Raw genomic sequence first — 57671 nt, 5'->3', positions numbered from 1 at the left:
CACGTACATCCGCAATCCAGGGTTCGCGTATTTCCACGGGCCCTTGTTGCTGCCCCGCATGAGGCCCAAAACATGGAGTCCCATCGGGGTGATGGGGCGCGTGAGGCCCTGGAGCAGTGTCCCGCACAGGTACACGCGGGTATCTGCGCCGTCCGTGGCGGCTGGGGCGGCCTGGCCGTTGAGCGGATCGTCGTCCGGCAGCGGGTACAGCGTGGTGATGGGCCGCGACTGGGTCAGCCAGGCTGTGCCGCCGCCGTCGATCACCCATTCCACGTCCTGGGGTGCGCCGAACAGGTGCTGGGCATCGTCACCGAGGGAGGTCAGTTCGCGAAGCTGCGCCCCGGTCAGGGTGGGCGGTTGGTCCTTTGGCTGCTGCAGGATCCGGCCCGAGGCCGCCTCCACCACGAAGTGGTCCGGGTTCACGGCGCCGGACACCACCGCCTGTCCGGGCCCCGCGCTGGCATTGATGACTGTCTGGGTCCGGGTGCCGGTCACGGGGTTGGCGGTGAACAGCACGCCGGCCGTGTTTGCCTCCACCATGCGTTGAATCACGACGGCGAGGCCCACCTCGCGGTGGCTGATCCCGTTCGTGGAGCGGTAGGCCACGGCGCGGTCCGTCCAGAGGGAGGCCCAGCAGCGCCGGATGGCCTGGACGACGGCGTCGGCCCCGTCCACGTCGATGAAGGAGTCCTGCTGCCCTGCGAAGCTGGCGAAGGGGAGGTCTTCGGCGGTGGCGGAGGAGCGCACCGCCACCGGGCCGCTGCCCAACGCGGCGTAGGCGCCGCGGACGGCGGCCTCGACGCCGGGCGGTACAGGCGCCGCCAGCACCGCCTCACGTGCCTGCCGCGCGAGATGGTTCCGGTCGTCGTCGGCAAGTCCGCGGCCGCCGTCGTACCTTCCCGTCTCCTCAGGACTCCGCGCCCCGTCAAAGCTTCCCGCTCCAGTCCCATCGAGCCCGGCGCCGTCCAGGCGGGCTGCGATGGCGTCCAGTTCCGGGGGCGCGGCGGCCCGGTAGCCGGCGGTGGTGAGGCAGAAACCCGGCGGGACCGGAAAGTCCGCAGCGGCGAGCCGTCCAAGATTGAGGGCCTTGCCGCCCGCCGTGGCCAGCGAGGCTGATGCCAGCCGGCTGAGATCAACAACCAGGCCCGGGCCGTCGCCGGCCTGCCCGGCACTTTCAGAGGCCATGGCCGGCCCTAGCCGTGGTCCGCGCCGTTGCCGGTGTCCTCCCACAGGACATCCAGGTTGTGGAAGATCACGGGTCCGTCGCATAGTTTGGCCATCTTGGACGCGAACTCGGACGTCTCGGGCCGGCCGGAGTTCTCCATGGCAGAGTCGAAGGAATCGAACTCGACGATGGTGAAGTAGGTCCCCGGATGGTCCCGGTCCGCGGTGGCAACAATGCTGCGGAACGTGGCCGGGGTGCTTCCGCCGGTTCGTGAAGGACGGCCCAGCTCCTCGATCTCCTCGATGCGGGAGGTCCTGAATTCGATGATCTGCACAAACCCGGGCATAACGGCTCCTCGACGGCGGTGGACGCTGATGCCGAACAGGCTAGCCCCCAACGCGGCCGGTGCACAGGGGAGAAGTGCCCTAATGCGGCAGCAGCCGGATGATGCTTTGCGGTCGGTGCGGCCGGCAGGTCACGTCTTCAGCTCGGCAGCTGCGAAGGACACAGCGAAACGGGCACACCAGATGCTCACCGAGGTGTAGTCGCCCAGAACAGCTGCGGCCGGAATCTCGTAGTTTTGATCGCCTTTGTTAGCTTTGAGCGCGCCCAGGTCCAGGTAGGCGCCGTCGTCGAAGACGTGCCACCTGCGAGGCCCTCGATGACGGGGGCGTCGCTCAGCCACACCTTCAGGTCCGGCCCGTCAGAGGTGTCAAGGCCCTCGAGCCGGAGGATCCGGCTCCCGTCGGCGAGCTCAAGAATCCTCACCGTTCCGGAGCTGGCATGTTCGTGGCTGATGAGCTGGCCGGTCGCCAGTTCCCGCGGGGCGGCGGGTGCGGCGGGTCCGGCCGGTGCGTCGGGCGTGGCGGATGCAGCAGGGGCGCTGGGCTCCGCCGTTGCTTCCTGCGACGGGGCAGCGGCCGGGGCAGCTGACGGGATGTCCTCGGTCACGGTGGAGCTCGTGAAGATCCGCCAGGGCTGGAACAGGTAGAGTCCTACAGCCACCGCAATTGCAGCCACGAACAAACCCGCGAGGATGGCAGCGCGCTTTCCCATAACAACTCAACGAGCGGACTGATGACGCCGTTCCTCCGCGGGCGCGGACAGCGGCCTCCTCCACAGCGCCACCGCGAGGACTGCCACCCACAGCAGGAACGCCCCGATGCTGATTCTCTCCCCGATGCCGAGCACGAGGTTCGGCCCCGGGGCTGCCATGAACGCCACCATGCCCATGAGCGCAGAGGCAAGGAGCGAGAGGATTGAGTACCACCGCATCCGGCCGTGGAATCCCGCCGCCACGAAGCACATCGCGCCGACCATCAGCGCGAGCTGGATGTTGGTGGCGAGGATGTGCATGGGAACGGACGTCTCGTCTCCCAGCGTCAGCGGGTACAACGCTCCCATGATGTTCCACAGCCCGTACGCGGTCAGCAGGCCGCCGGCGATGCGCAGGGCGCGGTTCCCGTGGACGGAATTCCACACGCCTGCTCCGAAAGCTACGAACAGGGCTGTGTAGAGCCACGTGAACGGGACCAGGACGTCGCGGCCGGGGGATCCCACCGCGAACAGTTCGCTCACCATCTGTTCGCTGCGGAGGTACCCGTCCCATCGGGATGCCGCCAGCCCGTCCGTGGCAACCACATAGAGCAGCGAGGAGACCGGCCCGGCAGCCAGGAGGACCCTCCGGAGGGTGCCGTCCCGTACGCTCCTGGTGTGTGCGGCCCGCCCTTGGTGGGGGTGGCGCCCTTCTGCGATTGGCATTGTGGAACGTTCCTCAGAGCCCGCGTTCTGGTAGGGCTTGCTGCAGGATCTTCGGGCGTTGGGCCCTGATGCCTGCTTGTTTCAGCGTGTGCCGTCTTGCCGGAGGTGGGTAGGGCCGAACGGCCTTGTCCGGGTTAGTCGATGGCCTCGATGCCCTGCCGTTTCAGTTCCTCCAGATGGCTGCGCATGTGCTGCAGAGCCTCGGGGGAGTGGTTTCTCCCCGTGGCTGCCTATCCCAGGATGTACCCCACGACGTCGACGATCACGTGGGTTCCGCCTGAGGACGAGTTCCGCACCGTGATCCTGCCGTCGGCGCCGATGGGTACCACGGCGAAGTTGGCTACCGTCTGGCCTTGGGAGTAGTTGACATTGGAGGTGGTGGGCAGTGCCTTGCCCGCGGGGTACGCAATGAGGTGCCCGTACGACTTCGGTTCGGTCGCAGTCAGGTTCACCATTGCCGCTTTCGCGCCCGCCGGGACGGTGTGTGCGTCGGCGACAGCCACGCTGATGTCTTTTCCAGCTCCCACCGGAGCGGAGGACTGGCGGGTATCCACCAGGCGTTTGGGTGCCACGGACTGGTAGGTGCCGGCGGTAGTGGCTTGGCCCTTCCTGAAGTACCCCATCACGTCAACAATGATGCCCACGGATCCGGGCGAGGTGTTGGCAATGCTGATCTTTCCGTCGGCGCTCACGGGTACGACGGCCAGGTTGGGGGTGTCACCCGTGGCCCAGTCGTAGTTCACGTTGGAGGTTGCAGGCCGGGCGGTTCCGGTGGCGAATGCGGTCAGGTGGCCATAGCTGGTTTGTGATCCGGTATCCCAGGACCAGACGCGGGCTGCTGTCAGGTTCACCACCACAGCCCCGGCGTCAGTGGGCATTTTGGACAGGCCCGCCAGCTGGACATCGAACTGCTGGCCGCCGGGGGTGCCGCCCGTGCCACGGCTGTCGGCCGCCCGGAACGGCGTGAGTGGATGGTAACCTCCGGCGTCCGCCGGCAAGCCGCCGGTGAAGTAGCCCGCGACGTCGGCAAGCAGATGGGCAGGGCCCTGCCCTTCGTTGCCCAGGACAATCCTGCCGTCCTTGACGGGCACGATGACGTAGTTGGGTACGGTCTCCTGCTCGTCATAGTTGACGTTGGAGGTGTCGGGTATCCCAGCGCCGAAAGGAACGGCGTAGATGTGCCCGTACGACGACGGCTCGGTCACCGTAAGGTTTAGGGCCACAGCGCTGGCGTCGGCGGGGATGCCGGCTTTTCCTGCCACCTGCACAATGCGTTTGGTGTTTGCGGCTACGGGAAGGAGGCTTGTCCGGGTATCGAGGATCCGGGTGGGGGAAACCGGGACGAACTTGCCAGCCTCCGGGGACGGCGTCCGGCCTGCCGTGGCGTAGGACAGCGTCCCGGCGTCCACGGCCTGGCCGTTGCGGATGGAGAGTGTCTGGGCCTTTTCGCGTTCCCGGACATTTCCTGAATACAGGTGGCCGAGAGGGAAGAGGCTGTTGGAATAGGGGTCGAAGTTCGTTTCCAGGATGTAGTCACCGTCGGAAAGCCCCGAGATGGAAAACCTGCCGGAAGTATCGGTCCACGCGGTGCGTTCCTCCACTGAACCATTCAGCGACAGTGTGTTGACCGAGTGTGACGTGAGGGGCGCGCCGTCAGTACCGAGGATGAGGCCTGAGACGGCACCGCCCCGAGTCATGACGGCATCGATTCCGGATGTTGCCTGTCCTGCGGAGACCGTGACATCGGCGCCTGCACTGTATCCGGCTCCTTCGGCACGTCCCGGAAAGAACTGTGGCATCAAGGGTGAAGAGGTGGAGCGAAATCCCACATCACCGAACCGCACCTTGAAGGCTCCCGGCCCGATCCGTCCCAAAACGTACTTGCCGGCGGCATCGGTCCGGGCCGAACTGACAATGCGGCCCAGCGAGTCCAGGAGCCTGACGCCCACCGTGGCGCCATCGGCTCCGGAAACGGTCCCCGTAATTGAACCCCCGGGTTTCATGATGAGTTGCAGGTCCGTGCGCATCTCACCCGGTGCCAGGTTGAGTGGTTCCGCGGAGCCAAACTGGCCTGCGGTGGGGTACCACATGAACGCGAAGCCGGACTCCGGCGTGCTGCTGCCGAAGCAGAGTTTGAGAGGCCCTGGCGGTACCTGGGGGAAGTGGAACGCGCCATCAGTACCGAACGTAGTGCTGGCTACTCTGTTGCCGTTTTCGGAAAACAAGGTGACAAAGCCGGATTCCGGCGCCGATCCCGAAGGGAATACGGCGGTGCCTCCGAGGCTGGCCGGTTGCAGCACATTGATGTTGATGCCGGAGGTGTCTGTCCCTGCTGCGACGTTCACCGGCTTGGCTGCCTGCTCGTCGGATCCGCTGCCGTACCAGGTTTCCAGCAGGGGGTTAGCGCCGGGCTGTACCTGAACCGTGTAGGTGTTGGCGCCGAGGCCCGCAATGCGGTAGCTGCCGTCGGGAGCAACTCCAGCTGATCGGATTATGGCCGGAACTGTTGTGCGGTGTGGGGAAATAAACTCGCCCACCGCAACAACGGTGAGGCCAGTGAGGTCAGTACCCGCAGGCGCGGAGATCACTCCGGTGATGGCGGAGCCGGGGGACATGGCAATGTCCACGCCAGTAACTGTCCGGCGGTTGACGGGAATGTTTGTTGAGTTCTCCTGCCGGGGGACGTTGCCGTACCAGGTGTCGGCCAGGCCGGTTTCGCCGCCCAGAACTTTGACATTGGCGTACTCAAGCCAGCTGTAGGGCGCCCTGTAGCGGCCGTCGGCGCCAACCGGAACGGGGGTATGTCCTTGATAGCTCTGGATGTCATGGATCTGAACCTGGAGCTGGTCGAGTTTGGTGCCGGGCGGGGCGGTCACCGTGCCCTCGATATACGCGGAAGGTGCGTAATCGTCGGCTGTAGCGGGCCCCGGCCCGGCCGCCAGGACTGTGAGAAGCCCGGCTGTAAGTCCTGCAAGAATCCTTAATGACGCGGTGCGTAGCACGCCGCCGCCTTTCAGTCACGGCGGCCCACGCCGCACCCCCAATGTGCTGCCTCCCAGAGCAGCAAAGCCAGTCTAGAGCCGTAGCCGGGAGCTTGCCATCAACTCGATGGAATTATTTCCTGCGGGTAGACCACCCGTGGCCCGCACGCGCCTATTGACTGCCTGCAGGCGGAGGAATAGTTTCTGCGATAGCGGGGTCAAACACCCCGTTTCCACGGAATGAAGGGCCGGATCTGGGCCGCTCCTGCACCGCAAACACAGGAGGACAACATCATGCCGAAGTACTTGTTTGAAGCAACGTACGTGGGCCAGGGAATCAAGGGGCTCATGGAGGAGGGCGGCACCAAACGCCGGGACGCCTTGACGGAGGCCCTGAAATCCGTTGGGGGAACGCTTGAGAGCTTCTACTACGCGTTTGGCTACTACGACGTTCTTGGCGTTTTCGAGGCGCCGGACGACGCCAGTGCTGCAGCGTTGTCGCTGCTGATCAATTCGACGGGCAGCGTAAACGTCCGGCTGAAGCCTCTCCTGACGGTCGAGGACCTTGACGAAGCAGCCAAGAAGACGCCGACCTACCGGGCGCCGGGACAGTAGGGGAGCTGGCAGACAGCCAGCGGGCCGCCGTCGTACATTCACGACGGCGGCTGTCTAGGGTCCGTAAGGTCGGGTGGCCCCGGTGTGCGGGGGCCTGTCCTTCAGCAGGACAGTCGCGGCGATGACGCCCCCGGCTGCCACGAGGGCCAGCGGGCTCTGCAGGATTGTGCCCAGGATGGCCAGCCCCGAATCGGACACGGGCCTGGACGCCGCGAACAGGCAGGCAACGTCCATCGCGAAGGCGGCCGCGTAGCCAGCGCCGAAGCAGAGGAGAAGTGCAGGGGTCCTGTAGTCCTTGGTGAACGCCCTCACGGCTGCGTCGTAGGCAAGGTATTTGAGGCCGACGATCGTGGGGGCGAAAGTCAGAACGAAGAAGACGTCCAGGTCCTCCGGGAATTTCCTGAGCGGAACGTTCGCGTCTCCCTGGTAGACACCGGCTGAGTGAAACCACATGCTGCCCACCTGGGCCGCGATCAGCAGGACCGAGACCACGGCGTACCTCAGCGCTGTTCCACCCCGGGTCATCCCTAAAGCCATGGCTCAGTATGGCACTCGGACACCGGGCGGCCCGGCACCCGGCCAGCGGGCCGCCGTCGTACATTGACGACGGCGGCCCGGGCGGTGGCCCCGGCGGCGCCAACCTGTTGCTGGACTCAGGAAACCTGGTCTACCGCAACCACAATCTTGCCGCGGGTGTGCCCCTCCATGTTTGAGCGGAAGGCATCCGCGGCCTTGTCCAGCGGGAAGACCCCGGCGACTTCCACACGGATATTCCTGCTGTCCACCAGATCGGCGAGTTCCTGGAGGTCGGTTCCCACGGGATTGACCCACATCCAGTCGCCCCCGTGCTGTTCCACGTCACTGTCGGCGATCGAGGCGTGCCGGCCTCCCTCGGCCAGCACCGCCAGCGTCGCGTCGAGATTCCCGCCCACAAAGTCGGCAACAACGTCCACGCCGTCCGGGCGCAGTGCCCGTACGCGGTCCGCGAGCCCGTCCCCGTACGCAACCGGCTCGGCTCCCAGGGAGCGGAGGAATTCGTGGTTCTTCTCCGAGGCCGTGGCAATAACACTCGCGCCGCGGGCCACCGCGATCTGGATGCCCAGGGAGCCCACGCCTCCGGAACCGCCGTGGATCAGGACGGTTTCGCCTGCTTTCAGGCCCAGCCGGTTGAGGACCTGGTAGGCGGTCAGTCCGGCCAGCGGCAGCCCTGCCGACTCGTTCCACCCGAGAGAGGCCGGCTTCCGGGCCAGGAGCCGCTCCGGCAGCGCGATGTACTCGGCAAAGCTTCCGCCGTGGACGTAGTCCTTGCGGCCGTAGGCGATGACCTCGTCGCCGGGCTGGAACTGCCGGGCATCGATGCCCACCGACTCCACTACCCCTGCCACATCCCAGCCGGGGATGGCGGGGAACTCCAGGTCCATGACGGCGTCGAGGCCGCCGGCCATGATCTTCCAGTCCACCGGGTTCACCGCGGCAGCCTTGACTCTGACCAGGACCATGCCGGGCCCCACTTTTGGCATCGGCTGATCGCCAAATTCGAGGACGTCCGGGTTTCCGTATGTGGTGTAAGTAATTGCCTTCATGACTGCCACAACGGCATGGCGGCGCTTCGGTATTCCGGTTCCCCGCGCAAAGTGGCGAACCGCACGGGGACAGCGACCGGCAGCGGAGCGGGCATGGAGTCCGTGCCTGGGCATGAGCGGCAGGACCCGTAGACTCGGGGTCATGTCTCTTGGGGGGATGCCGGTCCGGCGCATAAGAATGTCCATGGCTGCGGCCGTTCTGGCCATGCCGCTGGCGGGGTGTGAGTACAGCGGCCCGGACGGGCCGCCGGCGCCTTCATCCCCGCCGCCCGCAACGCCGTCGGCCGCGTCCTTCAAGGACAACATCAGCGAAGTCACGCGCTTGCTCGGCGCGTCCCCTGCGGACCCCGGTATGCCGTCGGAGGCTGAACCTGCCGGGAAGCTGACCCTTGAGCTGGCGCCCGGAGACTACCTGGTCACCGGCGCCTGCGCAGGGGTCTACGGGGCCAAGCTCACCCTTGTGAAGGCGGACGGCGTCCCGGAAGTGACCAGCTTCGAGTGCACCGCCAAGCTGGACCGCTTTGTCAGGCACGACGGCGGGCCCCTCACCATCAGCGCGGTGCCGCCCACGGGCAGGCCCGCCGCAACGGGCGTCAAGGTGCAGGCCAACCCTGACCGCAGGGCATCGGAGCTCGAAGACCTTTCAGACTGGGCAGCACAGCAGCTGCAACCAGGTTTGCCCGGCGAACTGCGGGGCACCGGCAGCGGGAACACCACCACCACCGCCAGCCTGTCGGCCCCGCCGGGCCAGTATGAACTGCACCTGGTCTGTGCCGGACTGCCGGTAGCCGAGCTGTCCGTTTCCACCTGGAAGGGAGCGGAAGTCCTCGCCCCCGTGCAGGTCCCTTGCGGCGGGAGCGTGTTCAAGGCACCGGTGGTGCTGCCCACTGAAGGGGCGGACCTCACGATGGGACCCGGGGGCCTGGACAGCCGGTTCGCATACCGGCTTGTCCCTGCAGGCCAGCCCTGAACCCAGCCCGAAGGCCGAGGACCGGGCTGGGCGTAGGGTGGGAGGCGGACGAAAGGAGCATTTCATGAAGAAAATCCTCATGGTTTTGACCAGCGTTTCCGAGATCGGCGATACGGGAGAGAAGACCGGCTACAACGTGGCCGAGGCTGCACATCCCTGGAAGGTGTTCAAGGATTCCGGGCATTTCGTCGACTTTGCGTCCATCCAGGGCGGGCAGCCGCCGCGCGACGAGGTGGACACGAAGGACCCCATCCAGGTCGCCTTCACGGAGGATGAGACCACCCGCGCCGGCCTCTACAACACGGCCCGCGTGGACGTTGTTGATCCGGAGCAGTACGACGCCGTCTATCTCGTGGGCGGCCACGGCACCATGTGGGACTTCCCGGACAGCGAAGGCCTGCAGAACCTGGTGGCCAGCGTCTACAACAACGGCGGTCTGGTGGGCGCGGTCTGCCATGGGCCGGCCGGCCTGCTGAACGTGGAGCTGGAGAACGGGCTCCGCCTCGTGGAGGGCCGCAAGGTGGCCGCCTTCACCAATGACGAGGAGGTGGCTGCGGGCAAGGACAAGGTCATTCCGTTCTTCCTGGCAGACCGGCTTGAGGAGCAGGGTGCCACGCACGTCTCCGCCGGTGTCTTCGAGGAAAAGGTTGTGGTTGACGAGCGCCTGGTGACCGGCCAGAACCCGGCGTCGGCTGCCGGCGTGGCCAAGGAGATGGAGAAGCTGTTCGCAGTGGTCATCCACCAGGAAAAGGCCGAGGAACAGCACGACGCTGAGGCTCTGCGCGCCGAGAAGGACGCCGTCAAGGCGGCTGCCGCCGCGGAAGCTGAGCAGTAACACCAGCACTGAAACTGACGGCCACCCGGATGAGGTGGCCGTCAGTTTTGCGTCCGGGCGGCGGCAGCCGGGGTGCAGCCTTAGGCTTGGCCTATGTCTACTGATGAAGAGAAGGACCCTCCCGTCCCCGCAGACGTGGAGGGCAAGATCCCGAAAAAGGTCCACGACAAGCCAGTCAGCGATGACGGTGAGGCAGCGGCCGACGAACCCAAGGACTGATAAGCACGACGGCGGCGTCCGGGTTGGGTGCCGCCGGTACAGCCAGCCGGGGGGCTGTCACGTCCGTTTGTCCGCTAGGAAGGGTCGGTGAACTCGAGTCCGCGCTCTTTCAGGGCGGCTTCGAGTAGTCGAATTGCCCTGGGCCCCACGCCGTGCAGGGCGAGCAGCTCGCCAGGACCGTGCGACGCCACCTGCGCCAGTGTCGTGATGCCTGCCTGCAGCAGGGCGCTGTTGGCTGGTCGGCCCAGGGGAGGCAGGTCCCCGATCTGTGCAGGGGTGTCTCGGGTGCTCATGGGAAACAGGGTACCGGCGCCGGGATCAGCAGCACCAAAGAGTCCTGCATCAGGCCTTGAACGGTGGGCGCCGACCGCCCTACAGTGACAGCCAACGACCACTTCAGGAGAGGCGCCATGTCCCTTGTCCGCGTACATAACTTCTCGGTCTCCCTCGATGGCTTCGGCACCGGCGAGGGCCAGCAGCTGGACGCTCCGTTCGGCCACGCGGGCACGCGGCTGCTTGAGTGGGCCTTCGAGACGCGGACCTTCCGCGCGATGGGCCTCCACGGGGAGTCGGAGGGATCTTTCGGCGTCGACGAGGCTTTCGCCAGCCAGTGGGGACCCGGGGTCGGCGTCGAAATCATGGGGCGCAACAAGTTCGGTCCCCAGCGCGGTCCCTGGGAAAACGAGGACTGGAAGGGGTGGTGGGGCGATAACCCTGTGTTCCACACTCCTGTGGTTGTCCTGACACACCATCCCCGGCCGGTCCTCGAAATGGAAGGCGGGACAACCTTCCATTTTGTTGACGCGGACCCTGCCTCCGCCCTGGAACAGGCCCGTGCCCTTGCCCCCGGCATGGACGTCAGGATCGGTGGCGGCGCCAGCACGGTCCGGCAGTTCCTCGAGGCCGGCCTGATAGACCACATGCACGTCGTCCTCGTGCCGATCCTGCTGGGCCGGGGTGAACGGCTCTGGGACGGACTCGAGGGCCTCGAAGAACGCTTCGACATTGAAGCGACCCCGTCCCCGAGCGGGGTGGTGCATCTGGTCTTCACCCGTCGCGCGGCGGTGTAGGCAGGGCTCCCGCAGCCTTCCACTTCCCTGAAGCGGCTGGCCCGAGCTGCTGTGGTCAGAGGTCGTGGGGACAAATTTCAGTGCCGGCCAGTTCAGGCCTTCCCTGTCCGTATGAGCGTTGGTCCTCGCTTCCGGCCCAGATGACACCGCCTCCGGGACAGGGCATCACATCGAACGCCCGGCCATCAAGGTGCGCCCGCAGGTGGCGCCCGTCGTCCTCCACCACGTCCCAGCCGGCCGCGGGCAGCGCTGTCCGATAGTGCTGCAACACATCGACGCCTCCCGGGAGCACAAACCAGCGGGTACAGCCGGCCACACCACTCATGCCGCCACCCTTGAATTGGCCGACGTGGTCGATGGAATCGAACACCTCCTGGGCCTCACGGTCTGCGGTGGCCATGGGCTCGCCGGTGCCCTGGGACACGCATTGCGGAGCGGAAACAAACTGGTTCGCCATCTTCTGCCCCAGCGCCAAGGGGGTGACAACGAACATCCCGAGCAGCATGAGGACAGGGATGGCCACGGCCGTCAGCCGCATCCACAGTTTTGTCGAGAGCATGAGGCCGATCAGGGCAACCACCAGGACCACGCCGAACGCCAATCCGGAGGGGCCGGTTGCCAACCCCCACGTGAGCCCCTCGAACGCGGATCCGGTGACATCGCCGTACATTGCCATGAAACCGTAGTGGACCAGCACGGCCAGCAGCGCCAGTCCTGCCCCTATGGCGAGCAGCACCGCGGCGGAGACAGTCCGGCCGGTCGCGGGCATGGCTTATTGTATTCCCGGTCCCGTCCGCGAGGCAGGGGGACGAAGTCCCTAGCATGCTCCGCCGGCGGCCCCAGGGTTTACCCCGCCACCGCAGCCTTCGCCTCCTGCTTGGCCTGCATCCACTCGCTCAGCCACGGGGCGCGGACGCTGGAGGTGATCCGGCAGTCGGCCACGAAGGTTCCCTGGGCGCCGGCATCGATCCAGTCCTGCAGCGCGGACAAGTCCGCAAGAGACCGGATGATCGCCGACTCCGCACCCAGCGCGCGGGCAACACCGCTGAAGTCCACCTCGGGGATCAGCATGGGCTTCTCGGTCAGGCCCTGCGAACCGTACTGGTGGATCTCGGCCCCATAGGCGGCGTCGTTGTAGATCACCACGATCGCACTCCGGGCCGCACCGATGAGCGAATCGAGGTCCGCCAGGCCCATCAGGAAACCGCCGTCGCCGGAGGCCAGCACCAGGGTGCGGCCGTCCTCCAGCGCACGGGCTGCCCCGACGGCGCTCGCAAGTCCCAGCCCGATGGACTGGAAAGCGGTCCCCACCATCACCAGGTCCTGCGGCCGCGGAATGTTCCAGTACATGGGTGCCCAGCCGATGAAGTGCCCGCCGTCCTGGACCACCGTGCGGCGCTCCGGCAGCACGGCATCCAGTGCGGCGGCAAGGGCGCGCGGGTCCAGCCGCCCGTCCGGGGTCTCCTCAGATCCCGGGTGGTGCCCCGGGCCGACGGCCAGACGCCGGGAGGCTTCCGCCCGCCAGCCTTCCGCCGCAGCCTCGCCATCCAGCAGTTGGAGCAGACGCGAAGCAGCCGTCTTCGCGTCCGCGCTGACGAACAGGTCCACCCGCGGGTGCGTCGGCTGCAGGCCGGCGTCGATCTGGATCACCGTGCTGTCCGGGCCGAGCAGGTGCCCGAACCGCATGGTGAAGGGGCTCAGGCTCGCCCCTGCCACCAGGACCACGTCCGCCTCGCCCATGAGCCCGGCCGCGGTGTCGGTGCCGAAACCGCCGGCCACGCCCAGGTACCCCTCGCCATTGAGGAGGTTGAGCGCCAGAGCGGTTCCGGCGGTCAGTGCGCCGAGCCGGTCGGCGAGCTCCCGGAGCTCCGGGCCGGCACCGGCGAGGTGCGCACCGCGGCCGGCCAGGATCAGCGGCCGCCTGGCACCGGCGAGCAGGCGGGCTGCCTGCCCAAGGCCGCCGTCGACGTCGTCCGTCACCTTCGGTGCGTGCGTCTCGGGAAGCTCCTCGTCCGCAGCCTCGAGAGCCGCGAGGTCGTAGGGGATGGCAAGCACGACGGCGGTGCGCCGGGTGAGTGCGTACTCCACCGCCTGCCGGGTGACGGCGCCGGCGGCGTCGCGGGTGACGGTGAAGGTGGCCGCGCCCAGGCCCGCGGCGATGGCCGCCTGGTCCACGTCCTGCGGCCGGGCACCGCTGGTGGGGGCGTCGCCGGTGACCAGCACCACGGGGATCTGCGCCTGGACGGCCTCCGCGAGGGCGGTGAGCGCGTTGGTGTAGCCGGGGCCGTAGGTGGTGGTGCCCGCGGCGAGGCGTCCCGACGCGCGGTAGTAGGCGTCGGCCGCGGCGATCGCGGCGCCTTCATGCCGGACGGCGGTGAAGCGGAGGCCCTGCTTCTCCGCGGCGTCAAGGAAGTAGACGTTGCCGTTGCCCATGACGCCGAAGACGTCGCTGACATAGCTGCTGAGAACCTGCGCCACGCGGCGGGAGACGGTGAGAGTAGTCATGCAGGAAGCGTGTGGCCTGCATCTCAGATTTGCAACACCGGTAAATTCTGTTGGTACTTTTGGCAGCCGCAGGCGGGAGAAGTGAAAAAATGCCCAAACGTGGTGCACGTCACCCGCGCTTACTCCGACGTGCGTGATTCCTGCTCGGACAGCCGGCTGATGAGGCCGTCGTAACGGGGTGGCATGAGTTCCATGACGGAGATGGCGGTGCTGGTCCGCTGGATCCCGTCGATCTCAAGAATCTGGTTGGTGATGCGGTGGTATAGCAGCCGTGGTTACACTCGGGTTCATGCGGAGAGTGCGGCCCTGCAAGCCTCTACCCTGCGAACTCAAATTCGACGGTAACTTCGGGATCGACGCTTTCGATGATTCCCGAGTAGAACGCCTTCGCCTGTTCCTTCAGTGCTGCTTCGTTCTGGGTGATGAAATTTTGCTTGTTCTCATCGCTGAGAATGTTGTTGATCATCTGAGTTTGAACGGCTGGCGGTGTCAACCAGCTAAGCGCGCCGCTACTCTCCAGGGGGGTCTCGAAGAAGGGACGGTCAAAGCCTATGCCGAGGAATTTAGGGATAGTCACCCGAAACGACTCCGTGCCATTGGGTTCGATCTTCACCTGTGACCCGTCGATGCCTAATTTTGCATCAAACTTGTACTGGAGCAGCGTCGTTTTCTCGCTCGCGGGCACGACCATGCCGAGAATCTCTCCATTGCTTTCCTGCCTCGCAACACCCTCGATGTGAAGGCTGAGCAAGGCGACCTCCTGCACGCGCGAGACGGCCTGAACTACCTGCGAATCGCGTTCGTTCGAATTACTGGTGAACAGAGAACCGAGCGCGAGAGCGTTGAGTCCACCGGATACGAAAACGGCGCCCGTTCCCGCGACAATCAGCAGGATGATCAGCAGGACATGCCAAAGCAGAACCTTTACTTTGAAAAACTTCATGGCTGCTTTGAAAAAGTTCATGACGATTCAGTCTCCGGTTTTGTTCGACGGCGAAACGCCTTCGGAATTCAGTGGCGTGGAACGGCCACAATGGGTCGCGGCCTTTGGTCCCCATAGAACGGTATACGCAAGCAGGAACCGGTCTATCAGGGCGCGCCCCACCGACTTGGAAATGCGGCTCCGAGCAACGGCGTTCGCTGCTTATGGTGTGCCTGTGGGGCGCTTACTCCGACGTGCGGGATTCCTGTTCGGACAGCCGGCTGATGAGGCCGTCGTAGCGGGGCGGCATGAGTTCCATGACGGAGATGGCGGTGCTTGTCCGCTGGATCCCGTCGATCTCCAGGATCTGGTTGGTGATGCGGTAGAGGTCGGCGGTGCCGCGGGCCACGACCTTGGCCATGAGGTCCGCGTCCCCGGTGGTGGCGTGCACCTCGATGACCTCCGGGATGGCGGCGAGCCCGCTTTCCACCGAGCCGAACCGCGTCTGGCTGATTTCGAGCGAGAGGAAGGCCATGAGCTCGTAGCCCAGTGCGGCGGGGTCCAGCCTGCGGCTGAAGGAGCGGAGGGCGCCGCTGCGCTCGAGCCGTGCCAGCCGGGCGTGGACGGTGTTGCGTGCGACGCCGAGTGTCCGGGAGAGTGCCAGGGCGCTGGCTTCGGGGTCCTTGTCCAGGGCAAGGATGATGCGGCCGTCGAGTGAATCGAGGGTGCGAGTGTTCGCGATGGTCATATTTTCACCACAGAAACTAGAAGTTGAGCAGAAGTCCCAATGGCTAGAGCTTATCTTGCAATGTGGGCCGGGTCACTTCCATAGTCAGTCCTCATGACCCCCGAACAACTCCTGGCCGCTCCCTCCACCGCGCTGCCCACCCTTCGTGGCGCCGTCGCCGGCCTTCCGTCCTACGTCCCCGGCCGGCGCAGCGCCGGCGCGGACATTGCAGCCCTCGCCAGCAACGAAAGCCACTACGAGCCCCTGCCCGCAGCCACCGTCGCGGTGGCCGAGGCGGCGCGCAGGATGAACCGCTACCCGGACATGGCCGCCGTCGAACTCCGCGAACGGCTCGCCCGGCACCTGGGCGTCTCCTTGGAGGAGGTGGCGGTGGGGCCCGGCAGCGTGGGCGTCCTGCAGCAGATCATCACCGGATTGTGCGACGCCGGGGATGAAGTGGTGTTCGCGTGGCGCTCCTTCGAGGCTTACCCCATCCTGGTGGAGCTGGCAGGCGCCCGGCCGGTCCGCATCCCGCTGGATCATCTGGAGGGCCACGACCTCGATGCCATGGCCGCCGCCGTCACCGACTGCACCAAGGTCATCCTGCTCTGCACGCCCAACAACCCCACCGGGGTGCCGATCAGCCACGAACGCATCGAAGCCTTCCTGCAGTCCGTCCGCTCCGACGTCCTCGTGGTGATCGATGAGGCATACGTGGAGTACGCCGACGCTGGCAGCGGACCCGATTCCCTGGCGCTCTACCGCCAGTACCCGAACGTCTGCATCCTGCGCACTTTCTCCAAGGCCTATGGACTCGCCGGCCTACGCGTGGGATACGCCGTGGCTGTGCCGGCCATCGCCGAGGGGCTGCGCCGGACCGCCCTGCCCTTCTCGGTGAGCGCGCTGGCCCAGAAGGCGGCCATCGCGTCGCTGGATGCCGGGGAGGAGATGGCAGCACGGGCTTCTGCTGTCAGGGAGGAGCGTGCACGGATGGCCGCGGAGCTTGAAGCCCAGGGCTGGAAGCTGCAGCCGAGCCAGGGCAACTTCCTGTGGATCCGTGCCGATGAGGTCCTCTTGGCGACGCTGGTGGAGGCGTTCAATGGCGCGGGCATCATGGTCCGGGCGTACCAGGGCGACGGCGTTCGGATCACTGTTGCCGATGCCGCCTCCAACGACCGCGTGCTCCGGCTCCTGGCAGCCCACGCAGCCTGAACTTTTCTCCCCAACAGTTACAAACAACTAAGAGGAATCCCCATGGAACAACAGACAAAGACGTCTGCCCGCGCCCTCGGCGCGGCCCTCAAACCCCGCCAGCTCACCATGATGGGGCTGGGAAGCGCCATCGGCGCGGGCCTGTTCATCGGCTCCGGCGCCGGCATCCAGGCTGCGGGCCCGGCCGTGCTGATCTCCTACCTCGTGGCCGGCACCCTGATCATCCTGGTGATGTGGGCGCTCGGCGAGATGGCAGCCGCCAACCCGGACAGCGGCGCCTTCTCCGTATATACCGCCAAGGCTTACGGACCGGTGGCCGGCGCCACGGTCGGCTGGCTGTGGTGGATCCAGCTCGTGGTGGTCATCGCCGCCGAAGCGCTAGGTGCGGCAGGCCTGCTGGCCACCATCTTCCCGGCGCTGCCGGTGTGGCTGATGGCCTTCGTGTTCATCGTGGTGCTCACGGCTGTGAACCTGACCAGCGTGAAGAACTTCGGTGAGTTCGAGTTCTGGTTTGCCCTGCTGAAGGTGGCGGCCATCGTGGCGTTCCTGCTGGTGGGCTTCGCACTGCTCTTCGGCTTGGTACCGGGCGTGCAGTCGCCGGGCCTGTCCAACTTCATGGGCGAGGGCTTCGCGCCCAGTGGTTTCGCCGGGATCGCCACGGCGCTCTTCGTGGTGGCGTTCGCGTTCGGCGGCACCGAGATTGTGTCCGTGGCCGCAGCTGAGACCGCCGAGCCGGCCCGGAGCGTAAAGAAAGCAGTCCGCACCGTGCTGTGGCGCATCCTGGTGTTCTACATCGGTGCCATCTTCATCATCGCGGCCGTGGTTCCGGTTGGTTCGGAGGGGCTGAAGAGCCCGTTCGCCGCCGTGCTGGACGCCGCCGGCATGCCCGGTGCCGCGACGGCCATCACCCTGGTGGCCGTCGCAGCGCTGCTGTCCGCGCTCAACGCCAACCTCTACGGTGCCTCCCGGATGGCGTACTCCCTCGCGGAGCGGGGAGAAGCACCACGGCTGCTCGCTGCGGTATCCAAGGCACGCGTCCCGGTGATCGCAGTCCTGGCCAGCGTCGCCTTCGGCATTGTCACGGTGGTGCTGGAGCTGGCTTTCCCCGAGATGGTCCTTGGCGTCCTGCTCAATATCGTGGGCTCCACCTGCCTGCTGGTGTGGACGTCCGCGCTCCTCGCCCAGCTCGCGCTGCGCCTCCGCGCCGACCGCGAGGGAACGGAGCTTCCGCTGCGGATGCCGGGGTTCCCGTGGCTTACGGGCTTTGGCCTGCTCATCCTCGCGGCGATCTTCACGGTGGGCTTTATCGGCGAGGACTCCCGTCCCCAGCTCCTGAGCACGTTCGGGCTCGTGGCGCTGCTGGCGGTGGCTAACTGGCTGAACCACCGGAAGCGGAGGGTCGCGCCTGTTGAAGCGTCCCAGGACGCCAAGCAGCCGGTGCTTATCGACTGAATCATTCTCTTCGCCCGGCTTGCGGGATCAGAGCCCACGGAGGGCGCGTCCGGCTTTGGCCGGGCGCGCCCTCCGGTGTGGATGCGGGCATCGTTCCAGGAGCGTGGGGAAAGCATCAGGGGTGGCATGCACCGTGTGCATGCCACCCCTGGAAGCGCAGTCCTGGTTAGTGCGCTTCTGCATCGAGGTCCGTCTCCAAAAGCGCAACCAAGCGATTGAGGGCCTGATCCGATCCAGGCCCATCAGCACGAAGTACGACGACGTCGCCGCAGGAAGCGCCGAGGCTCATCAGAGAGAGGATGCTGGCCGCATCGAGTGCTTCGTCGGGGCTCGCATCTTCGGCGGCAATGGTTACCTCCAGGCCGAGTTGGCTGACCGCTTCAGCGAAAACTGATGCGGGGCGTGCGTGGAGGCCCACGCGGCTGGCGATCGTTGCGGTACGTTCGGGCATTTGATTCCTTGTTTCGGAGTTCGGGTGGGTTAGCGGGGACGGCCGGGAGAGTGCCGCTATGCGGCGGGACTCTTTCGTTCGGCCTCGCTCTTTTCGGTTTCCTTGGCTTCGGCGAGCCAGGCATCACGTCTCGCGCCGGGGACCCATCCGGTATCCACAACCCGCCGTTGGAAGACGATGGCGGCTGCAACAAGGACGGTGGCGATAAGGATGGAAAGCACGGCGCCGAGTGCGGGGCCGCCGCTCAGGCTGACGCCAATGAGGGTGCCGAACCAACCGAAGTCGGCGTCACCGAAGGTGCTGTTTGCGAGCCCGAACTGTCCTAGGACGAGCAACAGGACGGCGGGCAGGATGGTGATGATAATGCCGTTCACGAAGCCGCCGAGCATGGCTCCCCGGCGCCCGCCGGTTGCGTTGCCGTACACGCCGGCTCCGCCGCCGGTGAAGAAGTGCGGCACCATTCCGGGAAGGATCAGGGCCAGGCCGAAGGCGGGGTTCAGCCAGAGAGCAAGAATGCCGAGGGCGATCAGGCCGCCGGTGAAGGAGCTCAGGAAGCCGATGAGCACGGCGTTGGCGCCGAACGGGAAAACGATGGGGATATCTAGGGCCGCTTTGGCTCCTGGGACCACCTTGGCTGCAATGCCCTGGAAGGCCGGAACGAGCTCGCCCAAAACAGTCCGGACGCCATAGAGGATGACGGCCACACCGACGCCGAACAGCAGCGCCTGTTCGAAGCCCGCCATGATGAAGGCTCCCGCGTCAGGGGCGTCAAAGATTGCCAGCGCTTCGGAAAGCGGAAGGGCGATCAGACCCCAGATGGCGAAAACCATGTAAATGAGGACCATGGACAGCGACGTGGCCACCATGGAGTCGCGGAGGAACTTCAGCCCCTGGGGAAACTGGATGTCTTCGGCTGACTTGCTGCGCTTGCCCGCGGCCTGTCCGACTGCGCCCGCTGCGATGTAACCCAAAGAACCGAAATGGCCGATTGCGATGGTGTCATTGCCGGTGATCTTCTTTGTCCACGGGTGGAGGAATGCTGGCATGACCACCATGATCACGCCCAGCAGGACAGCTCCGAGGAGAACCACCAGCCAGTCAAGGCCTTCTCCCAGGCCAACGGACAGGATCACGGTGAGCATGGTGGCCATGAACACCATGTGGTGACCGGTCAGGAAGACGTACTTCAACGGAGTGAAGCGCGCCAGTACCAGCATGATGAGAAAGCCAAGGGTCAGGACGTATGCGCTCTGGGCGCCGAACTGTTCCTGGGCCATTGCCGTAATGACCTCGTTCGTCGGGATGACACCCTGGGCGCCGGTAACGGTGAGGATCAGTTGACCGAGGGGATCAAGTGATCCGGTGACGACGGTGGCGCCCACGCCAAGGATGAAGAAGCCCAAGGTTGCCTTGAGCGCACCTCCGATGACCTGGCCCGAGTTGCGCCGCAATGCGATCAGGCCTGCTGCGGTGATGATGCCGATCAGGTACGCGGGTACATTGAGAATCTGCTGCCCTATGAAATTCAGTACTACTACGAGCCAGTCCATGCCGTAGGCACTCCCTTATTGCTGAAAAGTTGGTTGGTCTTGTGGTGTTGCAGGTGGCGGAACCACCGGCAGTGACTATCGGACAGCGGCAGACAGTTTCTTGTGGATTTCATCGAGGTCAAAGAAGTTCTCGATAACGATGACCTCTGCGGGGACGTCGCCAATTTCAGGTGCGAGCTCCTCGGAAGTCAGCACGACGTCCGCCGTTTGGGCGGCACCGCGGGCCACCCCAATGTCAGCGGCCTCAATATCGGCGTCGATGCCGAGATCCTGGAGAACCTTTTCTGCGTTCATTTTCAAGAGCACTGATGTCCCAATGCCCATTCCACATACAGCGACGATCTTCATGGTTCGTTGCCTTTCAATTCAGGGGTGATGTTGGAGTTGCTTATTTCGTTGAGGCGGCGCGTGCCAGGAGGGAGCGAACTTCTTCCGGACTCGCCGCGGCGTCAAGGCCACAACGGGTGGCCGGATTCGAAAGGATTCCGGCGACCGCCCTGAGGACTTCGATGTGGGCAGTGTGGTCAAGGGCTGCCAGGCCTATGACCAGGGAGACGGGGTCGTTGGATTTGTGCCCGAACTCCACAGGGGAGGCCAGGCTGACCCAGCTGAGCCCTCCCTTTTTGACGGATTCGGAGGGGCGTGCGTGGGCGAGGGCGACTCCGGGGGCGATGACGATGTAAGGGCCGTGCTCTTCGACGGCCTCGATCATCTGTTCGGTGTAGTCCTCTGTTGTGACTCCGCCTGCCACCAGGCCATCTCCGGCACAGCGGATGGCTTCCTTCCAGTCGGAAGCGGCGACATTGGTGGCGATGGACGAGAGTTCTTCAGCGAGGTTTAAAGCCACGGGGGATCCTTTAGGTAACGGATCACATCACGACGATGTGAGGTATATCACCGTAGCAAGGATTGGTGGCTTAAGTCTATTAGTAGACCAAAGTATTTTGTTGGCGGGCCTTCTTAGCCGGATGCCAGGACAAGAGAGTTGGCTCCGCTGTGGGTAAGCCGGCTGATTCTGTCGGGTGCGAAGAGTGTGTCCTGGGCAAGCAGCGATGCTCCGGTCAGGCCGGCCACATCTCCAAGGCCGGAGCGTTCGACGACAAGCTCCTGGGTGGCGAATTCACGCGCACCGGCGAAGATGGCCTCGCGGATGGGTGTGAGGAAGGGTTCGCCCGCTGCGGCGAGACTTCCGCCGATAATGACGGCCTCGGGATTGATCAGTCCAACGATGTCGGCCAGCGTCTGGCCAAGGGCGGTTCCCGTTTCCTCCAGGAGGGTCAGGGTCCGGTGGTCTCCGTTGTTCGCGAGCTCAACAATGTCCGCTCCTGTCCTGACCTTGTAGCCGCGGGCCACTAATTCGGCGCGTATCACCGCTCCGCTGGCTACGGTTTCTAGCCGTTGGAGGCGCCCGCCACCGATTCGGGGTCGGCTCAGGTCGCCGGCTCCTCCCCGCGCGCCGCGGTACACGGCCCCGTCCAGCACGAACCCCAGCCCGATCCCGATGCCGGCTTTCACGCCCACGATGTCCCGGTATCCCACCCTGCCCCGCCTTGCTTCCGCCAGGGCCATGGTGTTTACGTCCCGGTCAACTGCCAGGACGGCATGTCCATATCTGCTTGCGAAGTAGTCGCGGACAGCCACGCCGTCCCATTGCTTATCGACTTGCGGTGATGCCAGACACCCGGTTGTGACATCCACGGGCCCGGGGACGCCGACTCCGATCCCCACGACGTCAGCCCTGGTCTTCCCCAGGCGGAGCAGCATGTGGTCGAAAACCTGGCCTGCCCATTCGAAAATCTCAGCAGGCCCCTGGCTTGGCCCGATGTCTGCCTCGTCAACGCTGAGGATGGTGGAGACCAGGTCCGTGATGGCCACCATGCTGTGTGAGCCGCTGATATCAAGGGCCAGAAGCACGCCGGAATCCGGCTTGACCGCGAATGTTTCGGGTGGGCGTCCGCCGCGGGAGTCCAGTTGACCTACGCTCATGATGATGGAGGCGTTCAGTAGCTCTTCGAGCCGCCGGGCAAGGGTGATACGCGACCACCCCAGCCGCTCCAGAAGGTCATTCCTTGTAGTTGCCTGGCCGGACCTGATCAGGTCCAGGACAACGCCCGATCCTGTCGAAAGTGATTGTGCCATTCCAACCTCTCGTTTGGTCGCCACGCAGGAATACGAGCGGATTCCGTTTATGCATACTAGTAACCGAAAGTCTATCGTGACCCGGGACACCTGGCCGTAGTCTGGGGGCCGTGCCTGTGCACGGAGAGCGGCATTCTTCCGTGGTGGTATCTGCATGGAGGGCGGTAGGCGGGACATGTCGGCAGCAGCACGCCTTACGGCGGGAAGTACGACGGCGGAGGCTGGTCGGGAGCGAGCGTCATGGACATCGCCGGTGCCGAGGGCGATGCGGTGCTGGTTGGACTTGTGGGGCTTCTCGATGGGTTAGGGGATGAAGTAGTAGTCGTAGAGTTGACCCGGTTGCGGGTTCAGAGCCCACGAAGGGGCGCGTCCGGCTTTGGCCGGGCGCGCCCCTCGTGAGACAGAGCTATTTGGTTACGTGCACTACCACTGCCTTATCGACGGCTTGTTCCGCTCCTGCGTTGTCGATTCCAGTAACTGTCCAGTTGCTGAGCAACAGCACGGTCTTTCCGGTGTCAGAGTTATAGACGATCTTTTTGAAGCCAAGCGCGGTCAATTCATCGTCGAGTGCTTCCGCATTCATTCCAGCGGCGTTGGCCGGGATTACGGCGGTCGCTGGTGCAGCAGGAGCCGGTGCCGGGGCCGCCACAACGGCAGGAGCAACAGGTTCGGCGGTGACCGTGGCGGTCGCCGTCACTGTTGCCGTTGCAGTGACGGTTGCCGTGGCCGTTTGGGTAACGGTATGCGTGACGGTTGGAGCTGCTTGCGGGGATCCCGCGCAGCTTGAAAGGGCCAAGCACAGGAACGCGCCGCTGGCCAGTGTTGTCGTGAGTTTCAAACCTAATTTCCCCTCGAAATGTATTGGCAAATCTGGATGCCCCGTTGCGGCTTGCTGTCCAGTTCGGCGCCGAAGCCTCTTCGCGCGCCGCGATGGGACGGGTTGTCTTTGGAACCGCTATAGGCCGGTGGTGCTCACTCCATATTCGGCCTGCTCAGGGGTGAAACCCTCGTAAAGCAGTTGTTCGACCAAGCCGCTGCGAGAGAAGGAGGTGTAGTCGAGGTAGTCTTTGGCTTTCTTGGCCGCCTGCTCGTTCCAGTCAACCGTTACGCGGTCCACTGCCCAGGTAGAGTCCTCGGCCGAATACTTTTCGTACACCAGCTGCTCAATCAAGCCCGTGCGCGAGAAAGCGGTGTAGTCGAGATAATCAGCAGCTTTACGCAGAGCGTTCTGCTGACTGACCGTCCCCCTCTTGGCAGCGGCTTCAGCCTCAGCCTGGGCCTTGGCGGCAGCGTCGGCTTCGGCTTTTGCCTTGGCCGCTGCATCTGCCTCCGATTTGGCGGCAGCGTCGGCTTCGGCTTTTGCCTTAGCCGTTGCATCAGCCTCAGCCTTCGCTTTCGCAGCGGCCTCAGCTTCGGCCGCTGCAACAGCGGGGTCCTTTGTGGGAGCTGGGGTGGCAGACGCGGTCTGAGCTGCAGTGGCGACCTTGGGAGTGGAGACGACGGGCGCTGACGAGGGTGCAGAGCCCGCGCGGGCCGAGTTGACGACGATGCTGAGGAGAAAGACAACGCCGGTGACGATGAGGGCTACCTTCTTATGCCTGTCATAACCTTCCAGCGGCAGCCCCTGCTTGTCGCGGGTCTTGTTGGCAAGCACCAAGATGAGGTCAATCAAGGCCCAGATGCCAAGCCCACCAAAGGTGACGAGCTTCAGGATGCCGGTTCCCACCTTGCCAAGGTAGAAGCGGTCAACACCGAAGACACCAAGGAGCAGCGAGAGCAGCCAGGTCACCAGGAACGACTTGTTGCTTACCGGCGGTAGACCATAGCCGTAGTTCGGAGGATAGGGGGCGGTATAGGGTTGCTGGCTCATGAGAGTCCTTCCATAGGACACCTGACCGACGTGCGATAAAAAGCGTGCGGGGTTGGGTGCGGTGATGGACACACATGGAGGAAATCCAGCGTGGAGCGTGGACCGCAGAAGCGGTACACCGAGCCAGCCGACAGAAACAACATTTTCGCTTCCCCCAATAGCGTCAAAGTCATTTCATTAGATCTGAGAAAATGCCGCCTTTTTGGTTTCTGGGAGAAAACTGCGCGAATCCTGATTGTTAGTCGCGAATCTTGACGATTTATTGATGCTTTTTTTGGGCCCTCATTCCAAGCTTTGGTTGCAAATTCGTACGTCGATAGCCGACTGATAGAGGCCATCGCAGCCCCTATCAGTCCGAGATCGTGGCTGAGGGTTCGCCCTGAGCTAGCCCCATAAACATCGTCCGGTGCAGGATGTCCACGTGCTTCCTGGCAACTTCCACGGCGTCCTGGACATCTCCGGCGCGGAGGGCTGCCACCAGGGCGATGTGGTCCTGGTTGGATTTGTGCAGCTTCTCGATGGGGTAGGGGATGAAGTAGTCGTAGAGCTCCGCTAGCGTCTCGTGATAGACCTCGACTGCGGAGTCCAGGCATGACGCAGTACCCACCAATTGATGAAACTGCTCGTCCATCCGGTGGTAGTAGGACCAGTCAGTCGACTCCGCCATTTCCCGGGTCAGCCGTTCCAACTCGTCCAGCTGCTCGGCTGTGGCATTGACCGCCGCGTAGTGGGTGACCGCGCACTCAAACAAAAGCCTCCGGTCCACCAGCCGGTTCACCGCCTGGGACTCGGCCGGCGACGCCGACAGGGAAGCCAAAACATCCGTAGGCGGCGCCTCCGCCACAAACGTTCCCCCGGCCCGCCCGCGCCGGCGCACCACCACGCCCTGCTCCGCCAAACTCGCCAGCGCACGGCGGGCCGTGATCGGGCTGACCGAAAGGCCCAGGGCAACGTCCTCCTGGTCCGGCAGCCGCTCACCCGGTTTCAAGAGCCCCAACGAAATCGCCATCCCGATCCGCATCCGCACGGCGTCCATGGCACTGCGGCGCTCCATGCCGGGCCTCCTTCCGGCGCCGAGGCGCGGGGGCTCAACGGTGTCCTCCAGCTGACGGGTCATATCCGCTACTTTACGTCCCACGCCAGCCCCCTTCCCTTTATTTGATCATTCTGATCTAATATAACCCGGATCACACCCCAACGCGGAGAAAAACCCATGCAACGCATCCTTCCCCTCATCGCAGCCCAGGCCCGGCCGCGGCTCATCGGCGAGCCCGTCTCGGCCTTCGCCGATGAGGTCAAAGCAGCACTCGAGGTGCAACCGCACAGCAAGCTGGTGGTCTTCCCCGAGCTGCACCTCTTCGGAGACCAAACCCCGGACCTCCAAAGAACCGAAATGCTCCAGGCGAGCGCCGAACCACTCGACGGCCCGCGGGTCAAAGAGCTCAAACAGCTCGCCAAAGACCTCAACATCTGGCTGGTCCCCGGCAGCGTCTGCGAACGCGGCCCGGAAGGGCAGCTGTTCAACACCCAGCTGGTCCTGTCCCCGGAAGGGGAGCTCGCCGGCTACTACCGGAAGATCTTCCCCTGGCGCCCGTTCGAGCCCTACGATCCCGGCGACCGGTTCACCACCGTGGACCTGCCCGGCATCGGCAGGGTGGGCCTGAACATCTGCTACGACGCCTGGTACCCGGAGGTGTCCCGCCAGCTCGCCTGGATGGGCGCCGAGGTGATCCTCAACGTCGTCAAGACAACCACCCCGGACCGCAAACAGGAACTGATCCTGGCCAAGGCCAACGCCATCGTGAACCAGGTCTTCATGGTCAGCGTCAACTGCGCCGGCCCCACCGGTAAAGGCAAGAGCATCATCGTGGATCCGGAGGGCAACACCCTCGCCGAGGCACCGGACGATCAACCGCAGCTGCTCACCGCGGCGCTGGACCTGGCCGCCGTCGACCGCGTCCGCACGCACGGCACGGAGAACCTCAACCGCCCCTGGTCGCAGTTCCGCGAGGGGGAGCCCGCCGTCGAACTTTCCGTCTACCAAGGCCGGATCAACCCGGCCACCTGGACACCGCCGTCCTACAAGCCCTAAGGAAACACCGTGACAACCACCCTCACCCGCACGCTGAAGCTGCCCTCGCTGGTCCTGTTCGGGCTGGCGTACCTGACCCCGATCATCGTCCTGGGGATCTTCGGCATCATCGCCGAAACCACCGGCGGCGCCGCGCCCGCCGCGTACCTGGTGGCGCTCGTGGCCATGCTGTTCACCGCGCACAGCTACGGCCGGATGGCCGTCGCCCACCCCGTGGCCGGTTCCGCCTACACCTACGTCCGCCGGTCCATCGATTCCCGCGTCGGGTTCCTGGTGGGCTGGGCCGTTTTGCTGGACTACCTCTTCCTGCCCATGGTCATCTGGCTCATCGGCGGCTCCTACCTGAGCGCCCAGTTCCCCGCCATCCCCATCGGCGTCTGGATCGTGGGCTTCATCGTCATCACCACGCTGTTGAACATCCTGGGCATCAAGGTGGCGGACAAGGCCAACTACGTGCTGATGGCGTTCCAGCTGCTGGTCCTCGTGTTCTTCGTGGCGCTGGCCATCGGCAGCGTGGTGTCCGCCAACGGCGCCGGGGGACTGGCCAGCGGGCAGCCGTTCTTCAACGACACCGCCGGCTTCGCCACCATCTCCGCCGGCGCCGCGATCGCCGCGTACTCGTTCCTGGGGTTCGACGCCGTCACCACCCTCACCGAGGAAACCGTCAACCCGCGCCGGACCGTGCCGCGCGCCATCATGCTCGTGGCCCTGATCGGCGGCGGCATCTTCGTGGCGGTGTCCTACGTGACCCAGCTGGTCCACCCGGGTGGGGTGTTCGAGGACTCGGCCTCCGCGGCGAGCTCCATCGCCCTGCAGATCGGCGGGCAGCTGTTCGGTGCCGTGTTCCTGGCCGGGCTGGTGGTGGCGCAGTTCGCCTCCGGCCTCGCCGCGCAGGCCAGCGCCTCCCGCCTGCTGTACGCGATGGGCCGCGACTCCGTCCTGCCCAAGGCCGTCTTCGGCCGGCTCAGCGAGAAGTTCCACACCCCGGTGGCAAACCTGGTGGTCACCGGCATTGTGGGCCTGATCGCGATCTTCCTGGACGTGGCCACGTCGACGTCGTTCATCAACTTTGGTGCCTTCACCGCCTTCACGCTGGTGAACGCCGCGGTGGTGTTCCACTATGTGCGCCAGCGCCGGGCCGGGCAGCAGCTGAACCCGGTGTCCTACGTGGTGGTCCCGATGATCGGCGCGATCATCTGCGCCTACCTGCTCTCCCAGCTGGACAGCAACGCCATTACGCTGGGGGTGTCCTGGCTGGTGCTGGGCGTGGTGGTCCTGGCACTGATCACCCGCGGGTTCAAGGCGGCTCCGCCGGAGATGACGGCCACGGAGAAGGCGACGGTCGAGGCGGCCGCCTGACCTGTTCTGTCTGTAGCGTGGCTTTCGGGCCGAGGGAAGGAATTCTTGTGAAGATAGCGCTGGGGCAGCTGGAGTCCGGCGCGGACATCCAGGTTAACCTCGCCGCGATCGACCGGTTCGCCGCCGAGGCAACGCGCGACGGCGCCGCACTGGTCGCCTTCCCGGAGTACGCCACCTACGAGAAGAAAAAGGCGGACGCGACGTTTCCCGCGGTGGCCGAGCCGCTGGACGGCCCCGTCTGCCAGGAGCTAGCTGACATCGCCCGCCGCCACCGCATCGCGCTGGTGGCGGGCGTGGTGGAGACCTCGGACGAGCCGGGCAGGGCGTACAACACGCTGGTGGCTTTCGGGCCCGACGGCGGCCGGCTGGCTTTCTACCGGAAGATCCACCTTTTCGACGCGCAGGGCTTCGGGGAGTCGACGTTCATCAAGCCGGGCCCGTCCACCGCCCCGGTGGTGTTCGAGTACGGGGGAGTGCGGTTCGGGCTGATGACCTGCTACGACCTCCGGTTCCCGGAGCTGGCCAGGTCACTGGCCGACGGCGGCGCGCAGGTGCTGCTGGTCTGCTCGTCCTGGGTGCCGGGCGAGCACAAGACCGAGCAGTGGCTGGCGCTGAACGCGGCCCGGGCGATTGAGAACAGCGTGTACGTGGCGGGCGTGTGCCAGGCGCCCCGGTCTCGGTCGGGCGGAGCGTGCTGGTGGATCCGATGGGGGTTGTGGAGGCTGACCTCGGGCGGGAGCCCGGCGTGCGGACGGTGGATATCTCGCTGGAGACTGTGGACCGGGTGCGGGACTCGTTCCCGGTGTTCCGGCAAAGAAGGTTGTAAGACCACGGGCGGTAGTCCAAAGCTATCTGTGGTCGGAGGCGTCAGACGGCAGGGGGGAGATTTGCCCGTCGGGCTCGAGGCCGAACTCGAGCAGTTGCTGTAGTCGACCGTCGTCAGGGTTGCACCGCGCTAGCTCGTGGAGCCCATAAGAGTCTCCAGCATCTGCGGCCTTTTGTGCTAAGCGTTCAGCCTCCTTCTTATTGCCCCTATTAAAACGTTCAGCGACCAGCGTTAGTAAAACTGTTGGGTACCCCTGCTCCGCGGCTAGATCAGCGACTGCCTCCGCTTTATCTAATTCACCTTCTTCCTCATAAATTTCGGCTAGCAGTTCAAGGTCAGAAGACCGCGCCGTTCTTCCTTCGGCTTGAGCTTCAGAAACTCCTGCTAAGAGTTCATCCTTAAGCATCGTCATTCCGCCACTGCGTTTCGCAATGTCTTGAAGACTTCTCCGCACAACCGTCTGAAACCCTGCCTTGGATAGTTCTCGCAGTGTTTCCGCCTCCCCGTCGTTACCTAGACTTTCCTGGAGTCGAGCCAACTGGCGTAGTGGGCGGGATGCTTCTAAACGGCCGGCCAATTCAACAGCTTGTTGAAGCAATTCAATGGCCGCCGGTACCTCGCCCGCCCTCTCGGCGATCTCTGCCAAAGACTCCAAAGCGCGGAACTCGCCTTGATCCGCAGCTGCCCGGAGCCATTTTTTGGCATCTGTGAGCTCACCTTGAAGGGTTAGCATTTCGGCGAGTTTCAATTGCGCCTTGAGATTTCCGGCATGCGCACCTCGGAGGTAGAAGTCGATAGCCAGTGTTGAATCCCCGCGCTTTTCTTCAAGCTCCCCCATACGTAGGAGTGCCAGGGGTTCACCCATATCAATCGCCCGTTGATATAGCAATACTGCATACCGAACGCGCCATCGAATGGCCGCTGCCTCGCCAAGCAAAACTAACCCCTTGGCGGTCGAGATATGTTCTACTCCTGCTTCCCAAAAGTCGACGGGTGGAATTTCAAAGCATCGGACTTTGCGTCCCCACTGGGCGATATAGTCGGCAAGTCTAAAGTGCGGTAGTTCTTCGGTTCCTTGGCCTGGCCGCAATCGCTGCCGAACTAATAGACCTACAGCACCGTGACATTTCCCAGCAGTATATTCCAATGCCTGGTCAAGCCAGTCATCTCCGAGTGCCAGCCACTCATTATCAGAAAGATATCCCGCTGCAGCTCGCTCCAAAAAGGAACGACTGAGATTTTCGGCATACCCGAGGCGCTGTGCATCGATTGCTACTTTGATGACGGCTTGAGCAGCGGGCGGTGCGGACTCGTAGCGCTCAAGTAAGGCGCGCGCCCCAGCCAGGTACTGTGTTATCTCGCCTGCTTTGGAGTGACTGAGGGCTTGCGTAAGACGTGGATCACCAGCCTCTCTTGCCGTTTCAAGTTCCGCTGCGCTAAAGCTGGAAGGCACTTTGATTTCCACGGGAACGACAAAAGAGCGCGCTTGAGAATGCAAGTCAAAGTCTCCGCCCGGAGGAGCTGCTGATATCTTGGCGAGATACTCAGGCCAGATTGTCCCAATTATGAGAATTGGAGCTCGGCCATCGTCCCGGAGTAACACGCGCAATCTCGCCGCCACCTCCTCGCCGACTTCTGGTGGAGACGTAAGAATGTAATGTTGCAGTTCATTTAGCCATAGGACCGTGCGCGGGGGTATCTCGTCGAGCCCGTCAAGAACTGCCTTTGGACGTCCAGGAGACAGTGGATGCCAGAGGCTCCAAGACTTCGGTAAGCGACGAACCGCCTCCCAAGCGGCCCGTGTTTTGCCGGACGAGGAGCCTCCGACTAGAACCGCGGCTGCGCTTTCTCCCGATTCGCATGAGTTAACAATCTGACGAAGCCTCAGATCGTGTGGCCGGTCGACATAAATTGGCAAGGGTGGCAGTCCGTCGACATTCGTCCCTTGAGATATAGCAGGGTGGACCTCCAGATCAAACGCGTCCAGTTCGTCGATGGGTACAAGCAAAGGCTCCTGCGATCCGGAGGAGGACGTGCTTCCTTCCCGCCCCTTTCGTATTTCCGAGAGAAGGCGTAAGACCTGACCATAAACAACCGAGGTACGGTCGGCTGGCTTACATATGTCTACGTGGTCGGCGTCGACAGGTATGGGCCGGACCCCTGCTAAGCCCGGGTTTGCAGACGCCTCATCCACGACCCGGACACCCTTGGTGCGATATGCCTCAAAAAATACCAGATTTCTAAGGCCGACCTGATTAGACCAATCGCGGTAGTCATCACCCAGATGCCGCAGGTGCGCGCTATTGCGCTTAAGATCCCGAATAGCTGGGGTGCTTCGGTACAGGATTTTCAAAGCCTGAACGGCTTTAGTCAGACCCGAGCCGGTGTGCGGCGTGCCAAGGAAGACGACGCCTTTGGTCGCATCGGCGAAGTTGGCGAAGTCAGTGCGGCCTTCAGCTGCATGGAGCAGCATCTCCTTCACTAGAAGACCGCCCATGCTGTGCGTAACAAAACATAGTGGACGATTTCCAATGCCATGGTTCTGTAATTCAGCAAGTAGATTGATCGCGCGATCCTCCATCGCCATTGCTCGACCCCGCCATCTGCTCGACGAGGCCTCATAGCCGACGGACCAAACGGCCAAACTGGGAATGTCTTCCGCCAGCCAGCGAGGCCAAAACGAACTTGATGACTCTCGGCTCCAGGAGCTCTGGGCGTCCCCGTCCAAACCGTGGACGAAAACCACATCTAACGTGGCATCTTCCGGGGTGTCCACTGCGAGGACCGTCAACCGCATCTCCTAATCAACGACGCCTCACCAACATAGGCCCAACTTCTTCACCACTCTACCGGACGGCACCTCGTTGAGCAGGCGCAGCAGTCGGGCCATGGCGGGCGCTGAAGCTGGAAAAGTGTGGCTGTAGCGCCATGATCCGGAGCCTTACGAGGGTGTCGCTTGAGTTCCAGTTGAAGAACCGACATGCGGGGGAGCCCGTCGTCACGCGGAACCCGGTGGCGAATCTGGTGGTCACCGGCATCGTGGGCCTGATCGCGATCTTCCTGGACGTGGCCACGTCGACGTCATTCATCAACTTCGGCGCCTTCACCGCCTTCACGCTGGTGAACGCCTCGGTGTGTTCCACAATGTGCGCCAGCGCCGGGCCGGGCAGCAGCTGAACCCGGTGACCTACGTGGTGGTCCCGGTGATCGGCGCGATCATCTGCGCCTACCTGCTCTCCCAGCTGGACAGCAACGCCATTACGCTGGGGTGTCCTGGCTGGTGCTGGGCGTGGTGGTCCTGGCCCTGATTGCCCGCGGGTTCAAGGCCTCGGAGCTGGCCCGGTCACTGGCCGACGCCGATGCACAGGTGCTGCTGGTCTGCTCGTCCTGGGTGCCGGGCGAGCACAAGACGGAGCAGTGGCGGCGCTGAACGCGGCACGGGCCATCGAGAACAGCGTCTACGTGGCGGGGGTGTGCCAATCACCGCCGGTGTCGGTAGGCCGGAGCGTGCTGGTGGACCCGATGGGGTTGTCGAGGCTGACCTAGGGCTGGAACCCGGGGTGCGGGCGGTGGAGGTCTCGCTGAACACGGTGGATCGGGTGCGAGAATCGTTCCCGATGTTCCGGCAGCGGCGGTTGTAGGAGATCCAACGCCACGGCATATCCGCTGTCACCGGGAACTTGCCTACCGGGTCAGAGCCGGCCAGCTGAGGTAAAAAGCCCCAGTATTACGGTTTGAGCGAGCGCCGCCATACAGCAGAGTAATCGACGCCGAACGAAGCAGTCGGGGCTGCGACCGCGCTCCCAGGATCCTGCTTTCCCACAATCACGTGTACCTGGGGAACGACCCAACCGCCCGCTCCCGTATCTAGATGGCGGTCATGGAGTGTCCTGTAGTCAGCATCGGTCATCCAACGGGCCTCCACGAAGGCGAGGCTGTTAATCAACAGCATCTCAGCCACCGAAATGGATCTGTCACTTAGTGTTTGACCGCCGAGCAATCTAATGCTGCAGGTCGTTCGTTCTGTGACTTTTTTTAGAAAAGCCCTGAGGGACTGAATATCACGGTACATGTATCTGTCTGACCAAATCACCTCGTGCGCCCCTGCAACGAGTTGTGAAAACCGCGCTATGCTAGCCTCCCAATCACCTGGCCATCTTGGGTCATTAGCTGAATTTTCGGCTAGCGCGGGCTTAAGACGGTCGTGCAATTTGGTCGTTCCCTGTTCGGTCAGGAGTCCGTAAGCCGCACACCGGGCAGCGAAGGAGTCCCTTTCACGGTCCACGTAACCTCTGACTATCGCCGTGGATGCTGCCTTCTGGACATCGTCAATATAAGACAGATCCTGCTCGAACCGGTCAGCTATCGCTATTGGTTCGAAGTTTTCGGAGGAACTAGCCTGTTCTGCGAGCAAGGCTGATTCTCCGAACCATTCGTGAATAGTGCTCTCTCCATCAGCTTCGATGTCCTCAAGCTGCAATCGAGGCGGATCCATAGGCGTCACCCGCGACATTAGGGGACTCCCTGCGCCAATTCTAGTCACTTCCGTACCGCAGCGGGCAGTAAATATGGCGCCCACATCTTGAGCATGAGTTCCGTCGATCAAACGGCTGCTCAGCCACGATTGTAGACGTGCGCCCTTTGGGCCCATGATGGCCCGATCGTAGGAATCAAAGATAAGCTGTGCTGACCCATGCTCTTCGATCGCAGCCATAAGCGGAACCTCAATTCGCGAACGCTGGTCCTCTCGGCTTAACTCCGATAAATCAGCTCCATTTACTAACACAGCAGAACTGCCAAGTTCTTCAGCTAGTAAGCCCATGAGGTGGGATTTACCTATCCGCGGCGAAAGCCGAAGTAGAAGCCGCTGGCCACCAATCAATTGGTAGGCCGTTTCGTCGATCCACGTCCGGACGATCCTGTGCATCGTCGACCTACCGATCTAGAGACTCGATCGCTGCCGCAATTCGAGCAGTGAGATTCGGGTAGCAGAGGCCATAAGCAATACAGTGAACCATGGCATTGGGGTTATCGCGCAGAAGCAAAGCCGCCAAATCTTGTTCGTCTGAATCAGGGGAGAAGTGGAGCCGCATAAGGGCTGATTCTTCGGGAAACCATTCAGTGAAGGATTCGAGAACATCCGCAGCTTGATATTGAGGACCTCCATATATACGAGACGTCATCGCCTTTTCCAGCACATCAGTAGTGATATGAAAGGGCAGATCGTCGGGCTTGCGCTCGCTCGCCGCAATTGAGCATGCCTTTCTAGTGAGAAGCGGGTGGCCGCCGTACCGGGCGTACAACGCATCAATTTCTTGGTGACCACGGATGCGTACGCCCATACGCTTGCCGAGGGAGCGCACCATTTCTGCTATCTCATCTCGCGTCATCGGTGCAAGCCAAACTAGGCGCACGAGCTTGTAGAGGAGATTGTCCTTCCCGTCAACGAGAGGTCTTTCAAACAGGGCCGGATCCACGCCTGCGCATAATAGCGCGAGGTGTTCTTGCTCTTGGATCAAGCTTCGAAGCTGAACGAGGGAGCGGAAGAGTGATTGAGCCTCATCCGGATCAAGATTCGATCGTGATGGAAAGGCTTGGTCAATCTCGTCAATGATGAGGACTGCGGGGGCCTCTACGTTTTCGAGGAGGACTCTGAGGTCCTGTATCCATGACGTTGCGGAATCGACGAGATCGACTCGGCGTGCGCCTTGTCGAGTCAAGGAACGAAGACGCGGCTGGATGTTCTCATTGCCCGGAAGGCTGCGAACCTGGGCCCACAGGCCCTCCAGAACAGTCGTGCGAAATTGTTCTGCAGTGATGATCTCACTCACGTCGACTCGAACAGTCGCGTTGCGCTCCTCATTACTTCGGAGAGTGTCGAGAGCGTTGAGAAGCGATGTTTTCCCCGCCTTCCGAAGGCCAAATATTCCCACGGAAACGGCCCGTTTCAGGTCATTCGCGATGGTCTCAATCTCAGCCTGCCGACCATAGAACCCGCTAGGTTCTCGCACCGGAATCGCTACGTCGAAGTGGTCGACGGTCGCCACCGACTGTGCGATAAGCGTATGTAGGAGCGGTGAATCCCCGGCGCTAATCTCATTCAGATTGATGGCAATTATTGCCATCTCCCCAGCGCGACGCCGCGCGATATCTTTCGCATTACTGTCCCGACTGATGAGAATTGCCAGGTCGGGTTCAACTCGCATGTCTCTCCGAACCCGACTCTGGATTACCGACAGTGCCCTAGGATGCACATTTTGGAACTCTGTGTAAAGCACCTGGATCTCACGATTCAGGCCAAATATCTTCTCTTGATGTTCGGGGAGCGTGACGTTTATCCACCATTGGGAAGGCACGGTATCTTGCTGGATCCGCCATACCCCAACATCGCTGCGGCGGAGAAACTGAAGAAATTCGTCAGCGCCAGCATTGGATCGTCGAAACCTGTCTTTGTGTTTCTCGAGCGCTTGCTGATTCGGCGTAGTGCCCGGATGGCCGCCAGTGGGTTCAGTCATCCGTCGAGTCTAATCTCTCTCAGTCTCATCTGGACCTAATTCGAACTGTCTGGGGTCTCCCTGATCTCTCCGCTGGCTGAAAGGTGCTTGGATTCAGCTGTTTCAAAGGTTCGCCGCATCAATCAATCTCGTACCCTGATTATTTTGTCCGCCGGATCGCATACGGCTTACGGAACAGCGCGCTAATTGAGGGGCGTGTGCCAGCCCTAGCCGGGCAGAAGTCTGGTAGAGAAGCTGGAGGACGTATCGAGGCGGACATTCGGCTATAGCCCTGCGACCGTTACGAGGCTGCAGGAGATGGTGGCGACGGCGACGGGAGTCGTCGCCGTTACCGGCAGCGGCATTTGTAGGTCCCTGCGGGCCCGAGTTGCGTCCAACCAGTCGAGACTGGCGTCTCTGGCAGGGTTTCTGAGCAACGGTTATAAGCACCCTAAAGCGAAACGTAGAACTCTTTGCCTTGGTAAGGGCTCCACGCTTGCTACTGAGACAGCTTGAGCTAGCTTCCATTTATCCTCTGGCTATGCAGGATGCATCTCCCAAGCGTTGACAGTAAGAGCGCCCGTCATTGATATCCTGTATCAGGGCAGTCAGCCCGTCCCTGTCGCAAGGCTTTTATTAATCCCGTAAGTCCCTCATCCAGCTCTTTCAAACGTCGGTTTTCATTAACTCCTGTGGTTTGTAGATCCTTAGCGAAACTGCCTAGCCAGAAGGCCAAGTCTTCTGCAACCTCCCTTCGGGTGTCTTCGTCGTACCGGTTCCGGAACGTGGCAAAGCCCATAATTGGCGGTACGGGACTTGCGCTTCTCATATCGAACATAAGCTCTGCAACGGCCCGTTGTTCTTCCCGCCAGAAAATTAGGTCGAGCCCGGCAGTGCTATCAGATGCGCATATTTGGGCGATCTTTCCCACAAGTTCGGCCACATTTTTCGTATCTGGATCAGATTCAAAACGCAGTATGTTAGTTCGGCTGTAGAGGAGTTCTTGGAGCGCCCAGTACGTGGCGAACCTGTGTAACGTCCCGAAGAGCGCCACCTCACGGCGATGACTGTCGGCGATCTGGAGGTAATCGAGGAAGTGGTTTTTTCGAATGTTCCAAATGCGGTGCTGAAGATCCTCGGCAGCAGTTAGTAAGGGTTCCCGAATATTGTCCAATTCGGCGCGCGCACTCAGTTTGCGCTCCTGATGCCTACTTTCCGCATCTAAATGGTCCTTAAGAACGACAAGTTCTTTGCCATGCTTAAATTGGCCACGCTGGGTATACAGTGCAACAAGCAAAGCAAAAGCGGCTGTGATGATGGCCGCGAGAACGGCGGAGTCCATGCCCCATGGTAGTCACTTGAGAGCAAAGGGCGATAAGTACCTGAGACGACAGCTGCGTAGGTTCCCGGAAATCGCGCCATACTTTTCATCATCGTCACAAGTTTCCGCGTTTAGTGGCGGGGGTCTAAAGACATAGCCGGCTTCACCTGTTGGAACGTAAGGACCTTGGGGACATGTTTGGCGAGGTTGCTTGTGCTCCCTACTGGGCCATTCCGGTTCCGACTCAGCGCTTGTCCTCGCTTCTCACCTCACCGCATTCGAGATCGACCGGGGTCAATCTGTCCCCCGTACCGCAACTTGGCTATGTAGTCTCCAACTGTGCTCGAGTGCACGCCCACTCTTTCGGCAATCTGCGATCTCGTCCATCCTTCCTCATAGAGCGTCTTCGTCAGTGCCATCCGTTCGGCTATCGTGTCCTTTCTTGGGGCTGCTGGTGTCCTGACTTGCGGCGAAGGAGGACGTTCAGGCCTCTTTGGGGTGCCCCGTTTCCCCAGACCACGAGCACCTAAGGCATTGCGTTGCATGGCAGCTGCCGCGGCAGTTGTGTGCTCCTGTTCGGGGGTCAAGCCGTCCCGATTCAACGGGGGATGTAGGGAAGTGCGCAGGGACTTCTCTGTGCTTTCCGTGAGTGAGATCGAGTCGATTGGGGAAAAGGACATGGCCAGGTTATTGGTCATCCAATTTGTCAACGTCTTCTCATGCTCCGGAATGAGGCCCGGATGCGCCGAACTTCCTTGCCATTCGGCCTGCAGTCCCATAAGCGCTGCGAGCGCCCTGCGAAGTGTTGACTTGGACGTGGGGAGCTTGTGATGTTTCGCTCGAGCGCGGAGTGAAGTCGCCCGCCCGATGTAGATCAGATCACCTGGCTTTATGGAGGCCAGTGGGGGAGGCCAATCGAAATCCGAGGGGAAATTTCCCTGGAGAAACCACTTATAAACCCCAGGCAGTGTTGGTGTCGCGGCCCATGCCTTTTCACAGGGCTCAGCGATAGGCCAATCGAGGGCTCCGTCGTCCGCTTCCATTGCTACATTTTAGCCAAAGCCGCAGCTAATTCTGCCAGTGCTGGGCAGACAAACTTTGTGTACGCCGCTTCGTGAATTGCCAATGGCCCTTGACGTACGCTGGCGCAGTGAACATATCTAATTGGGGGCCTGCGGCTGAACGGCTCGCTGAAGGACTGTATGAGCTCCTCAAGACCACGGAACTGGGAGCCCGCTTAGAAGAGGTGCCTGAACTCCAACCCGTCTTTTCAGATCTGGACGAGCAAGATGGAGTTGACGTTTTGGCTCGGTACGTGGCCAGCGCAGCCCATCAGGCTCTATCGAAAGTGAAGACAACGGAGCGTGTGAGCCTGACCAATCGAATTCTCGAGGCACTGAACTCGTCGGGAAATGTCGATCCGGGCCCAGCGCAGCTGCAGTCCCTCCACCGCCCGGACACGCTTAAACGCCGCAACCTGCGCCGCCCCACTACGAGGTTGAGTGATTCCGCGCTCCTCACCAACAGCAAGGACGATCCGAACCTCGCTGCCGAGCTCCGGGCTGAAATGGGGTCCGCTAACAGCGTCGACCTATTGTGCGCCTTCGTCCGGTGGACCGGCCTGAGGCTCCTGGAGCCAGCCCTCGAGCAGATCAAAGAACGCGGCGCGAAACTACGGGTCATCACGACCACCTACATGGGCGCTACCGAGCGTCGCGCTATCGATGAGCTCGTCACCCGGTACGGGGCCGAGGTGAAGATCAGCTACGAAACGCAGGCCACAAGGCTGCATGCCAAAGCCTGGCTGTTCCGTCGCAACACAGGCTTCGACACCGCCTACGTGGGCAGCTCCAACCTGAGCCAAGCTGCGCTCCTGGACGGACTGGAATGGAACGTCCGGCTCAGTTCCGTAGCCACGCCCGCCCTCCTGCAAAAGTTCGAGGTTACTTTTGACAGCTACTGGGAGCAGCGAGCCTTCCAGAGTTACGACCCGGAACGTGACGGCGAGAAGCTGGACGCTGCGCTGGAACGCAACGGCGGCCGTCGCACGGCGGCTCCGGATGCCGCCACCGGGCTCGAGGTCCAGCCGTTCCTTCATCAGGAGGAGATGCTCGAGGACCTGGAAGCGGAACGCCTCAAGGGCTACAACAACAACCTCCTAGTCGCGGCCACCGGGACCGGCAAAACTGTCATCGCCGCCCTGGACTACAAACGGCTGTCCGAAGCTTCCGGCCGCGACCTAAAACTCCTCTTTGTCGCCCATCGCCAGGAGATTCTCAAGCAGGCGATGCGCACCTACCGCGACGTCATGCAGGACGGCGCCTTCGGTGAACTCTATGTGGGGGACCACAAGCCGAAAGACTGGAAGCACATTTTCGCCTCGGTCCAGTCGCTCTCCTCCCTAGGTATCGAGCAGCTGGAATGCGACTTCTTTGACGTCGTCGTCATCGATGAGTTCCACCACGCCATGGCATCCACGTACCGCCGCCTGCTGGACCATCTGAAACCGCAGCAGCTCCTCGGACTCACGGCTACACCGGAACGGGGCGACGGCGTCGACGTCGCCAAACAGTTCTTCGAAGGCCGCACCGCCAGTGAACTGCGGCTCTGGGACGCTCTGGACGCCGACCTGCTGGTGCCGTTCCACTACTTCGGCGTCTCGGACGACGTCGACCTGGGCCAGTTGAAATGGAAGCGCGGCAACTACGACACCACCCAGCTGAGCGCCCTTTACACCGGAAACGATGCCCGCGCTGCCAAGGTGATTCGCGAACTCCAGGACAAGGTCACCAGCACCGATCAGATGCGGGCGATCGGCTTCTGCGTCTCCGTCCAGCACGCCCGCTACATGGCCGAGGTGTTCAACCGAGCCGGCATTGCCTCCGCCGCCGTCGACGGCACCACCGACAATGCTGACCGCGAGGAAGCCCTCAGCCGCCTAGGGCAGCGGGAGATCAACTGCATCTTCGCCGTCGACCTTTTCAATGAAGGCCTGGACCTGCCGCAGGTGGATACCATCCTGCTGCTCCGGCCCACGCAGAGCGCCACGGTCTTCCTCCAGCAGCTGGGACGCGGGCTCCGGCGGGCCGAGGGCAAAGCGGTGCTGACGGTCCTGGACTTCATTGGCCAGCAGCGCCGTGAGTTTCGCTTTGATCTGCGCTACCGGGCGCTGACCGGCTACGGCCGAAAGGAGCTGGAGAAGGCTGTCGAGGATGAGTTCCCGTACCTGCCCTCCGGGTCGCAGATCGTGCTGGACCGGGTGGCGCAGAAGGTGGTCCTGGACAACATCAAGGCACAGCTGCGGTTCAACCGGGCACAGCTGGTCCGGGACATCGCCTCGTACGCCGAGACCGAGCTGGAAGCCTATCTGGAGCGGTCGGGGAACGACGTGAAGACGATCTTCCGTTCCACCAGGGATTCGTGGACCGGTTACCTCCGGCAGGCAGGGCTGATCGAAGGGTTCTCGCCCCTGGAGACAGAGCTCCGCGGGAAGATCGAGGAGCTGTCGTACTCGGAGGAGAAGAAGCTGCTGGGCCGCATGGCCGCGCTGATTCACGTGGACGATCCGGAACGGGCCGCTGCCTATTCCATGCTGGTTTCTCCCGACGCGCCCCGCTACGCAAAGCTTGGCATGCGCGAGCAGGCTTTTGCACGAATGCTTTTTTACACGCTCTGGGATGACGGCGGTGGGTTCACAACGTACGACGACGGACTGGACCACCTGCGCGGCTACCAGTTTGTGTGCCGCGAGATTCAGCAGATCGTAAAGCTCGGCGTTGCCGCGTCCAAACACGCGGCCAAGAGCCTCGGTGCCGGGCTGCAGCACATTCCGCTTTTGTCTCATGCCACCTATCGGCGCGAGGAGGTTCTGGCGGCGCTGCAGTACGGCTCGCTGGAACAGGGCAAGAACGTCCAGCACCGTGAGGGTGTTGCATGGTGTCCTGTAACTTCCACAGATGCCTTCTTCGTCACACTTAACAAGGACGACAAGAAGCACTCTGCAACGACGATGTACAAGGACTACGCCATTAGCCCGGAACTGTTCCACTGGGAATCGCAGAACGCGACGTCCCCGACGAGCCCGACGGGCCGCCGCTATTTAGACCACGCTTCACACGGGTCGAAGGTTCTGATCTTCACGAGGAACACTGCCGAAGATGAGACCGGGCTGACCGTGCCCTATACATGCCTTGGGCAGGTGGATTACGTGCAGCACCAGGGCGAGAGACCGATCGCGATCACGTGGAAGCTTCACCGGCCGATGGCGGCGGATGTGTACTCGACGGCGGCTGCGGTGGCACAGTAGTACCCACCGGTGCAGGGGTCACCGGGGCGTCGTTTCGTTGAACCGCCCCAGCAGTCCGTGAGGAGGAGTTTGGGTGAATGCATGGATTGATCAGGCAACATTGGTCCTGTCAGATTTCCGCGCCAAGGTAGACCGCACGGATTTGCGCGGGCTGGCTGGATTCGCGTCCTTCCCGAATGGGTCATGCCAATGGAGTTCCTACGTCGTGGCCAAAATGCTTCGTGACTCTGGTCAAGACGGCTGGTTGGGTGTCAGCGGCACAGGGGGCCCGCGAGACACACGCGAGGAGACACATTTTTGGTTGCAGCGCGATGGCTGCACGCTAGACCCAACCGCAGATCAGTTTGCGGATCGATTCAGCATCCCGTTTGTGCGGATCGGCTCGCACCCGATGGCAAAAATTTATGGGTACATCCAAGTGGTGAGCGTCGACGACATCCGAGAGCGACCGGCGATTTGGAAGGCCTACGAGAGAATTGTGTCTGCTTGACGCAGTTCCCTCGTTCGAGTTGATGAGGGCGGACCTTCCCTGAGGAAGCCCCAGATTTCTAAAAACAGATTGCGGGCTGTACGGACCCTCTTGGCCGTAGTGTTCGTGCTTGCGGGTAATCATGGCGTCAAATTAATGGCTTGGTGTCCTCTTCGTTGGTGAAGTAAACCTCCGCGATCCGTCAAGTTGAGGGCCAGCACTCGGTGCGCGGGCAGACCTGCCATTTTGGCTTCTCTCGGTTTGGCCCGTATTAGAGTACTGGGGCTACAGCTGTACCCACGTTCCGCACCGCGCCGCGGAACTTTCCATGCAGGACATTCGTCGAATCGGCCCTGGGCGCCGTCGCGGTGTCACTACAATATGGATCGTGACCCTCTGCGCCGTGTGATAAGAAAGCGCCAGCTCCTGGGTCACATTAGTTTTGCATAGGGGGAATACGCGTGGATGCGTTCGGTATTCGTGATCGGCTGATTGACGGCTACAGGTCGTTCACAGAAGGTTTTGTAGACATCAAGGATGAGCGCATCCGGAGCCAGGTTGAGAAGCTTGGCGATCAAGGCCGCCAGTGGCCGGACCCATGGCTATCCCTAAACCCCTCTTTCAAGTCTGGCGGAAGCGTCGACGAGCTGGTGGCTCGAGGAATCCTGCACAGCAAATGCGGCGAGATATTCCGCCCGAAGAAGGATCTGTCGGACCGCGGTGCGACGTCTATCACCCTCCACAAGCACCAAGCGGACGCAGTCGAAATCGCAGCGAAACGACAGTCCTACGTCCTGACCACAGGCACCGGGTCCGGCAAGTCTCTTGCCTACATCGTCCCGATCGTGGACCGCGTCCTTCGTGAAGGAAGCGGCAAGGGGATTAAAGCCATCATCGTTTACCCGATGAATGCCCTCGCCAACAGCCAGATGGAGGAGCTGTCCAAGTTTTTGGAGAACGGCTTCGACGGCCAGTCGCCGGTGACATTCGCGAGGTACACCGGTCAAGAGAAGGGCGAGGCGCGTGAAGCCATTCTCAAGAACCCCCCGGACATCCTCCTCACGAATTACGTCATGCTTGAGTACGTCCTCACCCGCCCGGAGGAACGCCAGTCGCTCATCCGGGCAGCGTCCGGGTTGCAGTTTCTCGTCCTCGACGAGCTGCACACCTACCGGGGCCGGCAGGGCGCCGATGTCGCCCTTTTGGTTCGACGCCTCCGCGATGCCTGCCACGCCCAGTCCACCCTCCAATGTGTTGGCACTTCAGCAACGATGTCCAGCGGCGGAACGGTGGCGGAGCAGCAGAAGGACGTCGCCGAGGTCGCCTCTCGCATATTCGGCGCCTCGATCAGTTCGGAGCAGGTGATCACAGAGACCCTGGTCCGCGCCACAACGTCAAGGGATCAGTCACCCGAAGATCTCCGAGCTGGGGTGCAGGAGCGCGGAGACGCAGAGTTCAGCAGTGCGACCCTCAGCGGCGGCTACGCTTCCGTGCAGTCGGACCCGCTTGCCTCTTGGATCGAGGACACCTTCGGCCTAACTACCGAGCAAGCCTCAGGCCGGCTGATCCGCAGCGCGCCAAAAACTGTTACGGGTGCGGCTGAAACTTTGGCTGAGCTTACAGGCGAAGAACCTCGCCGTTGTGCAACGGCCATCCGCGCCACGCTCCTTGCCGGTTCGAAGGCTAAGTCCGCTACGGGCCGGCCGCTGTTTGCCTTTCGGCTGCATCAGTTCATTTCCAAGGGTGGGTCGGTTTACACCACTGCTGAATCCGAAGAGACCCGCCTGATCGAGACTGACTTCCAGGTCAGCGCCGGTGCTGACGAGAAGCGCCTCTATCCGTTGGCTTTCTGCCGCGAATGCGGGCAGGAATACTTGATGGCCCGGCTCGTCGAAGCAAGTGGGGGATCGCGGTTCATCGCCCGCCACGACCTGAAATTCCAGGACGACGGCGGCGTGGACGATGGCAAGGACGGTTACCTTTTCATATCCACCGATCAGGAATGGCCGGAGAATGCGGTTGAGGCCGGCCGGCTGCCAGCCTCTTGGCTGACAAACGCTCCTTCTGGCCATCCAGTTGTGGAGTCGAAACGGAAGCGGCTTCCTCTCCGCTACCGGATCGAGCCGGGAGGTGACGCCGCACGCGATAACGATCAGACGGCCTCCAGTGGACAGCTTGCGGCCTGGATTCCCGGCAGCCTCGGATTCTGCCTCAATTGCCAGGTGACGTACGAATCCGCTCGCAGCGGCGAATTTTCCAAGGTGGTGACCTTGGACCAAGAGGGTCGCAGCAGCGCCATGACGGTCATCGCCACCAAACTCGTGCAGCTGCTCAAATCCGATGCCGGCCAGGATCTCAGCAAAGAGGCCAAGAAGCTCCTCACCTTCGTCGACAACAGGCAGGACGCGTCGTTGCAGGCTGGCCACCTCAACGATTTTGTTCAGGTGGCCCAGCTGCGGTCTGCGCTTTACCGGGCCGTCGCTGCTGCCGGGGACGACGGCATTGAAGCCGGCGACCTCGGCTCCGCCATCGTCAACACGCTGAGTCTGAATTGGTCAGACTACGCACAAATTGAAGACCCGCTCGACCCCAAACCGACCATCCGCGCACTGAATGACGTGGTCACCTACCGTGCACTCCGGGACTTACAGCGGGGCTGGCGCATCACCCTTCCTAACCTCGAACAGACCGGCCTCCTGCTGGTCGACTACCCGCACGCGAAACTCCTTGCCGAAAAAGAGAATCGTTGGGAGACCGCCCACTACATCCTGCGTAACGCGGAACCGGGCAAGCGGGAAGAAATCATCTGCGTCCTGCTCGACGAGTTCAGACGGGTCCTGGCCATCGACGCCGACGAGCTAACGGTTGACTCCCTCAACATGGTCAAAGGTCGCAGCCGCGAATACCTCACCGGCATCTGGGCTCTTCCCGAACGCGAGCCGGACCCCAACGTCGGGCTGGTATCCACGGAGACCAAGAAGGGCGCCAGCTTCCGCAACCTCCTTCCTGTAACCGCCCACGGAACCTTCGGTCGCTGGCTGGCCCGTACTGCCGCGCCAGCGAACGCCCTGACTCAGAAGCTCTCCATGGCCGAGGTCAACGAAGTCATCGCGTCACTCTTTGAGACGCTGCTGACGGCCGGACTGATTACTGAAGTGCATGAAGGAAAGCTCTCCGGCTACCGCATCAAACTCTCCGCCATGGTCCTGCGAAAGGGCGCCGGCGAGTTCGGCGCCCCGGATCTGCTGAGGCGCAGCTACCATCCCGACCAGAAACCACGCGTGATTAAGTTCTTCAAGGACCTCTACCTCGAAACAGGCGTGGAGCTCGCCGGACTGCGAGCCGCCGAACACACCGCCCAGGTGAGGCCCGAGGACCGGGAAGCCCGCGAGCAAGCGTTCCGAAAGGCCGGGCTACCCTTGCTGTTCTGCTCGCCAACGATGGAACTTGGCGTCGACATCGCTGACCTCAACGCCGTGGCGATGCGGAACGTGCCACCGACTCCGGCCAACTACGCCCAGCGGAGCGGCCGTGCCGGCCGATCGGGGCAGCCGGCCTTGGTGCTCACGTATTGCGCCACGGGCAGCGCCCACGACAGCTACTACTTTGAACGCTCCAACCTAATGGTGTCCGGGCAGGTCCAGCCGCCGCGGCTCGACTTCGCCAACGAGGATCTCATCCGATCCCACGTCCATGCCGTCTGGCTGGCAGAGGCCTTGGCAGCAACCAGCAACGGTCTTGGCAAATCCCTCAGCGGACTGCTCAAGCTCGAGGACAAGACATACCCGATCCAGCCTCAGATCCTGTCCTTCTTGCAGGATAAAAGCGCCGCCCAGCGTGCCAAGGCATCCGCTGCCTCCTTGCTCAGCGCCATCCGAGACGAACTCAAGGACACCACCTGGTGGACCGAAGCCTGGGCGGACACCGTAGTCGACAACGCGCTCGATTCCCTCGACGAAGCCTGCGACCGATGGCGCCAGCTCTATCGCAGCGCGCTCGGAGAACAGGACCTGGCCCACAAGGCGAGCCAGGACCACTCCCTCACCTCGAAGCAACGCGAAGATGCCGTCAACCGCCACCGGGAAGCCAGCCAACGACTGGAAATCCTGCTGAATGACAGCGATTCCCGCGGACAGTCTGACTTCTACACCCTTCGCTACCTAGCCTCCGAGGGCTTCCTGCCCGGCTACTCCTTCCCCCGCCTTCCCCTGGCAGCCTTCATCCCAGGCATCCGCAAGGGCCGCGACAACAACAGCACCTGGCTCCAGCGCTCGCGGTTCCTCGCAATTAGCGAATTCGGTCCGGACGCTTTGATCTATCACGAAGGCGCCCGCTACCAGGTCAAGCGTGTGAGCCTCCCACGTGACTCAGAGGGAGCAGGCGGCGGGGACGTCGTCCTCACCGAGGCCCGGGTCTGCGAGGCCTGCGGCTACCTGCACGCCCGCCAGGCAGGAGTTGATGTCTGCGAACTGTGCAACACTCCGCTCGGGGGCAGCTGGTCCAACCTCATGCAGCTCCAGTCGGTTATCACCCGGAGGCGGGAGCGGATCAGCGCCGACGAGGAAGAACGCAACCGGCAGGGATTCGAGCTGGTAACCACCTACCGCTTTGCCAACCACGGCAAGAAGCCCGGACGCTCAGACGCAGAGATGCACGACGGCGACGAGCTGCTCGGCGATGTGCGGTACGGAGACGGCGCAACGGTTCGGGTGACGAACCTCGGGCGCCGCAACCGCGCGAACCCCGATAAGCACGGCTTCTGGCTGGACCTGATCACGGGCGAATGGTTGTCCGAGAAACGGGCCACCGAAGACACTTCGGAGTTCCCTGACTCAGAAGACATGACCGTCGAGCAGTCCAAGAAGAAGCAAATGGTGACACCCTTCGTCGAAGACCGCCGCAACATCGCGGTACTCCGGTGGGCTGAAGAGCTCACAGATGAAGCGGCCACGTCCATGCAGTACGCGATCGAACGCGGCATTGAAGCAGTATTCCAGCTGGAAGATTCCGAGCTGGCCAGCGAACGGCTGAACGACGCGGACGATCGCGGCAGGCTGCTTTTCGTGGAGGCAGCCGAAGGAGGCGCAGGCGTCCTCAGACGGCTGCAGAGCGAGCCGGAGGCCATGGCAAAGGTCGCGGCCAAGGCGCTGGAGATACTCCATGTCGATCCCATATCGGGAGAAGAGAGGGAGAACGCCTGCGTTCGGGGCTGCTACCGCTGTCTGCTGTCCTACGGCAACCAGCGCTCCCATGAATCCATCGACCGCCGGCTGGTCATCGATCTTCTGCAAAGACTGGCAAGATCCCAGACGACGGCGGCGGTCACCAGGTCCCAAACGCCCGCCTCCGCCGCTCCCCAAGGGGCCGCGGTCAGCCAGCGTGCGCAAAGTATCTTGGACTATCTGGCCGCTCAAGGGCTTAATCTCCCCGACGGGATTGGCCAGGAGATCGAGGGACAGGTGGTCGATTTTGCCTACAGCACCAGTTTGTCTCAACCCACTGTTGTCATCGTGGAGGACGAGTCACGGCCTCCTGTGAATGAAATGATGCTGACGTACGGAAACTGGAATGTTCTGACTGTTCGTGCCGATGCTGCGATAGACGTGTTCGTCAAGGATCACGCAACTGTATTTGGAGTGGTTAAGTGAGTATTTCAACGGCCGAATCGAGCTTTGCGGTAGGTTCATTGGTGTCCGCGCGCGGCCGTGAGTGGGTGGTGCTTCCTGAAAGTGATTCAGACTTTCTGGTTCTGCGCCCGATCGGTGGCACGGATGATGACATCGCCGGAGTGATCCCGTCCCTCGAAGACGTGAAGCCAGCGTCGTTCGGCCTGCCATCGGCAACGGACCTGGGTGACGATCGAAGCGCCCGGCTTCTCCGTGATGCCTTGCGCATCGGATTCCGCTCCAGCGGCGGCCCCTTCCGCTCCCTGGCGGGACTGAACGTGTCACCGCGCCCCTATCAGCTGGTGCCCCTGCTGTTGGCGCTCCGCCAGGACGTGGTGCGGCTGTTAATCGCCGACGACGTCGGAATCGGAAAGACCGTGGAAGCCGGCTTAGTGGCCGCGGAACTCTTGGCCCAAGGCGAAGCAAGCGGACTGACGGTTCTGTGCCCGCCCAGCTTGGCTGAACAGTGGCGGCAGGAGCTGTCGCAAAAGTTCGGGATCGAAGCCGAGCTTGTTCTCCCCGGCACGGCCAAGAAACTGCAGCGCGCAGCAGGCTACGACCAGTCCATCTTCGAGCACTTCAAACACACCATCGTCTCCACAGACTTCATCAAGTCAGAGTCCAAGCGTCACGACTTCCTCCGCACCGCGCCGGATCTGATCATTGTTGATGAGGCCCATGGCGTGACAGCAGATGACTCCGGTAAGGGCGGCTCGGGTCGGACCCAACGCTACGAGCTGGTCCGTGGCTTGGCCGACAACCCGGACAGGCACCTGGTCCTGGTTACAGCCACTCCCCACAGCGGGAACGACGCCGCCTTCAGAAACCTCATTGGACTGTTGGACAGCAGCTTGAAGACAACCGACCTCTCCGGCGAAGCGGGTCGGAGGAAGCTCGCGGACCATATGGTTCAGCGCCGGCGGGTGGACATCCGCACCTACCTGCAGTCGGACACCAAGTTTCCCAAGGACCGGGAAACAGTGGAAATTCCGTACAAGCTGTCTCCCGAGCACCGGGCCTTCTTCGATGCCGTCCTGGACTACGTGCGGGGCCGTGTTCAGGACAAAACCGGAACGAAACTCGAACAGCGTATCCGTTGGTGGTCAGCATTGTCGCTACTCCGTTCCATGGCCTCCTCGCCTGCCGCAGCCGCGGCCACCCTGAACACGCGTGCGGTTGCAGACGAGTCCGAGTCCGATACAGCCGCCGAAAAGCGTGGCATGACCGTCGTCATGGACCAGGTAGAAGACGACGGCGGCGAGGCGATCGACGTCGTACCCGGGTCCCGGCCCGAAGGGCTGGAGGAAAGGTCCGGCGAGAAGCGTCAGCTCAACGGGTTCCTTCGGACAGCTCAGGAACTCAGCACGAATCCCGCGAGCGACGCCAAGCTCCAGTTGCTCCTCGGCAGGATCCGAAAGCTTATCAATGAGGGCTTTCAGCCCATCGTCTTCTGCCGCTTCATACCCACCGCCCACTACGTTGCCGAGTTCCTGCGGGAGTCACTCAAGAAGAAGTACGACGTCGAAGTGGTCACCGGCGAGCTCCCCGCCGAGGAACGAGCGGCGCGGATCGCAAACCAGGCCGAGCGCGCCGGAGAGCTGCCCAAGATTCTCGTGGCCACGGACTGCCTGTCCGAAGGCGTGAACCTGCAGGACGGTTTCCAAGCCGTGATTCACTACGACTTGGCGTGGAACCCCACCCGCCACGAGCAGCGTGAAGGCCGTGTGGACCGATTCGGGCAGCTTGCCGACAAGGTCCGCGCACTGACCATCTACGGTGATGACAACGGCATCGACGGGATCGTGCTGGACGTTCTCTTGCGCAAGCACGAAAGTATCCGCCGCGACCTAGGGATCAGTGTTCCAGTTCCGCCAAAGAGCGACCAAGTACTGTCTGCCCTTCTGGAGGGCATCCTGATGCGCGGTCAGAACGGCGACCAGCTGGAGCTCTTCAGCATGACCCCTGAGGCGGAGCAGCTGGAGGCGGACTGGCGCAGCAGCGCACAGGAAGAGAACGTCAGCCGCTCCCGCTTCGCCCAGAATGCAATCCACCCTGAACAGGTACAGGCCGTCGTCGACGCTGCCCGCCGCAGCCTGGGAGACCCCGGCGACGTCGCCGCGTTTATCCGGGCTGCCCTGGAAGAAACAGGCGCGCACGTCGAGGACACGGCGGACGGTCTCAGGGCTGAGCTGGTTGCCGCGGTTCCGGGTATCCGTAACGCACTGGGCGCCAGGTCTGAGGCCAAATTCGTCAGGGACTTCCCGGCGCACCGGAACTCCTCAGTCCTGGTGCGAACCGATCCGGCTGTAGCCAATGTCGCGCAGTATGTGTTGAACTCCGCACTCGACGAGCAACTCGGTGGCAAGGAACGGCCCGCCCGCCGGTGCGGTTTCATCAAAACCCACGACGTCGACAAACTCACCGTGGCTTTGCTGGTCCGGTTCCGCACGAAGCTGATCCTGCCGGCCCGGTTGGGCGACCGCACTGACATGGCTGAAGAAGCCCGCGTCCTGGCCTTCACCGGTCCACCCAACAACCCCTCGTGGCTCGATGACACCGAGGTGGACAATCTCCTGCTGTCCAAGGCCTCAGCAAACGCCGGCGACGTCAGCAACATGATGTCCAACATCCTCGGCACCCTTCCGCTGCTCGCTGACACACTGAACGCGAAGGCGCAGGCGGTAGCCGAAGAAATCCGGGACGCCCACCGCGAAGTCCGCATCGTCGCCCGAGGCGACCGCGCCGGACAACTCGGCATCAGAGGCCTGAGTGTCGAAGCAAATCTTCCCGTGGACATTCTGGGTGTGTATGTTTACAGCCCGGCTGGAGGCAACAAATGAGTACGGCGTTTCAAGCGATTTCCGTTGTCGGCGGCGTGGTTCCGCCTTCGCTGCTGGGCCGGATCCAATCCGGAGAAGTCAACGACCCCAAGAGCCTCGATCCTGCCAGCTACCACCTCATGGGCACCGAGACTGTTCGGGACGCGTCGTCCCGCTCCTGGGGCTATCTCCGGACTGCCTGGCAGTCATGGCGTGAGCTCGATGCGAAGAAACGTCCGGACGGCCAGGGCGCTGGTACCGGCGACGCGCGTCAGAAGTGGCTCCTGATCCTTTTACGCGAGTTCGGTTACGGCCAGGTGCCTGCCACGGGCGGTGGGCTCCAAGCTGCGGACACCACGTATCCGATTTCGCACCGCTGGGAGTCCGTACCCATCCACCTGTTAGGGCCCGGCGTCGAACTGGACAAGCGCTCACCGGGGGTGGAAGGCGCGGCGAAGCGTGCCCCCCAAGCCATGGTTCAGGAATTTCTCAACCGTGAGAGCGACTATCTGTGGGCCATCCTCAGCAACGGCCTCAAACTCCGCCTGCTGCGGGACTCCACTGCCCTCGCCGGCTCCGCATACATTGAATTCGATCTTGAAACCATCTTCGACTCGGATCTCTACCCTGAGTTCCAGATTCTCTGGCAGGTCTGCCACCAGTCCCGCATCGACAAACGGGGCGGGGCTGAGGGCTCGCCGGCCGACTGCTGGCTCGAGTCCTGGCGGGCCGAGTCTGTCGACGCGGGTGCCCGTGCACTCGACAAGTTGGGCGTCGGCGTCGAAAAAGCCTTGGACTATCTGGGGACAGGCTTCCTCCGGCACCCCGAGAACGGATGGCTGGTTGATGCCCTGCACGCCGGTGAGCTCAGCCCCCGCGACTTTCACAAGGCCCTCCTGCGTACGGCGTACCGCCTCCTCTTCTGCTTCGTCGTGGAGGACCGCAATGCGCTGCTGGTTCCCGATGCTCCGATGGTTTCCAGGGATCGCTACGCCAAGTATTTCTCGACACAGAAACTGCGCAGACTTTCCCGCAGCCGGGACGGAGGTCCGCACCCAGACCTCTGGCGGACCCAGAAACTCGTCCTCTCCGCCCTCGGTGGCGACGGACTGGAAGCCGTAGGCCTACCCGCACTGGGCGGCCTGTTCGACCCGGATTCGCGCGCTAAGACACTTGAACACCAGCCCCATGAAGATCTACTCATGGGCGCTGAACTCGCCAATCAGGACTTCCTCAAAGCCATCCGGCGCCTGAGCTGGGTGCTGGGCAAAGGGGACCGGCTTCAGCCGGTGGACTACCGGCACCTCGGCGCGGAGGAGCTGGGTTCGGTCTACGAGTCCCTGCTCGAACTCATTCCCCGGATCGACACAGAAACACGCAGCTTCGAACTCGTCCGGCTGGCCGGCAACGAGCGCAAGGTTACCGGCTCCTACTACACGCCGCCCAGCCTTGTGTCCGCACTGCTGGACACGGCACTGGAGCCGCTGCTGGATGAGGCCGTCAATGGGGGTAAGGGTGCGGCAGACCGGGAAACTCGTCTCCTAGCACTGACTGTCTGCGACCCCGCTTCGGGCTCTGGAGGTTTTTTGGTCGCAGCCGCTCGCCGCATCGCACGACGTCTTGCCGAAGTTCGTGCGGGAGAGAACGAACCGACGCCCGCCGAGGTCCAACATGCTTTGCATGACGTGGTGGAACGGTGCATCTATGGCGTGGACATGAATGACCTCGCCGCCGAACTCGCCAAGGTTTCCCTGTGGCTGGAAGCCATGGAACCGGGCAAGCCGCTGGGATTCCTGGACGCCCGGATCAAGATCGGAAACAGCCTGCTCGGGACCACTCCGGCGCTGCTGGCCGGAGGAGTTCCAGACGAAGCCTTTGGAGTGCTAGAAGGTGATGACAAGAAATACGCGGCCGAAGTGAAGAAACGGAACAAGGCCGAGAACTCCAAGAAGGCCGACAAGCTGTTCGGCTCCCTAGGACAGGAGACTTTCAGCTTTGGAACCACGACGACGGGCGTCGCTGAACTGATCGGCCAGCGCCAAGAGTTGGTGAAGCCAGTGTCCACCGCCGCGGAAGCCCGATCGCGGGCACAGGCATATGAAGCCTTTGATCATTCTCCTGACATGGAACAGCAGCGCCTCCACGCAGACGCCTGGAGCGCAGCATTTGTCTGGCCGCTCAACGCCGGCGTCGCCGAGCCGCCGACGTCGTCAATCGTCCGGCAATTGGCCGACGCCGGGGAGTCAGCCGGATATTCCGAAACGGTCGCCACAGTCAGGCAGCTCGCTGCGGAGTACCGTTTCTTCCACTGGCATCTGGAATTTCCTGAGGTATTCGGGGATCCGGCGTCCGGGGACACTGGGGCCGAAGGCTGGCCCGGGGGCTTCTCCTGCGTGCTCGGCAACCCGCCGTGGGAACGAGTCAAGCTTCAGGAGCAGGAGTTCTTCGCAGCCCGGCACGAGGCCATCGCGAAAGCTGCGAATGCGGCAGCGCGAACCAGACTGATCAAAATGCTTGTAGACGAGGATCCGATCCTGCACAGCGAATTCCTTCGAGCCAAGCGCAACGCCGAAGGTCAGAGCGTCAGTTTGCGAACGTCGGGAAGGTATCCCCTGAACGGCCGCGGCGACGTCAACACTTACGCCGTCTTCGCCGAGCTGTTCCGCAGCCTCACCGGTCCTCACGGGCGCTCCGGCGTAATCGCCCCGACAGGTATTGCCACTGATGCGACTACACAGTTTTTCTTCAAGGATCTGGTGGAGTCCAGCTCGATTGCGGCGCTGTACGATTTCGAAAATGCCAGGCCGATCTTTGAAGGCGTGCACCGAAGTTTCAAGTTTTGCCTGCTGACGATGGCCGGGCGCCTTGCAAAGGAAGAGATGGCCTCATTCGCCTTCTTCCTTCACGACCCCGCTGACATCTCGGTGTCTGCGTTCGCCCTGACACCCGACGAGATTAAACTCCTGAACCCCAACACCGGCACGCTTCCAATCTTCCGGACTCGCCGGGACGCCGAGATCACGCTCGGCATCTACCGCCATGTTCCCGTCCTCATCAACGAGAACGACCCCATCAACGGGAACCCCTGGGGCGTCTCTTTCATGCGGATGTTTGACATGTCGAACGACTCCCATCTGTTCCGCACACGAGAACAGCTCGAGAATGAAGGGTGGACGCTCACGCGCAATATTTTCGAACGGACTTTTGATGGTAGGCGAGACAGGATGCTACCGCTCTACGAAGGAAAAATGGGGCACCAGTTCAACTGTCGGTTTGCATCCTTTACTGGTGTCGGTGACACAGACATCTCAATTCTTTCGCCGGAAGGCACGGACTTGCCGTTGCCTCGATACTGGGTGTCCGAAGCAGAAACAAAGTCAAGGCTTTCCCGGCGACAATTCGGGACGACAAGTGCGCTCTTGGGGCACAGAAGAGTCTCCAGAAGCACGGACGAGCGGACCTCCATCGCAGCGCTGCTTCCGTGGGGTGCGATTTCATACGGCTGGATAATCTCGGCGGGTCCAACAGCACGCGAACTGGCAGCTCTAATCTGCGTCTACAACTCGTTCATGTTCGATTTTTGTCTTCGGAACGCGCTGACCCAGCCGTCGGTCCCGCAAGGAACATCAGCCCAGCTACCGGGACTCACCCCTGCCAACTTCAGCGTTGTGGCGGAATGGGATGAGTCCAGCACAATTCTTGACTGGTGCCTTAGCCGGGTAGTGGAACTTGCGTATAGATCTGCCGACCTCGCTCCCTTCGCTACCGAAATTGGCTTTGAGGGACCCCCCTTCGTGCGTGACGTCGAGCGGGATTCGCTTCTCCGAGCGGAGCTGGATGCGGCCGTCTTCCATCTGTCGGTTCAGGATCGAGCAGACCTCGACCACATACTCGATTCGTTCCCAATAGTGCGCCGAAAAGATGAACTTCACTTCGGCGAGTACCGGACAAAAAGACTAGTGCTGGATGTTTTTGACGCGATGCAGCAAGCCGTGGACACCGGGTTGCCATATAGGACGCCGCTAAATCCGCCACCAGGCCAAGGTCGCCGCCACTCCGCTGAGGAGTTCGCAGCATGACCGGTTCGCAGTGGAATCAGTTCATGGAGTTCGCCGCCCGCTTCTCCAAGACGGTCGATCTGGATGCTGAGGAGTACGACTACAAGGTCGCCCTGGCGGAACGCCTGAGAAAGACCAGAGAAATTTACTTGAACCGGGACTCCGAGTGGTTTGAGGTGCTGCGACGGGACATTTCGTCGTCGAATCTGATGAACCAGTACTTCATGATGCGGCTGGTCGATTTGGGACGGTCGAAGCCCGGAGATCTCCGCAAAGTCATCGACCTTCTCTGGGATGGGGAACCAGACATCCGGCGCATCGACGACTTCACTGCGCGGCTCCGTCCGCACAATCCGGAGCAGTTTTCGGTCGGCAGCGTCGTGGGCTTCGCCTCGGTTCTACTGCTCGCCAGAGATCCGTACACATACCCTCCTTATCGTGCCCGTGCGGTCAAAAAATTCCTCAAGCTTGTCGGCTGGGAAGACCGCGGTGCAAACGGCGATCCGGCGCGCAGGTATGAACTGCTTTTGGAGTCGCTCGATGAACTCATCCGGCTGGCACCGGAGTATGGCATCAAACTGCGCGACCGCTTGGACGCTCAAGGACTTATGTGGACTGTGCTCAACGTGGATCCGGCCGATGAATGGAGCTCCACCGAAAGGGCAGCATTTCGAGCCTGGAGAGGGGATAAAGTGACGGCAGAAGACGTATCCGGTCCCGGAAGCAGTGGTGCCAGCAAGGCACCTGAGGTCGAGTCGACAGCGCGGCTGCTCCTCGGCGCCGGCCTACGCGGAGAACCGTCGCCAATGGACGGCAGCACTTCCACCTGGACGTCCGAAGCAGCAGCCGACCTGGCCAGCCGCATCGCCAATCCAGATGTTGGAACGGGTTCATTGATGTCAAAACTGGAACGCCAGCTGGCCACTGCCTCCCGGGAGACAGTACTTTTGGCCGCGGAACTCCTCTACCTGCAGGTTCTGCCCCTGAGCAACGTGATGGCCGCAACGAAGATCGCCCGCATCGAAAAGGTGCTGTCTTGGGTGCCCGGGGCCGCCGTCGAACTTTCCGCGGAACTCCGCAAGGGCCTCGAGGCACCCGGGGCGTTCAACGGGGGAGTGGGCTTCAACATTCAGGTTGCTGACCACCTCGGCTGGCTAACGCGGTTCGTGGAGCACGTTACGGAGCAGCCGATGAGCCTCATCAACGCAGCTCTTGAGGACCCGTGGAAGTTCATCGAGCTGACGCGTGGCGTGCCCAAAGACTGGCCCACGATCCGCTACAGCATCGACTACCTGGCGTGGCCGGGCTATCTTCAACCGGTGGTCAAAAAGGATCACAGGATAAAGATCCGCAATGCTTTTGCCGACATCATCGGAGGCCCTACAGGTGATTCCGAGACTGACATCGCCAAGGACCTGCACCACATCAGGCAGGCTCAGCAGGGTGAATCCAGCGACTTCATTGAGTGGTACCGCGAACCGTACCTGAGCGAGTGGCAGCCCTCCGGTGAGGACGCTGGCCAGCGTGCATGGCTCGTTCGGCAGAACCAGGGAGGGATTGCGATGCTGGATTCCTGGCTGTTGGGTGAATTCGTCTCCACCCGGGCGCAGCACCTAGGTTCCCCGAAGCCTGGAAGCAGCTATGACCAAGTGCAGGCCGCCGTCAACGCTGGCTATCAGCACATCGACTATTCCGAGCGGAAGGCGCGGGCTCAGGAGTATTACCGCTTCCTGAGCCAGATGAAGGTGGACGACTTCGTCCTCACCGCCTTTGAAAGCAGTCTTTACCTCGGGGTCGTCACAGGCGAGGCCGAGTACGTGGATGATGAGACTTCCCGCCTGCGTAGGAGTGTTGCATGGCGGAAAAAGCCCCTGGAAAACGGAGAGCTTCCTGCCCCGATGCCGCGCCTGCTCGAAGAGCAGGGGTCGGTGGTAGACCTGACAGACGGGCTCTCCGTCATAAGCGCTTGGTACGCGGAAGAGGAGCCCGGGGAGGTCGCGCCGGAAGAGGAACCGATCGCACAGCCGCAGATCGCCGTCGTGCCTCAACTCCGGGACGCAACCCCGGAACTGGCCGCCAAACTCCATGTGGAGCGGGACGATGTCCAGGAGGTCATTCGGCTGCTTCAGACCCGGCAGCAGATTGTCTTCTACGGACCGCCGGGAACAGGCAAGACGTACCTAGCCGGAAAGATCGCCCGATTCCTCGCGGGTGAGGAACACGGGGACCACGTTAAAACGGTCCAGTTCCACCCCTCGTATGCGTACGAGGACTTCTTCGAGGGCTACCGGCCCGCCAAGACGAACGGCGACAACGTCGGGTTTAGCTTGGAACCGGGGCCGTTGCGGCGGATCGCGGCGGAGGCTTCATTAGATGGGAACCGGGACAAGCCGTACTTCCTCATTATCGATGAAATGAACCGTGGGAATTTGGCCAAGATCTTTGGCGAGCTGTACTTCCTGCTGGAGTACCGCGACCAGGGCATCAACCTGCAGTACAACCCTCAGCAGACGTTCGTGCTGCCGCCGAACCTGTTCATCATCGGCACTATGAACACGTCGGACCGTTCCATTGCGATGGTGGATGCGGCCATCCGGCGGCGGTTCGCGTTTGTGGAGCTGCATCCGCAGGACGGGATGATTTCCGGAATGCTGGAACGGTTCCTCGAGGCAAACGGCAAGCCTTCTTTGCGGGCCGAGCTGCTTAATGCTCTGAACAGTGAAATCGAGGCGACGAACCGTGACCTGATGATCGGGCCGTCGTACTTCATGAAACCGCATGCCGAGTCTGACCAAGGACTGGAGGAGATCTGGAAGTACGAGCTCCTTCCGCTGCTGGAGGAGCAGTACTTCGGGCGGCTGAACCGGGACAAGGTGCGGGAGAAGTTCGGGCTGGCTGCCATGCGGCGGAAGGCGGGTGTGGACGTGGGGCCCGTCGATCTTTCTTTGGAGCCCGGTAACCCCGGTGCCGTCGCCGGGGACGCTACAGTTGGCCCGCGGTCGGAATCGGACGAAACCGAGGCGTGATGCCGTCCGAGATTGTCCTGGACGAGCTGCAGACGGTCGCGGAGCCTGTCGTGTTGGAACGGGAGGTCGCTGCGACACTGCGGGACACCGGTCTGGTGTCGGTGCTTCCTGCGCACGGAGGGCTCTGGACGGTGCTGCCCGCGGGGAGAGTCGGTGCGGTCCAGATCGGTGACTTGCTGGTGCGGGTGAAGCCGAAGGAGAAGGTGGGGCTGAGTCGGCTCTTGTTCCTGCTGGGCTACGCCATCAATCCTGGTTTCCGACCGGATGATGTTGCCGGCGAAGAGGATGATGACCTGTTTGCTGCCTTGGGGGAATCCCTGACCCGGCATTGCGAGCGGGCACTGGATCGTGGGGCTTTGAACGGGTACGTGCATGTAGAGGAAGCGCTGCGGACGGTGCGGGGACGGATCCGGGTAGGAGACCAGATGACCCGGCGGCCGGGCATGCTTCTGCCACTGGAAGTGGCATACGACGACTTCACGGTGGACATTCCCGAGAACCGGATTTTGAGGGCTGCCGTCCGGCTGATGATGCAGGTGCCGCGGCTTTCTGAAGGGGTGCGGGAGCGGCTGGCGCACATTGATTCGAAGCTGGACGGAGTGTCCGCTGTGCGGTTCGGGGCCCCTTTGCCCGCCTGGACGGAATCCAGGCTTAACGAACGGTATGTCCCGGCTCTGCGCCTGGCTGAGATCATCCTGCGGAACATGTCTGCCGAGGCGGGCCTGGGGCAGCACGTGGTTGCGTCGTTTGTGGTGAATATGGCGACTGTGTTCGAAGATTTCGTGACGACTGCGGTCCGCGAAGCTTTGGATCTGTATCCGGGAGAGACGCGCGGGCAGTACGAGACGTACATGGATGAATCCGAAGTGGGTTACCGCAGGGGCGACCGCGTGCGGATGTACGTGGACATCGTCCATTCGGTAGATCGCGTACCGGCCATAGTTTTCGACGCCAAGTACAAGGCCGCGTCGGCATCTGGCGCTTACCCGAACGCCGATCATTACCAGATGCTGGCCTACTGCACGGCGCTTAACGTTCCCCAGGCGTGGTTGGTGTATGCAGGCTCCGGAAGACCTAGGACCCGGCAGATTCGACATGCAGAAGTTTCCATCGTTGAATTCCCCATAGACATATCCCAACGTCCCGAAGAGTTGCTGGCTAACCTCCAGCGGCTGGCAGACTCTTCGTTCTTAGCTTGGGCCGCTAGG

At 62.5% G+C, this 57671-nt stretch carries 43 protein-coding genes and 2 pseudogenes (1 of these 45 running past the window's edge); 19 read left to right on the top strand and 26 right to left on the bottom strand.

Annotated elements, in window-relative coordinates; translation table 11 throughout:
* From HTS88_RS04095 to HTS88_RS04075, 5 genes and pseudogenes are all read right to left on the bottom strand, one after another.
* A protein-coding gene (locus HTS88_RS04095) for a PEP/pyruvate-binding domain-containing protein (protein ID WP_174175767.1) crosses the window boundary here: on the bottom strand, positions 1-1185 show its start. The gene continues 1566 nt to the left of window position 1, outside the view; only the first 1185 of its 2751 coding nucleotides appear in the window; it begins with the start codon at positions 1183-1185; its stop codon lies off the left edge, out of view.
* An 8-nt stretch (positions 1186-1193) separates the two neighbouring features.
* Entirely contained in the window at positions 1194-1511 is a 318-nt protein-coding gene (locus HTS88_RS04090) for a hypothetical protein (RefSeq protein ID WP_174175765.1), read from the bottom strand.
* 129 nt (positions 1512-1640) lie between these two features.
* A pseudogene (locus HTS88_RS04085) lies at positions 1641-2221 on the bottom strand (DM13 domain-containing protein).
* A 6-nt stretch (positions 2222-2227) separates the two neighbouring features.
* Positions 2228-2926, bottom strand: a complete 699-nt coding sequence (locus HTS88_RS04080; RefSeq protein WP_174175763.1) for a DUF998 domain-containing protein — start codon at positions 2924-2926, stop codon at positions 2228-2230.
* A gap of 230 nt (positions 2927-3156) precedes the next feature.
* A complete protein-coding gene (locus HTS88_RS04075) occupies positions 3157-5928 on the bottom strand; it encodes a carboxypeptidase-like regulatory domain-containing protein (protein WP_174175761.1) in 2772 nt (923 codons plus the stop codon).
* 273 nt (positions 5929-6201) lie between these two features.
* Here HTS88_RS04075 and HTS88_RS04070 point away from each other — a divergent pair, with 273 nt between their 5' ends.
* Positions 6202-6522 carry a GYD domain-containing protein gene (locus HTS88_RS04070; RefSeq protein ID WP_174175759.1) on the top strand — a complete coding sequence of 107 codons (321 nt, stop codon included), beginning with the start codon at positions 6202-6204 and terminating at the stop codon, positions 6520-6522.
* A 54-nt stretch (positions 6523-6576) separates the two neighbouring features.
* On the opposite strand, the gene HTS88_RS04065 is transcribed toward HTS88_RS04070, so the two are convergent.
* Both HTS88_RS04065 and HTS88_RS04060 read right to left on the bottom strand, forming a co-directional pair.
* On the bottom strand, positions 6577-7059 hold the full coding sequence (locus HTS88_RS04065) for a hypothetical protein (RefSeq protein ID WP_174175757.1): 483 nt from the start codon (positions 7057-7059) through the stop codon (positions 6577-6579).
* 116 nt (positions 7060-7175) lie between these two features.
* A complete protein-coding gene (locus HTS88_RS04060) occupies positions 7176-8105 on the bottom strand; it encodes an NADP-dependent oxidoreductase (RefSeq protein ID WP_174175755.1) in 930 nt (309 codons plus the stop codon).
* Between the two features lie 184 nt (positions 8106-8289).
* Between HTS88_RS04060 and HTS88_RS04055 the strand changes: the two genes are divergently transcribed.
* The 3 genes from HTS88_RS04055 to HTS88_RS22340 all read left to right on the top strand — a co-directional run bounded on the left by HTS88_RS04055 (position 8290) and on the right by HTS88_RS22340 (position 10129).
* Positions 8290-9075, top strand: coding sequence for a hypothetical protein (locus tag HTS88_RS04055; RefSeq protein WP_174175753.1), 786 nt, complete (start codon positions 8290-8292; stop codon positions 9073-9075).
* Positions 9076-9139: 64 nt separating this feature from the next.
* Complete coding sequence (locus tag HTS88_RS04050) at positions 9140-9910, top strand: type 1 glutamine amidotransferase domain-containing protein (protein WP_174175751.1); 771 nt, start codon at positions 9140-9142, stop codon at positions 9908-9910.
* A gap of 93 nt (positions 9911-10003) precedes the next feature.
* On the top strand, positions 10004-10129 hold the full coding sequence (locus tag HTS88_RS22340; protein WP_281358991.1) for a hypothetical protein: 126 nt from the start codon (positions 10004-10006) through the stop codon (positions 10127-10129).
* Between the two features lie 74 nt (positions 10130-10203).
* On the opposite strand, the gene HTS88_RS04045 is transcribed toward HTS88_RS22340, so the two are convergent.
* The gene (locus tag HTS88_RS04045) at positions 10204-10422 is read right to left on the bottom strand and encodes a helix-hairpin-helix domain-containing protein (RefSeq protein ID WP_066274063.1); all 219 of its coding nucleotides are present in this window, start codon (positions 10420-10422) and stop codon (positions 10204-10206) included.
* Between the two features lie 117 nt (positions 10423-10539).
* Between HTS88_RS04045 and HTS88_RS04040 the strand changes: the two genes are divergently transcribed.
* Entirely contained in the window at positions 10540-11199 is a 660-nt protein-coding gene (locus tag HTS88_RS04040; protein WP_174175749.1) for a dihydrofolate reductase family protein, read from the top strand.
* A gap of 55 nt (positions 11200-11254) precedes the next feature.
* On the opposite strand, the gene HTS88_RS04035 is transcribed toward HTS88_RS04040, so the two are convergent.
* The 5 genes and pseudogenes from HTS88_RS04035 to HTS88_RS04020 all read right to left on the bottom strand — a co-directional run bounded on the left by HTS88_RS04035 (position 11255) and on the right by HTS88_RS04020 (position 15374).
* Positions 11255-11968: a hypothetical protein gene (locus tag HTS88_RS04035; protein ID WP_174175747.1), complete on the bottom strand. Its 714-nt coding sequence runs from the start codon at positions 11966-11968 to the stop codon at positions 11255-11257.
* A 77-nt stretch (positions 11969-12045) separates the two neighbouring features.
* Positions 12046-13704, bottom strand: a complete 1659-nt coding sequence (locus HTS88_RS04030; RefSeq protein WP_174175745.1) for a thiamine pyrophosphate-binding protein — start codon at positions 13702-13704, stop codon at positions 12046-12048.
* Positions 13705-13823: 119 nt separating this feature from the next.
* Positions 13824-13964, bottom strand: a pseudogene (locus HTS88_RS22400) (Lrp/AsnC family transcriptional regulator); the annotation flags it as partial.
* A gap of 56 nt (positions 13965-14020) precedes the next feature.
* Complete coding sequence (locus HTS88_RS04025) at positions 14021-14668, bottom strand: DUF4230 domain-containing protein (RefSeq protein WP_174175743.1); 648 nt, start codon at positions 14666-14668, stop codon at positions 14021-14023.
* A gap of 202 nt (positions 14669-14870) precedes the next feature.
* Positions 14871-15374 carry an Lrp/AsnC family transcriptional regulator gene (locus HTS88_RS04020; protein WP_174175741.1) on the bottom strand — a complete coding sequence of 168 codons (504 nt, stop codon included), beginning with the start codon at positions 15372-15374 and terminating at the stop codon, positions 14871-14873.
* Between the two features lie 93 nt (positions 15375-15467).
* Here HTS88_RS04020 and hisC point away from each other — a divergent pair, with 93 nt between their 5' ends.
* Both hisC and HTS88_RS04010 read left to right on the top strand, forming a co-directional pair.
* On the top strand, positions 15468-16565 hold the full coding sequence (hisC, locus tag HTS88_RS04015) for a histidinol-phosphate transaminase (protein WP_174175739.1): 1098 nt from the start codon (positions 15468-15470) through the stop codon (positions 16563-16565).
* Between the two features lie 42 nt (positions 16566-16607).
* Entirely contained in the window at positions 16608-18017 is a 1410-nt protein-coding gene (locus tag HTS88_RS04010) for an amino acid permease (protein ID WP_174175737.1), read from the top strand.
* A gap of 166 nt (positions 18018-18183) precedes the next feature.
* On the opposite strand, the gene HTS88_RS04005 is transcribed toward HTS88_RS04010, so the two are convergent.
* From HTS88_RS04005 to HTS88_RS03970, 8 genes are all read right to left on the bottom strand, one after another.
* Positions 18184-18468: an HPr family phosphocarrier protein gene (locus HTS88_RS04005; RefSeq protein ID WP_174175735.1), complete on the bottom strand. Its 285-nt coding sequence runs from the start codon at positions 18466-18468 to the stop codon at positions 18184-18186.
* Between the two features lie 56 nt (positions 18469-18524).
* Complete coding sequence (gene ulaA, locus HTS88_RS04000; RefSeq protein WP_174175733.1) at positions 18525-20018, bottom strand: PTS ascorbate transporter subunit IIC; 1494 nt, start codon at positions 20016-20018, stop codon at positions 18525-18527.
* Positions 20019-20093: 75 nt separating this feature from the next.
* The gene (locus tag HTS88_RS03995; protein WP_174175731.1) at positions 20094-20366 is read right to left on the bottom strand and encodes a PTS sugar transporter subunit IIB; all 273 of its coding nucleotides are present in this window, start codon (positions 20364-20366) and stop codon (positions 20094-20096) included.
* A 40-nt stretch (positions 20367-20406) separates the two neighbouring features.
* Positions 20407-20865: a PTS sugar transporter subunit IIA gene (locus HTS88_RS03990; RefSeq protein ID WP_174175729.1), complete on the bottom strand. Its 459-nt coding sequence runs from the start codon at positions 20863-20865 to the stop codon at positions 20407-20409.
* 113 nt (positions 20866-20978) lie between these two features.
* The gene (locus HTS88_RS03985; protein ID WP_174175727.1) at positions 20979-22157 is read right to left on the bottom strand and encodes an ROK family protein; all 1179 of its coding nucleotides are present in this window, start codon (positions 22155-22157) and stop codon (positions 20979-20981) included.
* Positions 22158-22563: 406 nt separating this feature from the next.
* Positions 22564-22995, bottom strand: a complete 432-nt coding sequence (locus HTS88_RS03980) for a hypothetical protein (RefSeq protein ID WP_174175695.1) — start codon at positions 22993-22995, stop codon at positions 22564-22566.
* A gap of 117 nt (positions 22996-23112) precedes the next feature.
* Complete coding sequence (locus tag HTS88_RS03975) at positions 23113-24027, bottom strand: Ltp family lipoprotein (RefSeq protein WP_174175725.1); 915 nt, start codon at positions 24025-24027, stop codon at positions 23113-23115.
* A gap of 349 nt (positions 24028-24376) precedes the next feature.
* Positions 24377-25144, bottom strand: coding sequence for a FadR/GntR family transcriptional regulator (locus HTS88_RS03970; RefSeq protein WP_174175723.1), 768 nt, complete (start codon positions 25142-25144; stop codon positions 24377-24379).
* A 96-nt stretch (positions 25145-25240) separates the two neighbouring features.
* On the opposite strand from HTS88_RS03970, the gene HTS88_RS03965 reads away from it, so the two are divergent.
* From HTS88_RS03965 to HTS88_RS03955, 3 genes are read left to right on the top strand one after another with little or no spacing between them, the layout of a single operon-like run.
* Positions 25241-26119, top strand: a complete 879-nt coding sequence (locus HTS88_RS03965) for a carbon-nitrogen hydrolase family protein (protein ID WP_174175721.1) — start codon at positions 25241-25243, stop codon at positions 26117-26119.
* 9 nt (positions 26120-26128) lie between these two features.
* Positions 26129-27478 (top strand): amino acid permease, encoded by a 1350-nt coding sequence (locus HTS88_RS03960; RefSeq protein WP_174175719.1) that lies wholly within the window; start codon positions 26129-26131, stop codon positions 27476-27478.
* A gap of 47 nt (positions 27479-27525) precedes the next feature.
* Positions 27526-28407, top strand: coding sequence for a nitrilase-related carbon-nitrogen hydrolase (locus HTS88_RS03955; RefSeq protein ID WP_343044877.1), 882 nt, complete (start codon positions 27526-27528; stop codon positions 28405-28407).
* Here the strand turns inward: HTS88_RS03955 and HTS88_RS03950 are convergent.
* Complete coding sequence (locus HTS88_RS03950; protein WP_246255968.1) at positions 28327-31101, bottom strand: alpha/beta hydrolase; 2775 nt, start codon at positions 31099-31101, stop codon at positions 28327-28329. The two genes, HTS88_RS03955 and HTS88_RS03950, sit on opposite strands and share 81 nt — an antisense overlap.
* 152 nt (positions 31102-31253) lie before the next feature.
* Between HTS88_RS03950 and HTS88_RS22120 the strand changes: the two genes are divergently transcribed.
* Positions 31254-31481, top strand: a complete 228-nt coding sequence (locus HTS88_RS22120) for a hypothetical protein (RefSeq protein ID WP_246255966.1) — start codon at positions 31254-31256, stop codon at positions 31479-31481.
* Between the two features lie 91 nt (positions 31482-31572).
* Entirely contained in the window at positions 31573-31734 is a 162-nt protein-coding gene (locus HTS88_RS22115) for a hypothetical protein (protein ID WP_246255964.1), read from the top strand.
* Between the two features lie 297 nt (positions 31735-32031).
* Here the strand turns inward: HTS88_RS22115 and HTS88_RS03935 are convergent, their stop codons facing one another.
* The 4 genes from HTS88_RS03935 to HTS88_RS22480 all read right to left on the bottom strand — a co-directional run bounded on the left by HTS88_RS03935 (position 32032) and on the right by HTS88_RS22480 (position 37162).
* The gene (locus HTS88_RS03935) at positions 32032-32784 is read right to left on the bottom strand and encodes a hypothetical protein (protein WP_174175715.1); all 753 of its coding nucleotides are present in this window, start codon (positions 32782-32784) and stop codon (positions 32032-32034) included.
* Positions 32785-33238: 454 nt separating this feature from the next.
* The gene (locus tag HTS88_RS03930) at positions 33239-34819 is read right to left on the bottom strand and encodes an nSTAND1 domain-containing NTPase (RefSeq protein ID WP_174175713.1); all 1581 of its coding nucleotides are present in this window, start codon (positions 34817-34819) and stop codon (positions 33239-33241) included.
* 562 nt (positions 34820-35381) lie between these two features.
* Positions 35382-36140: a hypothetical protein gene (locus HTS88_RS03925; RefSeq protein ID WP_174175711.1), complete on the bottom strand. Its 759-nt coding sequence runs from the start codon at positions 36138-36140 to the stop codon at positions 35382-35384.
* Positions 36141-36388: 248 nt separating this feature from the next.
* Positions 36389-37162 carry a GIY-YIG nuclease family protein gene (locus HTS88_RS22480; RefSeq protein ID WP_174175709.1) on the bottom strand — a complete coding sequence of 258 codons (774 nt, stop codon included), beginning with the start codon at positions 37160-37162 and terminating at the stop codon, positions 36389-36391.
* A 323-nt stretch (positions 37163-37485) separates the two neighbouring features.
* Here HTS88_RS22480 and HTS88_RS03915 point away from each other — a divergent pair, with 323 nt between their 5' ends.
* From HTS88_RS03915 to HTS88_RS03885, 7 genes are all read left to right on the top strand, one after another.
* Complete coding sequence (locus HTS88_RS03915; protein WP_343044876.1) at positions 37486-40425, top strand: DEAD/DEAH box helicase; 2940 nt, start codon at positions 37486-37488, stop codon at positions 40423-40425.
* 73 nt (positions 40426-40498) lie between these two features.
* Positions 40499-40915: a hypothetical protein gene (locus HTS88_RS03910; RefSeq protein ID WP_174175707.1), complete on the top strand. Its 417-nt coding sequence runs from the start codon at positions 40499-40501 to the stop codon at positions 40913-40915.
* 440 nt (positions 40916-41355) lie between these two features.
* Positions 41356-46542: a DEAD/DEAH box helicase gene (locus HTS88_RS03905; RefSeq protein WP_174175705.1), complete on the top strand. Its 5187-nt coding sequence runs from the start codon at positions 41356-41358 to the stop codon at positions 46540-46542.
* Positions 46539-49400, top strand: coding sequence for a helicase-related protein (locus HTS88_RS03900; RefSeq protein WP_174175703.1), 2862 nt, complete (start codon positions 46539-46541; stop codon positions 49398-49400). Before HTS88_RS03905 ends, HTS88_RS03900 begins: the two co-directional genes overlap by 4 nt.
* Positions 49397-53458 carry an Eco57I restriction-modification methylase domain-containing protein gene (locus HTS88_RS03895; protein WP_174175701.1) on the top strand — a complete coding sequence of 1354 codons (4062 nt, stop codon included), beginning with the start codon at positions 49397-49399 and terminating at the stop codon, positions 53456-53458. Before HTS88_RS03900 ends, HTS88_RS03895 begins: the two co-directional genes overlap by 4 nt.
* Entirely contained in the window at positions 53455-56463 is a 3009-nt protein-coding gene (locus HTS88_RS03890) for an McrB family protein (protein WP_246255963.1), read from the top strand. The genes HTS88_RS03895 and HTS88_RS03890 overlap by 4 nt, the downstream gene beginning before the upstream one ends.
* On the top strand, positions 56463-57671 hold a 1209-nt coding region (locus tag HTS88_RS03885; RefSeq protein ID WP_174175699.1), incomplete at its 3' end, for an McrC family protein. The genes HTS88_RS03890 and HTS88_RS03885, both read left to right, overlap by 1 nt.

Source organism: Pseudarthrobacter oxydans, assembly GCF_013314975.1.
Lineage (GTDB): Bacteria > Actinomycetota > Actinomycetes > Actinomycetales > Micrococcaceae > Arthrobacter > Arthrobacter oxydans.
This window is presented reverse-complemented; position numbering and strand designations above follow the sequence as displayed.

Coding starts and splice junctions, on each gene's coding strand:
- HTS88_RS03925 (WP_174175711.1), bottom strand. CDS start 36,140: ATGGACTCCGCCGTTCTCGCGGCCATCATCACAGCCGCTTTTGCTTTG.
- HTS88_RS04035 (WP_174175747.1), bottom strand. CDS start 11,968: ATGCCCGCGACCGGCCGGACTGTCTCCGCCGCGGTGCTGCTCGCCATA.
- HTS88_RS04060 (WP_174175755.1), bottom strand. CDS start 8,105: ATGAAGGCAATTACTTACACCACATACGGAAACCCGGACGTCCTCGAA.
- HTS88_RS04080 (WP_174175763.1), bottom strand. CDS start 2,926: ATGCCAATCGCAGAAGGGCGCCACCCCCACCAAGGGCGGGCCGCACAC.
- HTS88_RS04025 (WP_174175743.1), bottom strand. CDS start 14,668: ATGAACTTTTTCAAAGCAGCCATGAAGTTTTTCAAAGTAAAGGTTCTG.
- HTS88_RS04065 (WP_174175757.1), bottom strand. CDS start 7,059: ATGGCTTTAGGGATGACCCGGGGTGGAACAGCGCTGAGGTACGCCGTG.
- HTS88_RS04055 (WP_174175753.1), top strand. CDS start 8,290: ATGGCTGCGGCCGTTCTGGCCATGCCGCTGGCGGGGTGTGAGTACAGC.
- HTS88_RS04070 (WP_174175759.1), top strand. CDS start 6,202: ATGCCGAAGTACTTGTTTGAAGCAACGTACGTGGGCCAGGGAATCAAG.
- HTS88_RS04050 (WP_174175751.1), top strand. CDS start 9,140: ATGAAGAAAATCCTCATGGTTTTGACCAGCGTTTCCGAGATCGGCGAT.
- HTS88_RS22480 (WP_174175709.1), bottom strand. CDS start 37,162: ATGGAAGCGGACGACGGAGCCCTCGATTGGCCTATCGCTGAGCCCTGT.
- HTS88_RS04040 (WP_174175749.1), top strand. CDS start 10,540: ATGTCCCTTGTCCGCGTACATAACTTCTCGGTCTCCCTCGATGGCTTC.
- HTS88_RS03930 (WP_174175713.1), bottom strand. CDS start 34,819: ATGACTGAACCCACTGGCGGCCATCCGGGCACTACGCCGAATCAGCAA.
- HTS88_RS03950 (WP_246255968.1), bottom strand. CDS start 31,101: ATGCGGTTGACGGTCCTCGCAGTGGACACCCCGGAAGATGCCACGTTA.
- HTS88_RS03970 (WP_174175723.1), bottom strand. CDS start 25,144: ATGACCCGTCAGCTGGAGGACACCGTTGAGCCCCCGCGCCTCGGCGCC.
- HTS88_RS03965 (WP_174175721.1), top strand. CDS start 25,241: ATGCAACGCATCCTTCCCCTCATCGCAGCCCAGGCCCGGCCGCGGCTC.
- HTS88_RS04030 (WP_174175745.1), bottom strand. CDS start 13,704: ATGACTACTCTCACCGTCTCCCGCCGCGTGGCGCAGGTTCTCAGCAGC.
- HTS88_RS03985 (WP_174175727.1), bottom strand. CDS start 22,157: ATGGCACAATCACTTTCGACAGGATCGGGCGTTGTCCTGGACCTGATC.
- HTS88_RS22340 (WP_281358991.1), top strand. CDS start 10,004: ATGTCTACTGATGAAGAGAAGGACCCTCCCGTCCCCGCAGACGTGGAG.
- HTS88_RS03975 (WP_174175725.1), bottom strand. CDS start 24,027: ATGAGCCAGCAACCCTATACCGCCCCCTATCCTCCGAACTACGGCTAT.
- HTS88_RS03995 (WP_174175731.1), bottom strand. CDS start 20,366: ATGAAGATCGTCGCTGTATGTGGAATGGGCATTGGGACATCAGTGCTC.
- hisC (WP_174175739.1), top strand. CDS start 15,468: ATGACCCCCGAACAACTCCTGGCCGCTCCCTCCACCGCGCTGCCCACC.
- ulaA (WP_174175733.1), bottom strand. CDS start 20,018: ATGGACTGGCTCGTAGTAGTACTGAATTTCATAGGGCAGCAGATTCTC.
- HTS88_RS04020 (WP_174175741.1), bottom strand. CDS start 15,374: ATGACCATCGCGAACACTCGCACCCTCGATTCACTCGACGGCCGCATC.
- HTS88_RS04045 (WP_066274063.1), bottom strand. CDS start 10,422: ATGAGCACCCGAGACACCCCTGCACAGATCGGGGACCTGCCTCCCCTG.
- HTS88_RS04090 (WP_174175765.1), bottom strand. CDS start 1,511: ATGCCCGGGTTTGTGCAGATCATCGAATTCAGGACCTCCCGCATCGAG.
- HTS88_RS04005 (WP_174175735.1), bottom strand. CDS start 18,468: ATGCCCGAACGTACCGCAACGATCGCCAGCCGCGTGGGCCTCCACGCA.
- HTS88_RS03890 (WP_246255963.1), top strand. CDS start 53,455: ATGACCGGTTCGCAGTGGAATCAGTTCATGGAGTTCGCCGCCCGCTTC.
- HTS88_RS04010 (WP_174175737.1), top strand. CDS start 16,608: ATGGAACAACAGACAAAGACGTCTGCCCGCGCCCTCGGCGCGGCCCTC.
- HTS88_RS03895 (WP_174175701.1), top strand. CDS start 49,397: ATGAGTACGGCGTTTCAAGCGATTTCCGTTGTCGGCGGCGTGGTTCCG.